Annotated in this window: 43 protein-coding genes and 2 pseudogenes (2 of these 45 only partly in view); 32 read left to right on the top strand and 13 right to left on the bottom strand. The window is 58.5% G+C overall.

What is annotated here, in order from left to right; genetic code table 11:
* The 3 genes from ACTEK7_RS12525 to ACTEK7_RS12515 form a co-directional block, all read right to left on the bottom strand.
* A protein-coding gene (locus ACTEK7_RS12525) for an ATP-binding cassette domain-containing protein (protein WP_368736806.1) crosses the window boundary here: on the bottom strand, positions 1-16 show its start. 239 nt of this gene lie to the left of the window's left edge; only the first 16 of its 255 coding nucleotides appear in the window; it begins with the start codon at positions 14-16; the stop codon falls past the left edge of the window.
* A 101-nt stretch (positions 17-117) separates the two neighbouring features.
* Positions 118-534: an ATP-binding cassette domain-containing protein gene (locus tag ACTEK7_RS12520; protein ID WP_275945330.1), complete on the bottom strand. Its 417-nt coding sequence runs from the start codon at positions 532-534 to the stop codon at positions 118-120.
* 11 nt (positions 535-545) lie between these two features.
* Positions 546-863: a hypothetical protein gene (locus ACTEK7_RS12515; protein WP_225129814.1), complete on the bottom strand. Its 318-nt coding sequence runs from the start codon at positions 861-863 to the stop codon at positions 546-548.
* Between the two features lie 787 nt (positions 864-1,650).
* Here ACTEK7_RS12515 and ACTEK7_RS12510 point away from each other — a divergent pair.
* Positions 1,651-1,881, top strand: coding sequence for a GntR family transcriptional regulator (locus ACTEK7_RS12510; protein WP_463671675.1), 231 nt, complete (start codon positions 1,651-1,653; stop codon positions 1,879-1,881).
* Positions 1,829-2,422 (top strand): GntR family transcriptional regulator, encoded by a 594-nt coding sequence (locus ACTEK7_RS12505; protein WP_225129811.1) that lies wholly within the window; start codon positions 1,829-1,831, stop codon positions 2,420-2,422. The genes ACTEK7_RS12510 and ACTEK7_RS12505 overlap by 53 nt, the downstream gene beginning before the upstream one ends.
* A 268-nt stretch (positions 2,423-2,690) precedes the next feature.
* Here the strand turns inward: ACTEK7_RS12505 and ACTEK7_RS12500 are convergent, their stop codons facing one another.
* Together ACTEK7_RS12500 and aepX are read right to left on the bottom strand one after the other, a co-directional pair.
* Positions 2,691-3,461, bottom strand: coding sequence for a phosphocholine cytidylyltransferase family protein (locus ACTEK7_RS12500; protein ID WP_225129833.1), 771 nt, complete (start codon positions 3,459-3,461; stop codon positions 2,691-2,693).
* Between the two features lie 299 nt (positions 3,462-3,760).
* Positions 3,761-4,618: a phosphoenolpyruvate mutase gene (gene aepX, locus ACTEK7_RS12495; protein WP_225129831.1), complete on the bottom strand. Its 858-nt coding sequence runs from the start codon at positions 4,616-4,618 to the stop codon at positions 3,761-3,763.
* Positions 4,619-5,184: 566 nt separating this feature from the next.
* On the opposite strand from aepX, the gene ACTEK7_RS12490 reads away from it, so the two are divergent.
* The 5 genes from ACTEK7_RS12490 (at position 5,185) to ACTEK7_RS12470 (ending at position 13,935) form a co-directional block, all read left to right on the top strand.
* Entirely contained in the window at positions 5,185-5,397 is a 213-nt protein-coding gene (locus ACTEK7_RS12490; RefSeq protein ID WP_225129809.1) for a helix-turn-helix transcriptional regulator, read from the top strand.
* 1,214 nt (positions 5,398-6,611) lie between these two features.
* Positions 6,612-8,141 carry a hypothetical protein gene (locus tag ACTEK7_RS12485; protein WP_225129805.1) on the top strand — a complete coding sequence of 510 codons (1,530 nt, stop codon included), beginning with the start codon at positions 6,612-6,614 and terminating at the stop codon, positions 8,139-8,141.
* Positions 8,142-10,419: 2,278 nt separating this feature from the next.
* The gene (locus ACTEK7_RS12480; protein ID WP_225129803.1) at positions 10,420-10,779 is read left to right on the top strand and encodes a winged helix-turn-helix domain-containing protein; all 360 of its coding nucleotides are present in this window, start codon (positions 10,420-10,422) and stop codon (positions 10,777-10,779) included.
* Positions 10,780-11,968: 1,189 nt separating this feature from the next.
* Positions 11,969-12,658 (top strand): class I SAM-dependent methyltransferase, encoded by a 690-nt coding sequence (locus tag ACTEK7_RS12475; protein WP_225129801.1) that lies wholly within the window; start codon positions 11,969-11,971, stop codon positions 12,656-12,658.
* A 95-nt stretch (positions 12,659-12,753) separates the two neighbouring features.
* Complete coding sequence (locus tag ACTEK7_RS12470) at positions 12,754-13,935, top strand: MFS transporter (protein ID WP_346277023.1); 1,182 nt, start codon at positions 12,754-12,756, stop codon at positions 13,933-13,935.
* Between the two features lie 759 nt (positions 13,936-14,694).
* On the opposite strand, the gene ACTEK7_RS12465 is transcribed toward ACTEK7_RS12470, so the two are convergent.
* Entirely contained in the window at positions 14,695-15,453 is a 759-nt protein-coding gene (locus tag ACTEK7_RS12465; protein WP_225129797.1) for a GntR family transcriptional regulator, read from the bottom strand.
* A gap of 151 nt (positions 15,454-15,604) precedes the next feature.
* Between ACTEK7_RS12465 and ACTEK7_RS12460 the strand changes: the two genes are divergently transcribed.
* The 19 genes from ACTEK7_RS12460 (at position 15,605) to ACTEK7_RS12370 (ending at position 39,571) form a co-directional block, all read left to right on the top strand.
* On the top strand, positions 15,605-17,146 hold the full coding sequence (locus ACTEK7_RS12460; RefSeq protein ID WP_225129795.1) for an ABC transporter substrate-binding protein: 1,542 nt from the start codon (positions 15,605-15,607) through the stop codon (positions 17,144-17,146).
* Between the two features lie 4 nt (positions 17,147-17,150).
* The gene (locus ACTEK7_RS12455) at positions 17,151-18,143 is read left to right on the top strand and encodes an ABC transporter permease (protein ID WP_225129793.1); all 993 of its coding nucleotides are present in this window, start codon (positions 17,151-17,153) and stop codon (positions 18,141-18,143) included.
* Entirely contained in the window at positions 18,140-19,714 is a 1,575-nt protein-coding gene (locus tag ACTEK7_RS12450; protein ID WP_225147993.1) for an ABC transporter ATP-binding protein, read from the top strand. Before ACTEK7_RS12455 ends, ACTEK7_RS12450 begins: the two co-directional genes overlap by 4 nt.
* Positions 19,711-20,493 (top strand): ABC transporter permease, encoded by a 783-nt coding sequence (locus ACTEK7_RS12445; protein WP_225129789.1) that lies wholly within the window; start codon positions 19,711-19,713, stop codon positions 20,491-20,493. The genes ACTEK7_RS12450 and ACTEK7_RS12445 overlap by 4 nt, the downstream gene beginning before the upstream one ends.
* Positions 20,494-20,509: 16 nt before the next feature.
* A complete protein-coding gene (locus tag ACTEK7_RS12440) occupies positions 20,510-21,469 on the top strand; it encodes a sugar phosphate isomerase/epimerase family protein (RefSeq protein WP_225129788.1) in 960 nt (319 codons plus the stop codon).
* A 354-nt stretch (positions 21,470-21,823) separates the two neighbouring features.
* Positions 21,824-22,543 carry a Crp/Fnr family transcriptional regulator gene (locus ACTEK7_RS12435; RefSeq protein ID WP_225129786.1) on the top strand — a complete coding sequence of 240 codons (720 nt, stop codon included), beginning with the start codon at positions 21,824-21,826 and terminating at the stop codon, positions 22,541-22,543.
* A 462-nt stretch (positions 22,544-23,005) separates the two neighbouring features.
* Entirely contained in the window at positions 23,006-24,526 is a 1,521-nt protein-coding gene (locus ACTEK7_RS12430; protein ID WP_225129784.1) for a porin, read from the top strand.
* 310 nt (positions 24,527-24,836) lie between these two features.
* Positions 24,837-25,823 (top strand): DMT family transporter, encoded by a 987-nt coding sequence (locus ACTEK7_RS12425; protein WP_225129782.1) that lies wholly within the window; start codon positions 24,837-24,839, stop codon positions 25,821-25,823.
* Positions 25,824-27,212: 1,389 nt separating this feature from the next.
* On the top strand, positions 27,213-27,572 hold the full coding sequence (locus ACTEK7_RS12420) for a hypothetical protein (RefSeq protein ID WP_225129780.1): 360 nt from the start codon (positions 27,213-27,215) through the stop codon (positions 27,570-27,572).
* Between the two features lie 37 nt (positions 27,573-27,609).
* Entirely contained in the window at positions 27,610-29,073 is a 1,464-nt protein-coding gene (locus ACTEK7_RS12415) for an alpha,alpha-trehalose-phosphate synthase (UDP-forming) (protein ID WP_225129779.1), read from the top strand.
* A gap of 1,150 nt (positions 29,074-30,223) precedes the next feature.
* On the top strand, positions 30,224-30,709 hold the full coding sequence (locus ACTEK7_RS12410) for a hypothetical protein (RefSeq protein ID WP_225129777.1): 486 nt from the start codon (positions 30,224-30,226) through the stop codon (positions 30,707-30,709).
* A gap of 122 nt (positions 30,710-30,831) precedes the next feature.
* Complete coding sequence (locus ACTEK7_RS12405; RefSeq protein WP_225129775.1) at positions 30,832-31,500, top strand: beta-propeller domain-containing protein; 669 nt, start codon at positions 30,832-30,834, stop codon at positions 31,498-31,500.
* A complete protein-coding gene (locus ACTEK7_RS12400; protein ID WP_225129773.1) occupies positions 31,497-32,321 on the top strand; it encodes a prolyl oligopeptidase family serine peptidase in 825 nt (274 codons plus the stop codon). Before ACTEK7_RS12405 ends, ACTEK7_RS12400 begins: the two co-directional genes overlap by 4 nt.
* Before the next feature lie 726 nt (positions 32,322-33,047).
* On the top strand, positions 33,048-33,254 hold the full coding sequence (locus ACTEK7_RS12395; RefSeq protein ID WP_122406874.1) for a cold-shock protein: 207 nt from the start codon (positions 33,048-33,050) through the stop codon (positions 33,252-33,254).
* A gap of 1,108 nt (positions 33,255-34,362) precedes the next feature.
* Positions 34,363-36,495, top strand: a complete 2,133-nt coding sequence (locus tag ACTEK7_RS12390; protein WP_225129771.1) for a prolyl oligopeptidase family serine peptidase — start codon at positions 34,363-34,365, stop codon at positions 36,493-36,495.
* A gap of 37 nt (positions 36,496-36,532) precedes the next feature.
* Positions 36,533-37,267, top strand: a complete 735-nt coding sequence (locus tag ACTEK7_RS12385) for an aspartate/glutamate racemase family protein (protein ID WP_225129769.1) — start codon at positions 36,533-36,535, stop codon at positions 37,265-37,267.
* A gap of 493 nt (positions 37,268-37,760) precedes the next feature.
* Positions 37,761-38,135 carry a helix-turn-helix domain-containing protein gene (locus tag ACTEK7_RS12380; RefSeq protein ID WP_463671674.1) on the top strand — a complete coding sequence of 125 codons (375 nt, stop codon included), beginning with the start codon at positions 37,761-37,763 and terminating at the stop codon, positions 38,133-38,135.
* Positions 38,041-39,399, top strand: a complete 1,359-nt coding sequence (locus ACTEK7_RS12375; protein ID WP_225147992.1) for a type II toxin-antitoxin system HipA family toxin — start codon at positions 38,041-38,043, stop codon at positions 39,397-39,399. The genes ACTEK7_RS12380 and ACTEK7_RS12375 overlap by 95 nt, the downstream gene beginning before the upstream one ends.
* Positions 39,400-39,409: 10 nt before the next feature.
* On the top strand, positions 39,410-39,571 hold the full coding sequence (locus ACTEK7_RS12370) for a hypothetical protein (RefSeq protein WP_225129765.1): 162 nt from the start codon (positions 39,410-39,412) through the stop codon (positions 39,569-39,571).
* A gap of 599 nt (positions 39,572-40,170) precedes the next feature.
* Here the strand turns inward: ACTEK7_RS12370 and ACTEK7_RS12365 are convergent.
* Both ACTEK7_RS12365 and ACTEK7_RS12360 read right to left on the bottom strand, forming a co-directional pair.
* A pseudogene (locus ACTEK7_RS12365) lies at positions 40,171-40,773 on the bottom strand (DDE-type integrase/transposase/recombinase); the annotation flags it as partial.
* Between the two features lie 521 nt (positions 40,774-41,294).
* Positions 41,295-41,573: a hypothetical protein gene (locus ACTEK7_RS12360; protein ID WP_225129763.1), complete on the bottom strand. Its 279-nt coding sequence runs from the start codon at positions 41,571-41,573 to the stop codon at positions 41,295-41,297.
* Positions 41,574-42,549: 976 nt separating this feature from the next.
* Here ACTEK7_RS12360 and ACTEK7_RS12355 point away from each other — a divergent pair.
* From ACTEK7_RS12355 to ACTEK7_RS12340, 4 genes are all read left to right on the top strand, one after another.
* Positions 42,550-43,821: a metallophosphoesterase family protein gene (locus ACTEK7_RS12355; RefSeq protein ID WP_225129761.1), complete on the top strand. Its 1,272-nt coding sequence runs from the start codon at positions 42,550-42,552 to the stop codon at positions 43,819-43,821.
* A 3-nt stretch (positions 43,822-43,824) separates the two neighbouring features.
* Positions 43,825-47,367, top strand: coding sequence for an AAA family ATPase (locus tag ACTEK7_RS12350; RefSeq protein WP_225129759.1), 3,543 nt, complete (start codon positions 43,825-43,827; stop codon positions 47,365-47,367).
* 296 nt (positions 47,368-47,663) lie between these two features.
* Positions 47,664-48,713 (top strand): SIR2 family protein, encoded by a 1,050-nt coding sequence (locus tag ACTEK7_RS12345; protein ID WP_225129757.1) that lies wholly within the window; start codon positions 47,664-47,666, stop codon positions 48,711-48,713.
* A complete protein-coding gene (locus ACTEK7_RS12340) occupies positions 48,710-50,449 on the top strand; it encodes an ATP-binding protein (protein ID WP_225129755.1) in 1,740 nt (579 codons plus the stop codon). The genes ACTEK7_RS12345 and ACTEK7_RS12340 overlap by 4 nt, the downstream gene beginning before the upstream one ends.
* A 288-nt stretch (positions 50,450-50,737) precedes the next feature.
* Here ACTEK7_RS12340 and ACTEK7_RS12335 read toward each other — a convergent pair whose 3' ends face one another.
* The 5 genes and pseudogenes from ACTEK7_RS12335 to ACTEK7_RS12315 all read right to left on the bottom strand — a co-directional run bounded on the left by ACTEK7_RS12335 (position 50,738) and on the right by ACTEK7_RS12315 (position 54,797).
* Entirely contained in the window at positions 50,738-51,214 is a 477-nt protein-coding gene (locus ACTEK7_RS12335; protein WP_225129753.1) for a hypothetical protein, read from the bottom strand.
* Between the two features lie 127 nt (positions 51,215-51,341).
* A pseudogene (locus ACTEK7_RS12330) lies at positions 51,342-52,709 on the bottom strand (type II toxin-antitoxin system HipA family toxin).
* Positions 52,709-52,960, bottom strand: a complete 252-nt coding sequence (locus ACTEK7_RS12325) for a helix-turn-helix domain-containing protein (RefSeq protein WP_225129751.1) — start codon at positions 52,958-52,960, stop codon at positions 52,709-52,711. The pseudogene ACTEK7_RS12330 and the gene ACTEK7_RS12325 overlap by 1 nt, the downstream one beginning before the upstream one ends.
* Before the next feature lie 272 nt (positions 52,961-53,232).
* The gene (locus ACTEK7_RS12320; protein ID WP_225129749.1) at positions 53,233-53,577 is read right to left on the bottom strand and encodes a hypothetical protein; all 345 of its coding nucleotides are present in this window, start codon (positions 53,575-53,577) and stop codon (positions 53,233-53,235) included.
* Positions 53,578-53,630: 53 nt separating this feature from the next.
* Positions 53,631-54,797, bottom strand: a complete 1,167-nt coding sequence (locus ACTEK7_RS12315; protein ID WP_225129747.1) for a nucleotidyltransferase family protein — start codon at positions 54,795-54,797, stop codon at positions 53,631-53,633.
* Positions 54,798-55,127: 330 nt separating this feature from the next.
* Between ACTEK7_RS12315 and ACTEK7_RS12310 the strand changes: the two genes are divergently transcribed.
* The gene (locus ACTEK7_RS12310; protein ID WP_225147991.1) at positions 55,128-57,284 is read left to right on the top strand and encodes a Wadjet anti-phage system protein JetA family protein; all 2,157 of its coding nucleotides are present in this window, start codon (positions 55,128-55,130) and stop codon (positions 57,282-57,284) included.
* Positions 57,281-57,671, top strand: partial view of an SbcC/MukB-like Walker B domain-containing protein gene (locus ACTEK7_RS12305; protein ID WP_225147990.1) — the beginning only. It continues 3,044 nt past the right edge of the window; 391 of the gene's 3,435 nt are visible here — the first part of the coding sequence; it begins with the start codon at positions 57,281-57,283; its stop codon lies beyond the right edge, outside the window. Before ACTEK7_RS12310 ends, ACTEK7_RS12305 begins: the two co-directional genes overlap by 4 nt.

The raw sequence follows: 57,671 nt of genomic DNA, 5'->3' as shown, positions 1-57,671 counted from the left end.
GATCATCGATCCCCACATCGCAGAGTAGATCTGCAGCTCTTTCGCTCGCCTCTTTCTTGCTAGCCGCCGATCATCTGGACAGTCTCGCGAAGCTGGAATCCAATGTTCCGAACGGGGTTAAGATATAGGCTCGGCTGTTGGTAGATCATTGCACGCAGGCGGCCGATCGACATCGGCAAGAGGCCTGCCTTCGATGTGAATATCGCCGAGACATTTCAGCTCGGTACTTGCTACTCCCATGATGGTCGAACACAAGACGCTTTTTCCGCTGCCGCTTTCGCCGACAAGCGCGAAAAACTCACCTTTCCGCAACTCGAACTGAACGGCATCCAAGAGGCGCGTCTCGGGTCGGTCTGCAAGAACAACCGTCAATCCAGTAATGCTCAGAAGCGGCGGGCTGCCAGCCGCCATGGCTGGGCGCCCGGCATTCCCTTGCTCAAAAGTGTGAACAAAAGGTGCTTCAAGTGCGTGCAAACTGGTTTGGTCCATGATTCCACCTTTCGAGCAGACAATAGTCTTCTGCGTCTGGCCCAAGGCGTTCTCGGCTAGGCGTTGATTGCGCCTGGCCGAAAATCTATTAAACCGGTTGGCGTCGGTGCCCACTTGATGTTGGCGCGCTTTCCAAAGAACTCGCCAAGCGAATGGAGCACCGTTCCTGGTGGATCAATCTCGTCGAATATGTCCAGCATCTCTTGATAGGCAGCTCGCCTTTGCGCCGGGTCCTTCACCGTCAGCAAAGTTGTCTCCAGCACATTGAATCTGTCGTTCCGCCAATACCCACCCCTCTGAAAGTTGCTCTGAGACCCCCAGCGCGAGACGAACGATGCTGTGGGATCGGGGTAGATTGCGCCAACCTTTCCCATGCTCCCTCCCGAACCGTATTAAAACATCTGCAGCGATCGGGATTCAAGGTCGGATATGAACTCACGCCCGACGTAGACGCCGCAATAACAGCTGAACGGGTCGTCAACATTTGGGCTCGGGACAGAGAGAGCCATCTTCTGACAGAGATGTATCACAGCCTTTCCGAGGAGCCATGGTTTGGCGTCGCCTTCTCACGTCAGACTTCCGATGGCTCTCCACTTATCGCGAGTACCCTCCCGCTTTCCGCTGTCATGGCCGAACACCCACGAAGTGCGGACCTCGTCGTTTGGTCTCGCCGATTGCGGAGCGGCTAATCGGAGCGCTTCGCAAGATGCCGTGTACTACGATGGGACCTATCCGATCGGCGTTGGTATGCACGGAGGGCTTTCGGGGCACGAGCTGACTTCATTATGCATCCTTTGGCGATGCCTTTAGAAGCGGAGTTGTTGCTACCCCAACCAGTATCGTTGATCTGGTGCCGACGATCCTTTCCAGCTTGGGACTGCCGCTACCGTCGACGGTGCACGGCCGTATCATCGATGAAGCTTTGCAAGATCGCGAGGTCGGAGGTCAGTATGATGTCGAAGATGCGAGCGTCTCAATTGCCTGTTCAGCGCGCCGGTCAACTGTCTGCCGGGAGCTTTACCGGCAACGTCTTTATCTGAGGGAAGCGGCCGTGACCCGGCTCGTGCAACCGAAGAATGATAGACCTGGCGCTGATCCGACGCAATTGAAAGCCTGAACCACGGAGCATTTGACCTATGTATCAAGGAAAGCGCTAGGAGTTTGTTCGGTCGAACATCGAAGAAGCCATTGCCTCGAGCCGATTTCGGCCAGGCGAAAATTGCCAATGACGTAGAGCTTGCTCTCGAATATGGTGTCAACCGGCACACCGTAAGATACGCCATTCGGGCACTTGAGCAGGAACGACTGCTCCGTGTCGAGCAGGGGAGGGGCACCTTCGTTGTCGAACATCCAACACCCTATCTGCTCTCCCCTCAAACCCCTGACCGATAATCTCTTCTCCCAACGTCGCCTGGCGCGTCGTAAGATCCTGTCTGCTGCAACGATAAAGGCAGACGAGCGGCTCGCCGGCTACCTCGACTTGCAAGCTCGTGACGATGTGCTGCGCATCGACACGCTGAGCTATCAGGACGAGATCCCAATCGTCATTGCGCATAGCTACTTTCCGGCGAAACGCACTCCCGGACTGCTGGACAAATTCTCTGGCGCCAACTCGATCTCCACAGCTCTCAGGCGCATCGGAATTGACGACTACTCGCAACAGTGGGTGACGATAAGCGCACGTCTGCCCTCTGCGCAGGAGGCGCGCCTGCTTGGAATGTCCACTTCGGCGCCGGTCTTCGTCAAGGAGAGCCTTGACTGCTCCGGCCGTATTCCGATCAAATTTGGCGAGAATGTACTGTGCGCACCAAGAATCAGCTTCAGATTCGATTTTAAAGAGATTAGTTCCGCGGAGCAGCCGCTTGCAGGAAAGCCTCGATCCGGAAAAGCGCAAGCGAGGAAATCGAGATCATCTGCCCCCTTCAAGGTCTAGGTCCCTCCGGTTCCTGCGGTCGAAGCGGCTGGGAGCGCAATAACTATTTTCTACCACCTCGCTTGTGGGGGTGTGTTTCACGCTTCATGCCAGGACGAGCCGCTCGCGTTTTGCTGAGGCAATAGGCGGCCGCGTTGGTTGCGGCCCCCGATCAAGCTTGCGGGGCTTGGCATCGTTACGCGGCCTGGGAGGCAGCCGCGCAGGTCGTGAAGAGGCGCAGCGTCAAACCTTCCGTGATCGTCGTGAACCTCGCCCCTGCGCGGTTGGATCAAACGTCGGCTTTTGCGAAGATGCGTTCGGCGGTACGAAGATCTTCCGCATCATCAATTTCGTACCACCTGAGGTCATCGCATCTCACCGCAGCAAGCTGCAGGCCTTGTGTTTCCACGAGATAGGAAAGAAGCTCCTCAGTGTAGGCCTGGGTAGCTCCGGCCTTGATCATATCGTCTAGGGCCGGAACGAGCTCTGTCCGCAGAGTAGACGCGGACAGCCGCAACAGATTCATCGTCTTGTAAAGAGGCGGGTCATCCGCCATGAGATTTCTCGCTGTTTGTTTCAAACGAAATTCTGAAATGAAGCCAAGATCGGACAACAGGACCGCTGATCCCTGCATCAGCTGATCGAAGGGAGCGACAGCCGCTGCGTCGGGCGCTTCACTGATGAGCAGCTGCCGCAATACATTTTCCTCGAAGAAGACGTCGCCCTCAAGAAGAAAGCAGTCTCCGGAAAGCAGCGCGTCTCGCGCCAGCCATAGCGAATAGGCGCTGCCAGTACGATCGTAAACGGAGGATTCGACATATTTGACGTCAACCCCGCCAAAGCGGCCACCGCAGCTATCTTTGATCGCCTCTTTGCGATACCCGACAACAATCGTTACCTGTTCGACGCCGACACGGTCAAGGTTATGTAGCGCGTTGTGCAGGATGGGAGTGCCGTTAACTTGGACAAGGGATTTCGCGGTTAGATCCGTTAGCGGCCGCAGACGAGAGCCAACGCCAGCGGCAAGAATGAGAGCATTCTTGGGAGCATTCACTGGCATTTCATTCGCTTTCTTTAATCCCGCGCCTAACTCCGTGAGCATCGCGAGCGTTCTGTTCTTCCCTTCGGCCGCAGACCTGTTTAGATCGTCCCGGAGATCGAAAGGGCTAGGTCGTCACCCACGTGCATCTGGATTGCCTACCGCCTGGCGAGGGGAAGCTGTTTAGTGCTGTGCAAAGCTTCTCTGGCATTATAGGTCCGACTGCCTGTTGGTTGACACTTAGAGGGAGACCGCCGAGAGGGCACATCGGAGGACTTTCGAAGAAGGGGACGTTATGTGATAAACCCTCTCAGCATGGACTAGCGAGGCTGCAGATATCGCTTTTCGGCCGCGGCGAGCTCGTCATACCTCAGAAGCTCGAATATCTCGCTGAGCGGGGCGATATGGGGCTCAATGCCCGCAACGCCCTCTTGAGCTGCGATACTATCGCAGACGCGCCGCATTGCAGCTGCCGCAGCTCGCAAGGAGTGATTGGCCCAGATGACCGTGGAGATCCCCGCATCACGAAAGGTTGACACTGGTGTTCGATAGTACGTCGTCGGAACGATCACAACGGGTAGCCGGTTCCGCCACTCGGTGACGAACGAAAGCATTTCGTAAGCGGTACTTTTTCGCGAGTGAATCAGGATTGCATCGGCGCCTGCCTCGGCATAGGCATGAGCACGCAAGATGGCTTCATTCAATCCATGTCCAGCGATTAGCGCTTCGATCCTGGCCACGAGAACAACGTGTTCAGCGACCGTGTCCTTCACCGCCCGTAGACGACCGGAAAATTCATCGATATCGGCGAGCGGATGCCGCTCACCAATGAGCGAGTTCAGCTTCGGGAAGCAGCTGTCCTCAAGCGAGACGCCCGCCGCGCCAGCCTGATGAAGTTTGCGTGCGAGGAGGCGAGCATTGTTGAAATTGCCGAAGCCCCCGTCACCGTCAACGAGCACAGGTAGCTCGGTTGAGTCCACTATGCGTTCCACGCTCTGGACGAGCTGGGTCCATGAAGCTTCATTGGCATCGCGATAGCCGAGCGAACTGGCAATCGACAAACCAGAGGCCCAGAGCCCCTTGAATCCCGAGCGCTGCGCGATCGTGGCAGACAGGCCATCATGCGCTTCCATCAGAAACGACAGATCATCATTCGAGCACACCTGGGCGCGAAGCATTTCGACTGGCGACGACTGTGTGCATTGACGACCTGCGGTAGGCCGAACGGCTTGTGGTTGATACTGCATGCCTAAATCCTGGAAGCCGATCCTCGATTGGCGCAAATTTCACTGTTCATATCGTTTTGTCGTGAAGTCGATCAATGACCAGCGTTGGTAGTTTATTGGGGCGTAAAAGCTTGCATGATCGCCATAGGGTTATCGGATGAGCGTCGAGCCGACACGCCGGTTAAAGCTTTGGTGCAAATGAAAGATCTGGGCTCGCGAGCCGCGTCCTACGGCCCTTCACAGAGCATTCAGCCCTGGCGGGAGGAGCGCCTAGTCAAAGGGTGATATCCAGCTCACACAGATGTTAAAATATCGACTGCTACGATTGTCGTAAGTGCTGCTATTGCGTTGCGACGTATGTCGCAATCCGGTCGAGAGGGCTGCAGTTCGATGGCAGGCTCCCGAGAATGGACGGGCATCTCCCAGGAACGTGTCCTGCCGCGCGAGTTTGCGTGTGCCACTGAGTGGCATGGCACTTGCTGATCTCGTTCTTGCCCTCTCGGCTCCGGGAAAAATTCATGGCGGATGTGCAAGAAGTTGTGCTGTCGGAACGGGAAAAACAGTGTTTGCGATGGGTGGAGAAGGGGAAGTCATCCTGGGCCATCGGAGTCATCCTGGGCGTGAGCGTTAACACGGTCAACTTTCATATCAAGAATGCGATGCGAAAGCTGGAAACGACCAGCCGCACCCAGTGCGTCGTCAAGGCGGGGCGTCTGGGTCTTCTTGACTAACGGCCGCAGTTTCGTTGCCGCTGAAGATGGCGTGCAGCTATTTCGTCGCCGGCGCTCGCGTTGGATAATCGGACCCTGCATTCCAAAATGATCCCGGCCATAGGGTTTGGAAATGAGATTTTTCGGCTGCGAGCGGCCTGTTCGGATTGTTGTTGAAATCGATGTCCAAGGCCCAGCTTTCGGTCAGCCGCCCCAGACCAGCCGATATCGAACAGCTGCAGCTTGGCGAAAAGAATAATAATCAAGAGTTGTCGGGGCTAAGATTCGTTCAAGGCGACTCGATTGATGATTGAGGTCTATGCGTGTCTCGATCAATTCTGATGAATAACCCACGTTCGAGCCTTTGGGGCCTGAAAAACTGATAGAGCTCGTGGTGTCGGGAGGGATGCGCTTTGTGAATTTCCGCGACCAACGAGTGAACGCCGTTGATTGTTAGGGCTTCGCCGCTCCTGGTACCTAAGTGCGCGCAAACTAGCGCAGCCCCGTCAACTACTAAGGCTAATAATTGATCTGGATCACAGAAGCTGTCACTGTTTAGTTGAAGAACATCGCGCCGATCAAACTCACCTCCAGGTGTGGCATGCAACGTCAACCACTGTTTGCTCTCGCTAGGAGCCCTGAAAGGCGCGCCGCCTTGGCGCCTGCAGAATTGCTGGGCGGTCAGATCTGCTCCGAGAGCAAGCTGTTCTTCACAGAAGCTCATGATGCGGTCTGCGGCTCGAACACCAAGCGCGGAGGTCACTCGGCGTCGGCCCTGTCAATTGCCTCCTTCGTCGAGGTCGAAGGCGACGAGCATCATGGAATCAAGTCGTTGACGTGGCCAACGCCCATCGTGGGCTTGACCGAACTGGCTCGCGGTGACAGCGGCTTCGGGAAAGTCAACAATGCACATCTACGTGCGGAAACTCCGTCATCGGCGCTGCGGCGTCGCGCTGACGACAGCTGCTATACGAAGATGACCCCGTCTGGCCAACGACATCCGCTAGCCAAATGTGGAAGCCTCTCAGGCCGTCTACGGGCATTAAAGGGAACAGTCGCGGAGGTGCTAATCCGTGGGGCCGGAATAGCAGGGCTGATCACCGTCCATGGAATGGATGAAGCATTTTCAAGTGCTAGCGCCTCCGCCCTCTTGAAAACATCTAGCGTCATTCGCCTCGTCGTGACAGCATTTTGCGTTAGGCCACCCATCGTACTTGCGACGAGCGGATATGACTATGCGGCCTGACATCCCACAGGCATTCGCTCCGCCCGAACGCGACCACGCGCGCGGGTGGATCTACCGAGAATTCGGCGTCGAGCCGTTGATCCAATGCGCTGGCGTCCGCACGAATTATGGAGGAAGCAATCCGAGCGACGAGGTCATCGCGGCAATGAACGCGGCCGCCCGGGCTTTCGTCGACCTGGACGAGCTCGCGGAAGCCGCAGGCGAAAGGATGGCTCAACTCACCGGCGCCGAATGGGGTGTCATCACCGCCGGCGCTACAGCGGGGCTAGCATTAGCCACTGCGGCGTGCATTGCAGGAAACAACCCGGAACTGATGTTGCGGTTGCCGGATACGTCCGGGCTACGCAATACCGTGTTGATTCCATCCGACCAGCGTTTTGCTTATGAACAGGCGCTCCGCGTCGCGGGCGCTGAAGTCGTCAGCATTGGCACCACAGAGGAGTTTGCGCACGCACTGGATGGAAGTGTAGCGATGATCTGCTTGCTCGGTCGCATGGACGATGAGTCGGTATTGCCATTGAGCTCGCTCCTCCCTTTGGCACGCGCGCGCGGTGTTCCGATTCTCGTCGATGCCGCCGGGCTTTCTCCAGACAAGCCGGATAGCTGGATTAAGAAAGGAGCCGATCTGGTCGTTTACGCCGGTGGCAAGTATATCCGGGGGCCACAATCCACTGCTATCGTTCTTGGTAAGGAGCGGCTTTGCAGGTCGATCTGGTGGAACGGAACACCCCACCAGGCATTTGGCAGGTCGATGAAGGTCGGCAAGGAAGAGGTGGTTGGGGCCGTAGTCGCGCTCGACCGCTGGATCAATTCTCAATCGGCGAAAGATGAGCGTGATCAGTGGCTTGCGCGATCGAACCGGATCGAGGCTTACCTTGTCTCGCTGCCAGGCGTCACTACGGAAGTGCTGCCTTGGGCGAGTTTTGCAGCAGCTATTCGGCTGAAAATCATCTGGGATGCCGACATCATTCCGTTTGATGCGGAAGACCTAAGGCTTGCGCTCTTGCAACAACGACCGCGGATCCTGATCCACGATTTTTGGTCCACGCCGACATCAATCATGCTGGATCCGGTGAATCTCTCGGATGAGGAGGCTGATATTGTCGGCCGCGCTTTGGCATCCGCATTTCGTATGCCCCAGTCCATCGTTCGAGTGACTCCCTACTTCCCAGCGGAAGTGAATTTCTCCGGCAGCTGGCGTGTCGAAATGCAATTCCTTCATGGGTCTGCGACACACCACATCAAGATTCAGCAGGATGGTGAACTCATATCAGGTGTCCATCACACTGCATCGTCCTCCGGAGACATATCTGGTGAAGTTCATGGTCGCCATATTCACTTCGAGGCTGCGCACGAGCAGGTGCCGATTTCCTTGTTCTACGGGTTCGAGGGCGAATTCGCACAGGACGGCTCCGTCAGTGGAAAAGTGCGGCTAGGCGGTGCCACCAAAGAACATCTCGGGCCAGTGTTCAAAGGTCAGTACGGTTTTGCCGAATGGCATGCAACACACTGCGCATAACCGGTGTCATAACTCGGCCGAGCACGCAGCTTGTCAAGCGCGGCACAAGCCCGATCCACCATGGCTTCCGCAGACAGGAATAACTCTTGGCGGCGAACACCAAGGATGGCGGACCGCTCAGGTTCGACGGGCGAAGGCGGCTCTGGTGTGTCGAGGGCCGCTCGGCTCTTGTGCGAGCTTGGCGGCACAGCAGGCGTTTGCCATGAAACCAAAATGACGGGGGCGGCGGAAATCCCTTCGGCAACCCGCGGGGTAGAAAGCGCTGGTGAGCTCCTCAATGTCCAGCGTGATCACTTCGGACTTGTTGCCGGCGCGATCAATTCTTTCGCCGCAAGCGGATGATCCTGCTCACAGGTGAGGAGCCGATCCCTGGGGACCGCAACGTGATGGGGTGTAGCTGGCTGAGATAGACAAGACGTGCTTTGGATACGCCGAACGGAGCTTGGCGCAGACGTCCATTCGACTTTGCGGAGGGCGTCGACATGGTGGCCAAATGCCGCCCAGCTCGCTCAGGCGCGCCAGGTGGCCGAATAACCGGAGTTTCGCGTCCCCGGACGCTTCCTGCAGGCACTACACGAACAGCCGCCGGCAATCGTAATCGAAGCCGAACGAAAAGGAGGAAGCCCGGGCTAGCCAGCCCGGTTTCCACCAGGGGCAATCCCGCCCGCTGCCAGGCAACGAGAGGCGATGTGCACCCGGATGATGCGTCAGGAGCCGGCCACGGCATGGAAAAGTGCAATCATTCGGTTTCGGCTCCGATATGCATCGGGTTGGCGCCGATAAGACGGAGCGTCTCGGCTGCCTGCTTGAGCAGGATGTCATTGACCACCGCCTTGTTCTGAAGCGCGGTGGTGGCCACTGCCGGCACGTTGAAAATAAATATGGAAACAGGGGACAGGCAGCGGATCGGCTAGGCTCATCTCGATCACGACATCCAGCTGGTATGCTGGTCATAGGCGGTGAGGTACCTACTTGATCAACGGGTGGCTACATTTCCGCGCCGCATCGGCGGAAGTTCAACGGGAGAGGGGGCCAGCCATGGCCGCTCACCCATTAGCCTCGGCGTTATCGAAGCCGCGCTTCGCAAGCTCCTTGTTCCGATACGCAACAAGCTAGAGACCAAGAAGAAGCCCGTGGTCCGCTTCTGTCAGATCATCAACTGAAGCAATGTAATTGAGCAGTTGCGTATCTCGCTTGGCACCTACCAGAGTTGGTAGTGTCAAAAGCAGATGAGGCTTGGTTTGACTAGGTGCCCACGCGCCTTGCGACACGCTCCACTTACCCAGCGCGGCGAGTGCAAGCTCAACGTGCCTCGAAGCGCCGCACAGAAGCAATGCGAAGGCGAGCAGCCGTAGGACCTGCGATCACCAAGAGGATAACATAGTGGCTCGAAACCTCCGATTCTCGACCACGGCCAGTGGCAGCTGCCGCGCATATAGGCGCCTAGCTCTTGCGGAAGACGCTATTGCGCGTGACGCCGCTCTCTGGGCAGAGAGCGAGCAAGCAGCCCAGATCATAGTCGGTCCGTTGTTGAGGCGAGCGTCGCTCGGTCGAGTGGCAGCACAGGACCAAAAAAAAGCGTGCCGCCGTTCTGCTGCAGAGACCGATCGTATGCTGGCCTTTCCAAGCCTCGCCACAAATCTACCCGTCCGGTGCGTCAGCCGGGACAGCCGTCTGTTCGACTGGAGCGCTTGCGTTCCGCCTGCTCCGTCATCTCCGTGAGCATTCCCCCCACGACGAGTTCGTGGCTGCGGCACGACGCGGAGAGCACCCACCGGCTAGCGAAACGCCGTCATTCAGCTTGCGCAAGGCGATCCGCTGCGGCGGCTCGCGTAACTATACCTGGCCGTGCAAATTCTCCTACAGCTAGCTGTTTACCGCAGCTCGTGTGAATGACTGCTCAGCAGATAGGAAATTAGGTGACTTGATTTATGCGTCGGTCGGCGGGGCCTTACAGCCTTAATGAGCGTCTTGCGATGGATACAAGGTACAATGCCGCACAAATTGGCAAAGCTAATGCGCGTTCGGATCATCTGTTAGCGAGGTCAGCGCTCGATCACAGCAAAGAGGAGTACCGTTCGATTGTGCAAGGGGGAAAGCGTACCCGGCGAAATGTATCGGTGCCGGACCATTCTAATCCGCCAAAAGGAATGAGAGCCCATGAACCGCCGAGCGGCTTTGCAGGAGTTTCATGCCTCCAGAAACTCGTCCGACCGGCGTGCTGCACCGCTGAGAAGCCAAGGAACGCGCGTTATCGTAGGATAATTACGAGACTGATATGCGGCCCATCGATCGCAAGAAAAAGTCGGAAAGCACACGCATAGCGCCCTCTCACGACAAGTTGGTGTTTCTAGACCTGGTCCTGGATGTTCGCGCCCAACGCGTCAGCCGCAACGGTCGGCCGATCAAGGTAAGGCCGTTGGAATTCCGCTTGCTGCAGCATTTCCTTGAACACCCCGAGCAGGTGTTTTCTAGGACCGAGCTCCTATCAATCATTTGGGGACAGAACCTCCATGTCGGGTCGCGAAGCGTCGACCTTCAGATCAGCCGCCTACGCAAGGCACTCAATAAAGGCGGCCAGCGCAACTATATCCGCACCGTACACTCGCGAGGTTACTCCCTCGATGCGCAGGAGTAGCGCGCCCGACCCGGCGGCTCCGGCCATTAATCGCTTGGCCAAGATTAAGCCGCGACATTCAATCACTCTCGCACGCTTCGATAGTGTTTGGGGATCCGGGCGACATCATCCCGGAACAATAGGCGACATCATGGGCATCCGCGGTATCATCGAACGCCGCCCGGGGAGAAGCCGAATGTCGGCTGAACTTTGCAATCGCATAGATATAGGATTTGAGTTGATGGCGACAAATTGCGGATTGTGACGTTCTCGATATCCCGCACAGAAGGTTCCTCGTAGTCATCTGAATCTCCTGTCTGGATGGAGTGCGCAATGACCGAGATCCTCTCCGACAGAGCATCACCGTTCAGCATGCTTGCCCTCACTTCGCGTAGCGGCTTCGTATGATCATTAGTCGGCTCGCAACCTGACCACGCGCTTTGGTCAGCGGACAAACGTCTCAGGTGAACCATCTAACACTTTGTGTTTGGGTTGTCAGATCGTCGACACAGGCTTGTTTATTCAATCACTTATTGGGGCCTCTCTAACAAAATTGCTGAACGCAACCAATAAAACGTTCTTCGCATCGAGCAGCCAAATTGGCACGCGTTTTGAAGCCCTTCCTTCGGGAGCGGGCGGAGCTGCCGATTGGCGTTCATCTCTGGTACCGACTTAGGTCGGACGAGAAGGAAAGCAACGTGCCAGATTTACGTCAGAGTGCATTCGACAGTAAGGGGGCATCGGCAAGGCTCACTACCCTGCAAAATACGATCGCAGCCTTTGTCGACCTCGAGCAGTATATCCTTATCGTCGGCTGCGACCTCAAATCGGCTTCACCGCGTCGTGTAGGTTTGTTCGTTCCAAGATTGCCAGACGGTTACAGCAAAGCACTTCGGCGCCTTGGCTTTCGAGCGTCTACAAAGACGCGATAGTTAGATCGAGGCTGAAGCGAGTCTCAGGATTGCCCGGCGATCCCACGGCGATGGACTACGATTTCGAGGGGATCATCGACGGCGATAGCTGACCGGGATCGTTCACTCAGACAATCGCATCGGCGTGACGATCAAGCGGCAATTCAGACAAGCTAGCTGGCACGACCAGCCTGATGGAGGACGAGATGCGAGTTGCTAAGAAGCGGTCCTTTGGAAACTTTTCCGAAGTAGCAGAGACTTATCCGCGGCGTCCGCCTTATTCACGTCGAGTCCTTCAGATGCTTGTCGACCAGGTAAAGAACTTAGCCGACAGTCCGACTTTCGCGGATATCGGCGCTGGTACGGGCGCGATCGCCTATGCCTTGGCTGACATGGGGCTTACCGGCTATGCGGTCGAACCTGATACTGAGATGGTCGCGGTCGGGCAGAGGCTCGGCCGAGCTTATCCAACCGTCTCTTGGATTAATGCGCCGGGCGAGTGCACGGGCCTGGCCGACGGTACGCTCAATTGGGTTTGCTACAGCTCGTCGTTCCATTGGACGAACAAGAGCGAAGCGCTTCGCGAAGTTATGCGGATCTTGCGACCCCGCGGGTTCTTCACAATTACAACCTTCCTTAACGATCTTGAGACCGACCCCTTTCAACTCGAAATTGAAGCGAAGCTACGCGATATGGTGCCGGCGTTGCGGCGGGCGCGTCTCCCATTCGTTGCCGAGATGGAAACTTACGAGGCGCTGCTCAACCAATATCCGGAGCTGGGCAACTGCATTTCTCTTGCTACCACCGAGACGATCTCCATGAGCGAGGAGCAGTATCTCAACTACTGGGCTGGTTTCCACGATATTCCGAGTCAGGTGTCCCCCGAGGTATGGACTTCCATTCTGCAAATGGCAGCCGAGACGTTCCGACATAGGCAGCCGACGGGTATAAGATTTCGCTCTATGGCATGGCATTCTCAACGAGACTGAGCCGAGTGCCAGTCTCATAAGCTCAGATTAAAGACAACGAATCAACAATCGGTCGACGCGACGGTTAGGTATGAGAACCGAGGAGAGGGCTAGCGATCATCTGGAAGGATGACAAAATCGTTGTCGCGGCACTGGGCTGCGCAGAAATCATCAGTTACGGCACACTCTACTATTGCATCGCCGGTGTGGCTAACGAGGTTGCCCGTGACCTCGCAGTCACAGGTGCATGGATACTCGCTTGTTTTTCCTTCGCTCAATTAGCGAGTGCGCCAATGTCGTTGATCGCCGGTCGCCTTATGGACCGATACGGTGCCGCCAGAGCGATGGAAATCGCCTCAGTTCTGGGCGCTACCAGTTTAGGAATAGCCGCAGTCTCCTGGAATGCGACCGTATTCGCGTTCGCGCTGTTCAGCATACAAATAGCGTCTGCCTTTGTTTTTTACGAAGCTGCAGTTTTGTTCTTGATCCAACGAGATGGGGTGCAGGCAAAACAGCAGATCGCTCTGCTGACCTTGATCAGTGGGTTATCGTCAACGCTGTTCTGGCCGCTCACCTCTTTGTTGCTCATTTGGATATCCTGGAGAGAGGTGTTTGGGATCTATGCGGGCTGTAATGTTCTCATTGCTCTCCCGTTAATGGTATGGGCTCGTCGGAGAGCCCCCGTTGGCCCTGCAGCTCTAGATAAATCGCACAAATCGCAAGTCCACTCACAGTCCTCCCCCAAGGCGATTGATTGTGCGTTGATAACGTTTGGTTTTTCGCTCACCGCATTTATCGTCTCAGCATTCCTTAGTCAGATGACTCCAATCCTCTCAACGTTTGGCTTAGGTCCGGAGGGCCCTTTGATTTCAGCGCTTTTTGGACCGTCTCAGGTCTTAATACTGCTTTTTGCGGCTTCGCTCACCGAGAGAATGGCCGAAATTCATCTCACTCTTCTCTCATGCCTCCTGCTCTTCGCGGCTACGCTTATCGTTGCACTAGCTTCTCACTCCGTCCTTGGAGTTACGGTTTTCGTTGTTTTGCTCGGATTCAGCTCCGGTCTAAACTGCATCTGTCGTGGAACGCTACCCCTGGCGACGTACGGGCAGGACAGATACGGAGGTCGAGTTGGGTTGATCAACGGCTTTCGACTGTTATCGGCGTCTCTTGCGCCATTATTCTTCAGTTCGGTGCAAGATCATTATGGCGTCACCGCCGCATTAGTATCCCTTGCGATCTGCGGAGCGGGGAGCGTGCTCGCATTTGGCCTCGTGAGCATCCGATCAAAGCGATCTTAGCGTCGAGTGATAGTGTGGTAGAGGGAAAGAGATGAGGTGGGGCGTCGATCCTCAAGCACGAGTTACAAGCGATCCGGCCGCCATGCGAGTGCCAACAAAACGATCAAAAACGGAGGTCGCCACAGACGTTGGAATCTGATCGGCAAGCATCGCGAATTCACCTTGTCGTTCCATGGAAGCCGCAACGCGATCCTCTCACCGCTTTGGCGTCGTGGATCCGGGGGCCCGGCGGTAAGCCGGCATCGTGATCGCTGGCTTCGGCCGAAACATCGCCATCATTCGGCAAGCCTAGTTATGCTAGAAGGCGCTGCTTGTCGGGGAAAAGATAACAGCGGACATTCTGGCTTTCGATCGTTGGCGGAAAGGCGATCGATTAAGAAGCAAGGCGCCCAGGCGGATTGAGGCCGGCGAACTGCTCAAGGGCCTCTTTTAGACCGGCAGGGGGGCCGCCGTCACGGGGCTTGTGAATTGCATTATCCGGCGCGCAGGCCGCTGCAGAACTGCAGCAGCGATTTGCACCGACGAATTCGGCGACTCCGAGGGCCTGTGTCGATCCGGGTTATACTCCAATAGTTCGATCGGTTTCGACCTTGGGTTTCGATCGCGGCGCATTCGCGCTGTACTCGGGCCATGCATGTGGACCTCTCAACCAGTGACATCCTTGTCTACGCGTCAATACCCAGATAGCAAGCGGCGGAACCATGGTCCAAATCGTTCTGCCGGGCGATTTGTTCACGAGGTTGCGAGTGTCATCAATATCTACAATCTGTCGAACCGAAATTGGACCCTATCGGCAGCATAGATCACCTGGTAGCACCAGACTGGTTCATCATGCTGATCGATGCTTGATGCGCGCTTTTCCATGACCGGCCTAGCCAGGGATTGATCCAGCAGGGTTGCTTCTTCCTCGCTCGGCATCCGCGCGAGCAGGTTGACATCGATCTGGGCTTTTTCCACCAAAGCGAATTGCTGTAGCGCGTTTTCGACGTTTGCCTCGGGACCAAGCGCCGAGACGAAACCGTCGAAACGCGGTAGTTCCAGATAGCACGTGCTCAATGCGAGAGGGCGGTTGTCGGCCTCGCTGACGAGTCGGATGCGTAAGGCCGAAGAATCTAGGGGTAAGCGAAGGGATTGCCGCACCCAGTCGTCGGGTTGGACGATATCCGCCGCGAGCAACCTACGGCTCGGCCTCATGCCATTATCGATGACGTTCTTCGAGAAAGTGTGGCGTCCGCTGAGGCGGTACTTGAGGGCATCGATCTCCACGAACGAGCCACGCCCGTGTTCAATGCGGATGATCCCCTTGCTTTGAAGGCTCGCTAAGGCCTTGCGAGCCGTCATGCGGCTCACGGCAAAGCGTTCGGCGACTTTGGTGTCGGATGGCAGTGGCCTGTTGATCTCGAAATGCCCGCTCAGGATCTCCTGCTTCAGCGTTTTCGCGATAAAGCGCCACCGGGGTCCTTCCAAAGCATCGGAATCGGTGTCAGCCCCATCGAGAGGGTCATCGACTTTATCCATATTGTATCCATTCTGTGTCATGAGGCTGTCATCTCAACTCGTATATACGAGTGCGGCCGTCAAGAGCGGGCTGCTTGGCAAACACAATGCGGCGGCCGTTCCGAGCGGACCAATACTCGATGGGGGTGAGGCCGTTGCCATGGCATCTCATATGATCACGCGTCGCAACTTCACTGGTTTGATCGGTGCCGCTGCCCTGTCCACGGCGTCGCGGCCGTCCAGGGCCCAGCAAACCGCGCCTCGCCGCGGCGGTCGCGTGCGGGTCATCCTGCAGGAGACGGCTTCCTCGTCATTACTTGATCCGACCAAGGTTGCATCGTGGGCGGTCTATTTCGCCTATGAGCTGATAGGAGCTCGCCTCGTTAATGTCGATTCGCATCTTCAGCCCATTCCGGCCCTGGCGGAGAGCTGGGAAGCCGCAAACGGCAAGGTGAACGACTGGATCTTTCGCCTGCGCCGCGGCGCCGAGTTCCACGATGGCAGATCGGTCACGGCGCGGGACGTGATCTACACCATCAACCGATTGCGCGATCCGGCAGCGCAGTCGCCTCTGCGCGTGCTTGTTGACCACGTGAGCGATATCGTTGCTGAAGACCCGCAGACGATCCGCTTCAAGCTGACACGTCCCGATGCCGATTTCCCGCTGCTGCTCGCCCAGGATCGCTTCCATATCTTGCCTGAGGGATATTCGCGCTTCGACAAGCCACTTGGGGCGGGCGCCTTCATCGCCAATGGTCTCGATCCGGCTGGCGTAAACACATATCGCCGTAATCCGAACTTCTGGGACGGCGGCAAGCCCTATCTCGATGAGGTCTCATTTCAAGGCAACCAGGATCCGATCGCGCGCGTTTCGGCTTTGCTCGCTGGGGACGTCGACGCTGTGCAGACAATCAGCTTTGCGCTGGCTAAACGCGTGGCCGCAGTGACCGGCCTTGAGGTCGTCTCATCGCCCAGCGGTGTGCACAACGTGGTCGCGATGCATGTCGACAAGGCACCATTCGACCGTGTCGAGGTGCGCGAGGCACTAAAATGTCTGTTCGACCGCTCCCTTCTCCGCGACAAACTGTGCGCGGGGCAGGCGAGCATTGCCAATGACCATCCAATTCCTCCGTTTAGCCCGTTCTACCATTCCGAGTTGCCCGTCAGACCCTACGATCCGGACCGGGCGCGGACGCTGCTTCGCCAGGCTGGCGTCGACCTCGGCCAACTCGTTTTGCACGCCTCTGAGGCCGTTACGCCCAATGTGGCTGTCGACCTGGCGCAGATGTTTGCCGATACGGCGCGCCAGGCGGGCGTCAATGTGCAGGCGCGACGGGATCCCGTTGCTGGCTATTGGGACAATATCTGGCTCAAAGAGCCGCTGATGGTGGGTGGTTGGGGCATGCGCTACACGCCCGACGCTATGCTGCGCGTTGCCTATCGATCTGACGCCAAATGGAATGAGACACGGTGGAGACGACCCGAGATCGACCGTATGATGGACGATGCCCTGGCTACGACTGATCTAGAACGTCGACGCCTGTTGTACTGGGGGATCCAAGAGGCGATCCACAAGGAGGGTGGTGCCGCCATCCCACTGTTCTTCAATCAGCTCGATGCCAAGGCGAGCTATGTCAAAGGCGTTGCACCGTCACCGCTCGGAGCGCTCAAAGGCTCGGCGTTCTCCGAGATCTGGCTCGATCGCAAGGTTTGATCCCGTGCAAGTGCTGACACCATTTCACGCCGCGCCTGAGCGCGTGCATTCAAAGCGTGCCAAAGCGTGGCTGCTGTTGCGTGGCATCCTCACACGTGTTGCCATTCTTATCGGCGCATCCGCCCTGATCTTTCTCGGAACGGCAGTCATTCCGGGGGATTTTGTCACAGAGTTGCTGGGCCAGGACTACACTCCCGAGCTCGCTCAACGCATGCGCGCTGACCTCGGCCTCGATCGTGGCCTTGTGGAACGCTTCGTCCTCTGGCTCTGCGCCTTCTTGACCGGCGATCTTGGCCGCTCGTTTACGACCCGCACCGGCGTCTGGGAAGTTGTCGAGCCTCGCCTCGAAAACACCCTCGCCCTCGCTGCCGTGACGTTTCTGTGGTTTCCGGTCGCGATCGCGGCAGGGCTTGGAGTGTTCATGACTGGCCGACGCACGCAGCATTTCTTCAGGCTCGTAGCGCAAATTGTCATCTGCACGCCGGAATTCCTAATCGCCTATATCTTCATCTATGTGTTTGCCGTGGAGCTTAGGCTTTTACCTGCGGTTTCCCGCATTTCGCAGGGACAGCCTTTCCTGGACCAGCTCCGTCTCCTCGTTCTGCCGAGCGCTTGTCTCGGTGTCGGCATGGTCGCCTATGTCGGGCGGATGGTGCTCGCGCTGCTCGCCACGGAGGAACGCAAGGATTACTTCGAGTTTGCCCGGCTCAAAGGCTTTGGCCGGGGCGAAACTGCGCTGCGTTATGCATTGCCTGCGATTACACCATCGATCCTCAATCTCGCACTGACTTATTGCGCCTATCTGCTGACGGGCGTGCTCGTGATCGAAGTCGTGTTCGGCTTTGCGGGGCTTGGTGACCTTACTGTGTCCTCTGTTGTGTGGCGCGATATCCCCGTACTGCAGTTCTGCGCGATGCTGATTACCGGCATCTATATGCTGCTCTATTCATTGTCCGATCTCGTGAGCGGTCGCTTCGTCGCGAGGACTGCGCTGTGACAGAGGTGCTGCGGATACGTGATCTCACAGTAGAAATCGCAAGCTCGGACAGCGCCGTGAACCGGATCGGCGCGCTTAGTGCCACTTTCACGGGCGGTCGCCTCTATTCCGTCATAGGTCCCTCGGGCATCGGTAAGACGAGCCTGTGCCTGGCCCTTATCGGCTGGCAGCGTCCCAATCTCCGTATCACGGGTGGCGATACCTCGTTTCTGGGGCGATCACTCACCGGAATGGCTCCCCCTGATCGGCAGGCGCTTTGGGGGCGGGACATCCTCTACATTCCCCAGTCGTCTGCCACGACTCTCGTTTCAAGCCGTGGCGTGGTCGATCAACTCGCGGCCTTCCCCGGGGACACGAGCTCGCAACGCATTGAGCGCAGGCATCTGCTTCGCAGCGCCTTCGATCGCCTCGATATTCCGGGGTTCAACGAGAACCGCTATCCGCACCAATATAGCGGCGGCCAGCTCCAGCGCATTCTCGTCTCTAGCTTGTTCTGCGCTGCACCGCGCCTCGTCATGCTGGATGAACCGACGAGTTCGCTCCAGCCGGCACTGAAGAGCACGGTTATGACTGCCATCAAAGCGCGTATCCAAGAGATCGGCGCTGCAGCCATAGTGGTGACCCACGAGCTCGCTTTTTTCGAAGCCTTGTCGGATGGAACTATCGACCTTGCTAGGCATCTGAAGCGACCGCTTCCCACCCAAGCGGCCACTTCCCGCCAAAAAGACCGCAACAGCATAAGGGCGCTCGCCCCAGAAGACCGTCCTACTCCTCTCGACTCGAACACGGGCGAATCACCGCCGCGGCATGCTGTGCCGCTCCGTGTCGACCGACTGAGTGTGCATGCGCCAAGCGGGCGTTCGCTTGTCGCCGATGTCTCGTTTTCGCTGGGCGCTGGCAGCTGCATCGGTCTCGTCGGCCCGTCCGGCGCAGGCAAGACGACAGTTCTTCGTGCACTTCTTGGTCAGCACCGTGACTCCTCGGGGGAGATCTTGGTCGGAGGGCGCCGTCTACCTCTGCACTATTCGGCCCGCACAACCGCCGAGAAGCGTGTTTTCGAGTACGTCCCTCAGTCGGTTCGGTTGCACCTCAACCCGGCGCTGACGATTGCCTATCTGATCGGCCGCAGATTGCGTCAGGCGGGGGAGGCCGGCAACTCAAACGGGGCTGCAGAGGTTCTCGACTCGATTTTTCTTCCGACCAGTTATCTGCCCAAGCTCCTGTCAGAGCTTTCGGGCGGGGAATGCCAACGGCTTGGGATCGCCTTGGCTCTTGCGTCGCGGCCACGCATTCTTCTCCTCGACGAGGTGACGGCCTCGCTCGACTCTGCCAATGGCGCTCTTGTCGTGGAGCTTCTGCGCAAAGTACGTGATCATCGTTCGGTCAGCATGCTCTTCGTTTCACATCAACCGGACATGGTGGCGCGGCTCGCTGATGAAGTGGTCGAAATGCGTGCCGGACGCGTGCTCTCCTCTGTGATCAGCGTCGACGCGGCATCGCCTCCCACGACGTTCCCGAACTCGGCGAGCGCTTTCGAGCCGGCGCATTCTGTTGGACGGGGCCGCACATGAGGATTGCCGTTTTCGCGATCTTTTCGCTTGTTCTCTTCATGGCACCATCTTTGATTGACGCGCGATGGACGGAGCGTTACGGCGCCGAGCGGTTCGAGCCACCATCCGCGGCACACATTCTTGGAACCGATCACCTCGGGCGAGATCTATTCGCCGAGACACTCGCGGCTGGCCGTGAGACTATGCTCATTTCCGTGACTGCGGCATTCGTCGCCTTTGGTCTCGGCCTCGGCCTCGCGGTGCTCACGGGCCTGTCGAGAGGTTTCGGCGGCTCGGTGCTCGCCCGATCGATGGATGCGCTGATCGCGATCCCGGGTCTGATCGTCGCCTTCGTGCTGATCGCGGCCCTCGGATCGAGTACGTCCAGCCTGATCGCCGTCATCATCGTCGTCGAATTCTGCCGTGTGTTCCGATCCCTGCGCACGCCCGTCGCTCAGGTGATTGCGCAGCCGTTCGTGGAGCTCTCGCGCATTCGCGGAGAGGGCATCGGCTACCTCGTCTTTCGTGACGTCTGGCCAAATATACGGGCCTATGCAGCCGTAGAACTCATCAACCGCTTCGTGTCGTGCCTGATGTTCCTGAGCGCGCTCAGCGTGTTGGGCCTCGGTGTGCAGCCTCCGGCAAGCGATTGGGGCACACTCATCAAACTCAATGCGGCGGGTCTTCTTCTCGGATCGCCTGCGCCAATTCTTCCTGGCCTATTCATCCTTACTACCTCGCTGCTTGCCCTTTGGGCTGTCGGCGAGGAGCGTCTCACCGCGTCCCGCAACCGACCCTGACACTTCGAAACCGGACATGACCAAGCTGTTCTTGCACTCTTACGGCCTGCGCTATCACTATCGTCACAAACCTGGCTTCGACGTTTTCTCATTGATCGATATCGCGGCCGAACTCGGGTTCGACGGGATCAACGTATCAGCTCACCTACCGGGCTATATTGAAATCTCCGGACGCGGACGCGATCACCTTCGGAAGGTACGACGCCATCTCGATCACCGCGGGCTACTCATCGACATCGAGACCCGCGGGACGGAGGTCGCCCATCTAAGCGATTGCCTCGCCATGGCCGCTGACGTCGGAGCTGGATACCTCAGGACCTTCACGACAGGTGCGCCGGATCGCCGCCATCGCGTGAGTGAGGCCAAGAGGAATTTATCTCAGCTCACTCCGATAGCCGAGCGGGTCGGCATTCCAATTCTCCTGGAGAACCACGAAGATTTGTGCGGCGCCGAGGTCGCGGAGATCCTCACATCGGTCAATAGCGCTTGGATCCGCGCGTTGTTCGATTACGTCAATTCGATGCTCTTCTTTGAGCATCCCTGTGATGCCCTCGAGGCGATGGAGCCCTGGGTATGCTCCGCACATCTAAAGGATTGCGTGCTATTACCCCCTGTGCGTCAGGGGGAGGAGGGGACCCTGCTCGGTGTGCCGATCGGTTCCGGCGTTGCACCTGTCGCAGAGCTGACGCAAAAGCTCGCAAGGCTCGGGCTCGACCGCATCTGCTTCGAGAACACGTGGTCTTATCGCGCCCCGCTGCGCGACCGACGCGGCACGGGCGAGCCTGGAGAATCCATTTTTGGTTGGGCAAATCTCCGGGAACTGCCCGCTGAGTGGATGATTAATGCCGCCGAAATGGCGCAGTCGGCCCCTGGAAAGGTGGTTGAGCTGGAGATGCAAGCTCTCGATCAATCCCTCTGCTGGCTTAGAAAACTGTCGATCGGCGCCGGCCTGACGAGGTCGGGTGCGAAGGCATAGCGCACCGGATGCCCGCGGGCGCGCAGGAGACGTCGCCGATCAGTGATGGTTCTGTGCGGGCCGTCGATGGGTTCACGATCATTCAGAACGTGCTCGAAGGCGTGGACGGATGGCGACAGAAGTGTGGAGTTCGACATGTCTCTGGACGACGGCGCCGGCCCAAGTGTGGGGCCCATCTGTTTCGTGGCCGGGCTTGCTCTGCACGCCTGTAGGCGGAAACCAGCGGATCGTCCTTATCTCGTAGTTTAAGAACTCCCGTCGGTTCATACCTAACTCGCGTTGGACGATGTGACCCAAGAGCAGAGCAGTCTATCGATGCTTCCGCGCCCTGGCAGCTGCGTCGTGCGGGCAAGTATGCGGTCCTTTGTCAAAAATGCGATCCTGGCGAGGCTGCCTCTCCAGGATCTCGCAGCAATAGGGCAGTGTCTTGAGCCTATCGTTCTGGGAGAACGCATCGTTCTGCAAGAGCCGAAAAGGAATGTTGATTACGTCTATTTCATAGAGTCGGGGCTCGTATCGCTAAGGATTGTCACCTCCGGCATTATCCTTGAAACGGCGGTAATAGGATTTCGGGGAGCGGTCGGCGCTTCGGTTCTATTGGGAGGTCATCTTTCGACGCATCAATCTGTCGTGCTTTTTCCTGGAACCGCTCTCAGGATCCGCGTCAAAGATTTGCGTCAGCTGATGAACGAGCGTCCGCAAATCCGGGAACAGCTATCTCGCTACGTCGACGCGCTATCATTGCATTGCGCTCAGACAGGATTTTGTGGCGTTTGGCACCATCGCGAAAAGCGGCTCGCGAGCTGGCTCTGTCTATCGAGTGACTCAGCTGACACTCATGTTCTTCCAGTTACCCATGACTACCTTTCGTCCGTCTTGGGATTGCCTCGTCCGGGGATAACCGAGACCCTGAACAAGTTTGCTGAACAGCGTCTTATTCGCAAGGTGCGCGGCGTGTTGCGGATCGATGAACGCAAGTGCCTCGAGCAAAGGGCATGCACTTGTTACAAGCTTGTTTCCGAAGCGTATGCCTCCTTGGGATCCGCAATTGCAGCGAAAGAGTCGACCAACTAAAACAAGTGCAGCCAATTTCGGCTTCGCCTCTTCTGTTCAATTTGTAAACGACTTGTACGGCAGGTGTCGCCTGGAGGTGCGCATGCATATGCCTCGGCTAATGCTTTCACGGCGTTCAGCTCTAATCTCATTGAGGCGCAAGATGCGTTGCTATGAAGCATACGTTCTTAGCCGATTGCAGTCCGAAGCATACCGTTGTGAGACGATTAGAGCACACCTGCCAGAGCGAGCGTGAAGGTTCGTCTGTTTCCTACACAGTTTCCGCGCCGATAACGAGGGTGATCTGACATCATAGCGATGCGAGCTGCGGAATGGTCCGCGCCGCGACGTTCACTGGTTCAATCAGTCAGGTGGCGTTCGAATAGAGCCCTTTCTGTCGAAAGTGATTGGGGGGCGAAGGTGATGGTCTCTTCGGTGCGCCTTGCTGGCCGCCTTTGAGATGGTACAGTTTAGAGGCCAGTTATGAAGTTCGTGGAGAAGTTTTTGTTCGGTTCGGCGGTCGGTCTGATCGCCGTGGTCGAGGCGCATGCAACCGATCTTCCCTGGAAGGCCAGGCCAATCGAGTACGTGAAGATTTGCTCGTTGTATGGGGCCGGCTTCTATTACATTCCCGGCACCGATACGTGCATCAAATTGGGCGGGTATCTGCGCGTTGAAACCACACTGAACACGAGCGGCCACTATGACATGCCCAGCAGCGGCGTCCCTGGGGCTCGTAATCGCCTGACGGACTATTACAGTACACGTTCTCGCGAATATCTTTCTATCGATACACGCACTGCGACCGAGTATGGTGTAGTGCGCACCTTCTTCGATGGCGCCTTTACCTGGACCACAGGTACCTATGCCGGCGTGGGTACAACTGGCGTGAATGGTTCGACAGCGTATACGTCGTCACTCGGTTCTGCGGTTGGCGCTGGTTCCCTTGGTGTCTACGACGCCTTTATCCAGTTCGCTGGGTTCACTTTCGGCAAGGCGGCTTCGCAGTTCAGCTCGCCTTGGACGGGATATCCCGGAAACAACATCGAACTGCCTGGCGGCGGCGGCTGGGAGCCCGTGAACCAGTTCACTTACACCGCTGACCTCGGTCAAGGAGTCACGGCTTCGTTCTCAGTCCAGGATCAAGTCGCCAATTACACGAGCAATGTCTGGAACGTGAGTGGTGCGACAGCCAGCGGTCTAGCCGTCGGCGCATACGGTGCCAACGACATCGGCGGTTCGCGCACACCAGACCTTGTCGGTATGGTGCGCGTTGACCAGGCTTGGGGCCTCTTTCAGGCGTCGGTTGCTGCACATGACAACCATGCTGCATATTATGGCGCATCCGAAGTCACCGGCAATCCGAGTGACAAGTGGGGCTGGGCCGGTCAGTTGGCATTGTCCATCAAGAACGTCCCGACGGGGCCGGGTGACACCGTCAACATCCAAGGCGTGTATACGAGCGGCGCGAGCCGCTACAACTTCGATAGCTATAAGTCGACCACCTACGCGATGTATGGTGGCACCGGACTTTCGGGAGCCTACCAAAGCATCGGGCTTGCTGGCATCTCTGACTCTGTGTTCATAACTGGCGCCGGCCAGGAGTTGACCACGAGCTACGGCTTTAACGGCGCGTACACCCACAATTGGGATCCTCATTGGAGTAGTGCCATCTACGGTGCGTGGACGGCTGTGCGGTACAACAACACGGCCAAGGGCTACGTCTGTGGCACGTTCGTCACGTCCCTCGCGTTGTCAAGCGGCGGTTCCGGCTGTAATCCCGATTTCAACTATGCCGTTCTTGGTACAGTTACGCGTTGGACTCCCGTCAGGAATCTGACTTTCTCGGCTGAACTCTCCTACATGGTGCTCGACCAGAAGTACGCGAGCGGAAGCACTGTGACGCTGCCGCAGCAAGCCAATATCGCTAAGCCGGGTACTGTGTACGAACTCAAGGATCAGAATAGACTGACGTTGCTGCTGCGCGCTCAGCGCAACTGGTAGATCTTGCGAACTAGGGAAAGGAGAAAAGTAACGGCTCCATAGATCAGCGTTAAACACCCAAGAAGGCTTTCGGCATGTCCGCCGGAAGCCTTCCAACTAGACGCGATGATCCGACACGAGATCGTGAGTCCACATTAGTTCCAGCGAGGTAGGCGAGCCTAGCCGCGAAACATGCTTTCAGCCGAGGACACTACAAATGTTGATGCGTTGGAATGCTCGCGGAGCGGCACTGAAGCTCGTATGTTCTTGACGTGGTTCCCACGCCGATGACGAACGCGACCTGCGAACGCAACCATGCTTACGCGGACTTATGGGCGCCGAGATGTTCGCTGGCTTTTCCAATCGTTTCGCCAACATAGCCGATCCTGAGCGATCATTTAACAACAAAACTATCGCTGGGAGGATTCCAGGCGTGAAAAGTGTCAAGAAGGTTCTTGTACAGGCCGGGCTTGTTTTGGCCTGGAGCTCAGGTTTCATCGGTGCACGGATGATCAATGGCGGAGAATCGGTTTACCTGGTCCTCTTCTGGAGGTTCGCAATAGCTGCAGTCATATTCTCTCCATGGCTGGGCTTGACATTGATCCGAGGGGTGGCGCTCCGCGACGTTGCGAACCAAAGCTGTCTTGGCTTCTTAGCAATGTTCTGCTCCACCACCTTTGCAGTAAAGGCCGTCGCAACAGGCCTGCCTCCTGGAACGGCAGCATTGATAAGTGCATTGCAGCCTCTTGCAACGACAATTTGCGCTGGGCCTGTATTAGGCGAGAAGATTTCTGCCAGAAAGTGGCTGGGGTCCTTGATTGCTCTTGCAGGCGTAGCACTTGCAACGGGAGGGCCAACAGGGCATGCCCCGCTTTCGGCGTATGGATTGGCGGTAGCAGCTAGTCTATGTCTGGTGTTGGCGACGCTTATTTCAAAGCTGAGTTCCAACTCTATGTCCATTTTTCCTGCATTAGCAGTACAAAGCGCGGTCTCAGCGCTTTGTATGCTCCCCTTCGCCGTTCTGGATGGAAGACTCGCTCCTCACATGACGGCGCAATTTGCCACTGTCGTCCTGTGGTTCGTAATTATCTCAACCGCCGTGGGTTATGGACTTTACTGGTTCTGCCTACGGGAAAATGCGGCGAGTGAAGTTGCAACGCTGATCTATCTTACTCCCGTGATTACGGCGGCCTGGGCGTACGTTGTGTTTGGCGAGCCGACGACAATGAAGGCAACTCTCGGATATTTTGTGTGCGTGATAGGTATAGCTATAGGAACCAGCGCGTTCACAACCAAACTAAACTTAAGCAAAAAGTGAGATTGCCGGTTTTCCAAATAATCGATTTCTCAATTCACGCTTCCGCCGCCGCGTGGGAAGAACTTCGGGCCATCCGCCAGTGCCCCTGGAACGAATAGCGCGGTTCCCAAGTTGCTGGACGGCGAGGCTAAGCTGGATCAAAATTACTCACGCCGGGCTCTCCTTTGTGAAGGTGCACTCCGCGATCAGCAGATCTTCGCTGGTGTTGATTTCGGAGCATAGCATCTGAGGTCGTCGCGACGTGCCGCTGTCACCTGTAGGACACGCTTTCCACTGGCTAAACAAGAAGCTAGTCGGTGTAGTCCTGCCCAGCACGGGACCTCATTATATAGTCCGGCGCTGGAACGATCATCGTGCTGAGGGTTGTCGCTGAAAATTGTAGCAGGTTCATGGTCTTGAAAAGTCCTCGGCGTTCGCGCTCCGGTCAAAGGTGGTGTATCCCTTCTTCGGACGAAGCCGAAGCAATCGATCAATTTGCCCAGTCTTTTCGCCGGCAGACGCCGGCCGAGCTATTCGCGCGGCAATGGCTAGTGCCATACTTCGTGCGTTTTCCTGGCAAGTGCCCGGAATTCGAGTGATCTGAACCCGACCATTTATCTCAACCTTGTCGTGCGATGTGCTCCCACTGGAGGAGCACGTGCTCAAAGACACACGCTTAGGCCGTTAAGCCCGACAACTGACCTCTCGAACGTAGTTCGGCTGTTTCCGGAATTCGAAGCTGCCGCCCAGCCGGCTTCGCAATCCGAATCCGCCTGGGCAACAACCCGCAACGTCGACCAGGAAGCCGTCGCCGGTGTCGAGAACTGGCAACAACTGCCATAGCGGCGCAGGCTGTCCGGCAGCAGGCGGCGAGGCCGCCGGTTAATGATCGCCATCTGTCCGTCGCACGGCAACCAATTGTTGCACCGACGACGATCGTGCGGTTCACCTCTGCGTTAGCTGTAGATCACGACCAGGCGCGATGCCGCACTTGCGACCTTTCTTTGCGATGCCCCAACATGATGATCGGATTCTCAGCAGCACCAAGCTGGCACCGTAGGCGATGTGGAGATGACTCCTATGCGAAAGAGTGCCACGGGACGAGGGCATCTGGTGCGCTCCACAGCTGCACATGAATGGCCATGCGCACCACCATTCCTGCGATGAGCGGAAGAACGTCCAAGGACACTTCGAAGGATCGACCACTTGACCACGCAAATCTTGTCATCAGCACCGTGGCTGGCCGCACAAAGTGCGTCTGATTAGCGGGGGGCGGCTGGAGAGTGATGCGCGGTGCTGGTCATCCAGAACCTTCGATCCTGCTATCTAGCTCGGCGACCGGTCAGCTTTCGGAAAGCTAGACCCGGCATCCTAGCGTAGTGGAAAGTTGCGGCCAAAGGGAGTTACGAGATGGTTCGAATCCATGACGCGCTCGATACCGCAACGGTGGATTCCGGCGGTACATCAGGCGCAACCCAGGAAGATGAAACCTCAGCCCAAGCGGCCTTCGCCCTGCACCTCGACGAGATACCGTTGGAGCAGGAGCAAGAAGGAGGTGCAGGTCCTTCTCATGCTGTTGCCTCGGGCGACGCGGAGCATCGCTCGGTAAACCAGCAACCCGACATGAAGCTGGTCGTGATTTCGAACCGCGGCGCGCCGTTCGACCCCAATAAACCCCAGACCGGCGGACTTGCCGCAGCCCTCGAGTCGGTCGTCGAACGTTCCGGCGCGGTCTGGATGTTCTCCTCGGAGAATCGGCGACGGGACTGAGCGGCCCCTGCCACTCGTGAAGGCTGGCGAAGGCCATGTGGCCGAACTCGATCTTCCGGCCGCGCACCATCGCGGCTACTATCGAGATTATTCGAATTCAACCTTGTGGCCGGTATTACACTCCCTGTCCGACCGGATGTCGCGCGCGGAAGAGGGATACGACAGCTATCGACAGATGAACAACTTCATCGCGCGTGCGGCGTTCGACTTGCGGGATCGGGACGCATTCTGGGTGCATGATTATCACTTGCTCCCGCTCGGGGGCGATCTGCAAAAGCTCGGCATCGAGCGGCCGACCGGCTTCTTTCTGCACACGCCGTGGCCGACGCCCGACATGATAGAGCGAGTACCCAATCATCGCGAACTGATGAAGTCGATGCTGGAATACGATCTGCTCGGCTTTCAGACGAACCGGGATCTGAACAATTTCTCGGCCTGCCTGCGAACCTATTTCGGGCTGGAGAGCAAGGATGGCGTCGTGACCACGGAACGTGGGCAGTCGCGACTTCAAAAATTCCCAATCGGTATCGATCCCAGGCAGTTCGCAGAGTATCTTTCGGCAGAGCTCTCGCCCGCAGAGCAAGAAAAAATCTCGTCATTATTGCAAAACTTTGAGGGCGCGAGGTTTGCGATCGGCGTGGACCGCCTAGACTACACGAAAGGTATCGACAAACGCGTCGAAGCATTTAACCAACTATTGGCGGTCGAGCCGGGCAGCATATCGCTGTTGCAGATCGCGCCGTCCTCGCGCGCCGACGTCGACGAGTATCGAAAGTACAAGGAGGACGTGGAGAATGCGATCAACCATGTCAATGCCGAGCATGGCACAGAGGAGTGGAGGCCGATCCACTACACGAATGACCCGTTCAGCCAGGCTGCACTCGCGCGTCTTTACCGCGCGGCACATGTAGGTGTCATCACGCCGCTGCGGGACGGCATGAATCTGGTAGCGAAAGAATATGTTGCTGCCCAAGATCCGAAGGATCCCGGCGTTCTGGTACTATCGAAGTTTGCTGGGGCGGCTGAAGACTTCAACGAGGACGAGGCGCTGCTGGTGGATCCAAACCATCCCGAAGAAATCGCAGCCGCCATTTCGAAAGCGGCCAATATGCCGCTTGAGGAGCGTGTCAGGCGCTGGCGGTCGATGATGGATAAGATCGAATCCTATACCATCCACGACTGGTCGGCGGACTACCTCCGGGAGCTGGACAAGAGCCGCATCACCGTTCCGGCTGATCAGTTCCACCATCTCGGTCTCGGATGGACCAACGAGGCTCAAATGCCCCTGTACCAAAACTATGCCGCGGCGCTGACCGCCTATAACGACATCGATCCCGCTGATGCCGCTTTGAAGGAGGCTGCCTATGCAGACGTGAAGTTGGCCTTTGTGGCTTTAGCGGCTCCACTGAAGCATACACAGGACAGACTCTGGGATCTGCCGGCGCCGGCAGCTTCACGCGATGGTCATCACGGACAAGAGTTCGGTGCCAGCGAGGACTGACCGCGAAAAGCATAGCACGGCGGATGAGGCTTCTATAGCAGGACGGAGGAGCAATCCAGGGCGATGACGCGGTTCTTGCGCGCGGCGCAGGGCCGCAGGAAATCAAGACATCATGCGAGTGGTCCATGATCAGAAGGGGGCGATGCAGTCAACTCAGGTTGTATCTCTAAACGACGCTGATGCGGGTGGTGGCGGCGGCAGCCGGCGCGCTGCTGCCCGTTGATCGTTCCGCCCGGAAAGCGGCGCTTGTTCTGGGCCGCAACAGCACCGTTACGGAACAGTTCGCACTGAGGGTTGCACTAGCCTTGAACCAGCCCGGGTGATCTGGTCGGAGCGGGCGTTCTCGACCGAAAATCTCGCCCTTGATCTCGTTTGTGCAATAGGGCTTCGATGAGGATCACGGCTCGTGCGTCGGTCCCCGCCGGGTGGATCAGGATCGTTTAAGCTGGACCGTAGCTCCCTCAATTGCTGCTCATGCCCAGCTTCATTTCGCCGTTGCGCCGAAGAACCTGATCTGGTGCTTGTACTTGTTGTTGATTGTTGGCTCAATCTCAAGACGTAGCGTAACTAGCCCGTTTCTAGGGCGTTTTTACTCTCTTCGCTCGAGCGCAATCCTCTCGACAATCAGTCAACGAACCGAGCTATCGGCTTGACTTGTGGGTTTCGCGAGGACAAAGCTCGTCCAAATCGGCAACGCTTGCAGTCAACGACCAGGAGGTCGCCATGCATACCACCCTTGCCGATGTCGATCTGGCTTCTGATCAATGCGCTGCTCTTCGTGGGGATGATGCCCGTCGACAAGTCTGCCCGGTGACGCCAGCGAGAAGGCGCAAGCTCATATGCGGAGGAAAGCAGCATCGCTGCGTCCCGGTTTTTGACGCTGGCGCTGTCTGGCAGGCGCTTCGCCGACCCGCTGTGATGTCCGCTTGGCAAGCAATGTCGGCAACCGAACAGGGTCGTGCAGCTCCGAACGGCTGAAACTCACGACTCTTTAGCCGGCACGCAGCTTGCAATAAGGGGGCGCGACACAGCGTAAGCCGCGCTACGTCATGCGCTTGCGTGCTTTCCGCCGCTTCTGCTTGACGCGCCAGGGCCCGCGACTGTGGCCACTCGACCTCGGCCGGAGCAAGTCCCTGACGAAATCACTCCTATGCGCCACGTTGCTTTCGATTGCCTGCGCACGGCGCTTTCACACAAGCGAACGGATGCGGCGGTGACTGATGACCCATTCCTTTGGCTCGAGGAGATTGAAGGGCCAAGCGCGTTGGCTTGGGTTCGCGCCGAGAACGAGAAGACGCTCGGGGTACTCCAGTCGGATCCTCACTATCGGCGCTTCTACGAACAGGCGCTCTCCATCCTGCAGTCCAACGATCAAATCGCAGATGTTCGATCGGAAGAGCGCGGTTTGGAGAGTTTCTGGCGAGACGAGGACCACATACGCGGCGTCTGGCGGCGCACCACGCCTGAGAGCGATCGTAGTCAAGATCCAACGTGGGAGACCATCCTCGACGTGGACGCCTTGGCAGTCGCCGAGAAAAGAAACTGGGTCTTTCAAGGTGCGAACTGCCTTCCGCCTGAACAGCGCCTCTGCCTGATTAGTCTTTCCGATGGCGGCAAGGATGCCGCGTCCATATGAGAGTTCGACTGCGACGCCAAAACCTTCGTTGCGGATGGCTTTTATCTCCCAGAGGGCAAGCAGACGTCAGCTGGGTCGATGGTGACACACTCCTTGTTGCACGGGAGTGCGGTGAGGGGACTTTGACGCAAGCCGGCTACCCCTTTGTGGTGAAGGAGCTCAAACGCGCTCAGCCGCTCAGTGAGGCTCGCGAGATGTTTCGTGGCGAGCCCACCGACGTTCTGACGTCCCCCTTCGTGCTTCGTGACAGCGAGGGCAATATTCATGCGACCGGCGCGGGCCGCGCGATCAGCTCTTTTGAGTTCGAGTATGTGGTCTTTCGCCCCGACGGACCCGTCAAGCTCAATCTGCCGACGAAGGCCGCGATGAATGGCCTAGCGGGTGGTCGCCTGCTTGTAACGCTTGATGAAGATTGGACGCCGCCGGGCGATATCAGCTTCACCGCCGGATCGCTGATCTCGTATGACCTCAACGAATGGAAACAGGATCCGCTGCGCGCCAGACCATCGCTTGTTTTCCAACCTGGGCCCCGCCAGGCCCTGAGCGGGTGGGGCGCCACAAAGAATTTGTTGATACTGACGATCCTTGAGAACGTTCAGAGCAAAGCGTTCGTTTATAAGTACGATCGGGGAGCTTGGTCGGCGGCGTCGATCCCGCTACCGGAACATGCATATGTCAGCCTGTCAGGCATCTCCGATGAAGCGGACCAGGCCATGTTCACCGTCTCGAGCTATCTCAGCCAACCTCAGTCTGGTATTTTGATGCCGAAAGCAAAAACCTTAAGGAATTGAAGACGACACCGGCTGCCCTCGATGCGTCCAATCATGTCGTGGAGCAGCTCGAAGCCACTTCGCGCGATGGCACGTCAATTCCCTATTCTCTGGTACGGCCGAAAAACGCAAGGTTTGACGGCACAATTCCGACACTTCTCTATGGCTATGGCGGTGTCCTGGAGTCGCTTCTGCCCTCTTATCTGGGACCGGTCGGGCGGCTCTGGCTCGAACAGGGCAATGCCTATGTCGTGGCGAACCTGCGCGGGGGCGGCGAGTTTGGTCCAGAATGGCACCAAGCGGCGCAGGGAGCAACGAAGCAGACGACATGGGATGATTTCATTGCCGTTGCAGAGGACCTGATCCGCCGCAAGATCACGAGTCCACGCCGGCTAGGAGTCATTGGCGGCAGCCATGGCGGCCTGCTCGTTGGCGCTGCAATCACCGAACGTCCCGAGCTCTTCAACGCGGCGATCATCCAGGTGCCGCTGCTTGATATGCTTCGATACACCAAACTGGGCGCCGGCACCGCCTGGATCGGCGAGTACGGTGATCCCGCCATTGCCGAGCAGCGTGCGTGGATCGAACGCTACTCGCCCTACCAGAAGCTGGTCGCGGGCAACACCTATCCTGCTCCCTTAATTCTTACCTCCACCAAGGACGACCGCGCGCATCCAACGCATGGCCGCAAAGCTGCCGCGAAGCTCGCCGGGCTGGGCCAGCCTTACTTCTATTACGAGAACATCGACGGGGGACACAGCGCCGCGGCCATTCTCATGGAAGATGCGCGTCAACTGGCTCTTGAATACACCTATGCATCGAGGCGGCTTTGTTCTGAGTAAAGTCGGTGGACGGGCTGATCGAAGCAGACAAATAGAGACCATCGGTTATCTCAACCTCTTCACGGTGCTCAGCTGAATTCATCGAACCCAAGGCGAGAGGCTGATGAACCGCCGGCGGCGCGAGGAAGTTCGTCAGTAGTTACCGTTTTGAACAAGCTCCACAGTTGCCGAGCGGGTTTGCTGGCTTCCCAAATACAACATGACGAGCGGATAACTTGCCAAATGCGCTTTATTCAGGATTGTCTCGGCAGACCCTGCTCGTTCGATGGGACTCGACGTGCGGTTGACATCCGAAGGCGAACAGCCAAAGCGCAGCCCTGCGGGCCGTCTTCAAAGCACGTCAGGTAGCTTCAATACAGGCATGCGCGGATTGACAATCCTGCTCTAGGCTGCGCAAAGGAGTTCACGACCGCCCTGTTGTTCAACGTCGATGAAAACGATCCGCCGGCTCAGGATGAGCGCGGCATGTTCGAGGCTCCGCAAGCCTTCTGTAAGCCGGTCGCGCACGACGAGTGAGGCGAAGGTCAAACGTCATCTGGGCAGAAGCCTTGAGGCGAACTGTCGTCGACGTCAGGACGCTTTAGTCGCTTGCACAATGCGGCCTCAGCTAGACCACGCGGTGAAAAACGAGCACGTGACTAGCGCAGCGACTCGTCTCTTGCCGACCCTCTTGATGGCCGGGAGACTCTTCGCTAGATCACAACGGTTCACTATGGAGATGCTGCCGTGGCAATGGGTATTGTGAAGTGGTTCAACTCGACCAAAGGTTATGGCTTCATCAGGCCTGAGGACGGAAGTCCCGATGTCTTCGTGCACATCAGTGCCGTCGAAAAAGCCGGTTACACCACTCTCGAAGAGGGGGCCCGGGTAAGTTATCAGCTCAAGGCCGGGCGTTCGGGTAAGATGTCAGCTGAGGATCTCCGGGTTGGCTGATCCGACTCGCCTCCGGAAACTGCTCTCTGCAAAGCGGGTTCTCGCACCCCGTCGGGCGATGCCTTTGACGGCGCGCTGGGCGTTTGGCCTTTCTACGGTCGGGGGCGGCGGTCTTGCGGACCGGATCGCGCCGGCCCGGCGCGGTCTTACAATCAGGATCATCGGGGTATCCGAAAGGGCTTCTTCCGCCCAACGTTCGACGAACCGCTCCAACACGCAAACTCTAAAATCCCGGTCGATCAGAACTATCAGGATCGGCTGATGGAAGTCATGAGAACGGCGATCTAGCTGGAAGCCTGGAAAACCTTATCCCCACTCCGGCACTTAACTTCTAAGCCTTCAATCGGAATTCGCAGATGTAGAGCGAGATCGCCCGCGCCAGTACTCGTCAGCATCATACAAAGGCGCGCGGCTGGCCCGACACGGCACGCGTTGGGGTGGTGCCGTTACATGGAATTGATCGGCAATTATCTCCGGTGGATCGCGTACGCGTGTCCTTTATCTCAGGCGCAAAAGCACAGCGCATCCCGAAATCCCTGCGCTTGGAGGAGATAGATAAATTGGCCCTCACTTCACGTTGCCTTTCAGCGTCCCAATGAAATTAAGCTGGTAGTGTCGTGTTGCGACATCCTCAAATCGGCGTTCGCAGGTGTGCCATGAACACGGCCTTTTCCTGGCGGCGATTTGGCTACTGCTAAACGAGCTCTTCTTTGTCGCACGATGCCCGCTCGCAAATCAGGCCGCCAACACTCAGGCCGCTAAGAGCTCACACGCCCTCTGTCCGAACGCAAGCGAGAAGCAGCCCCGCCGCAATTTCGCACTGCTGATGCGGTTCCGCGGTCGAACCGGCGGCCTCAAAGGGTGATGCCGAAACGTTACTCGGCGGACACCTGATTGTCACTTCAGAGCCAATGTCGGGAAACTGGCATGGCGATGCGGCACGATGCGGCGGAAACCTGCTGTTTGTCGGCGGCATGCTGCTTGCACAGATCGAGCTGCGAGTGGCGCGACACAGCGCGTGCACGGTCGCAACACGAATTTCGCTACCTTCGCCCACACGCAAGAACTTGTGGGCTCGGCCTGCGTGCCTGGTCCGAGGATAAGCCAAATGAAGAAGTCCCTTCTGCGCGCCGCGTTGCTCTCGATGATGTGTTTCACGGTCGCGCTGCTCCATGGGCAGTCTGGTGCGACTCCAGTGGACGATCCGTTCCTCTGGCTCGAGGAGGTCGAGGGACCGCGCGCATTGGCCTGGGCACAGGCCGAGAACGAAAAGACGCTCGGCTTGCTGCAATCGGATCCTCGCTACGATCGCTTTTACCGGGACGCGCTGACGATCCTCCAGGCAAAAGACCGGATTCCGTTCGTTTCGCTGCAACGGCAAGGTCTCGAAAATTTCTGGCAAGACGAGAGCCATGTGCGCGGCATCTGGCGGCGCACTACGCTTGAGAGCTACCGCGGCCAGGATCCCCGATGGGAGACCATCCTGGACATTGACGCGCTCGCTCTCGCCGAGAACAAGAACTGGGTCTACAAGGGTCGCAGCTGCCTTGGGCGGCGCTGCCTCGTCAAACTCTCCGACGGTGGCAAGGACGCCGTGTCGATACGCGAGTTCGACAGCGAAGCCAAAAGCTTTGTTGCAGGTGGATTCCAACTGCCCGAGGGCAAGCAGAGCGTCAGCTGGATTGATCGTGACACCGTCCTTGTTGCACGTGATTGGGGCGAGGGGACCGCGACCGAGGCCGGCTTCCCTTTCGTGTTGAAGGAACTCAAGCGCGCTCAGCCGCTCGATCAGGCGCGCGAAGTCTTTCGCGGCCAGCACACCGACTTCAGGACCTTGCCGTTTGTGCTTGGTGAAGGGTGGATGGATGTAACCGGCGTGGTCCGTCAAATCAACGGCTTCGAGCGGCAGTATGTGCTGTTCGGGCCCGCCGGGCCGATCGAGCTCGATCTGCCGAAGAAGGCCTTGATCGTCGGCATCGCGAGTGGCCGGCTGCTTGTGAGACTGGACGAAGACTGGATCCGCTCCGGCGATACCAGCTTCAAGGCTGGCTCAATGATCTCGTATGATTTGGCCGAATGGAAGCAGCATCCGCTGCGTGCGAAACCCTCTGTCGTTTTCCAGCCGAACTGCCGGCAGGCACTCAGCGGATTTGGCAGCACCAGGAATTTCCTGGTCCTGACCATTCTTGATAACCTTCAAAGCAAGGCGTTCGTCTACAGGTACGATCAAGGTGCCTGGCTTGCCACACCAGTCCCGCTGCCGAAGAATGCGACCGTAAGCCTATCAGCCACTTCCGCGCAAAACGATGAAACGACATTTACCGTCTCTAACTATCTCACGCCAACATCGCTTTGGTACTTTGATGTCGAAAGCAAACGGCTCGAGCTTTTGAAGACGGCACCTGCGACGTTCGACGCATCGAAGCATGTCGTGGAGCAGCTCGAGGCGACTTCGCGCGATGGCACGCGGATCCCGTACTTTCTGGTGCGGCCCAGGAGCGCCAGATTTGACGGCTCGACCCCGACGCTTCTCTATGGTTATGGCGGGTTTCAGATTCCGCTTCTCCCCTCCTATGGAGGAGCTTTGGGTCGGCTATGGCTCGAACAGGGCAATGCGTACGTCGTTGCCAACCTGCGGGGAGGCGGCGAGTTCGGTCCACTATGGCACCGGGCTGGCCAGGGAGCAACGAAGCAAAAGACATGGGATGATTTTATCGCGGTCGCCGACGATCTGATCCGTCGGAAAGTCACAAGTCCGCACCGGCTCGGCGTGATCGGCGGCAGCCAAGGGGGCCTGCTGGTTGGCGCCGCAATAACCCAGCGCCCCGAGCTTTTCAACGCGGCGATCATAGGGGCGCCGCTGTTCGACATGCTTCGATTCACCTACTTGGGCGCGGGCGCGTCCTGGACCGCCGAGTATGGCGACCCGGCCATTCCCGAACAACGAGAGTGGATCGAAGCCTACTCGCCGTACCAAATGCTGGTACCGGGCAAGACCTACCCGGAGCCTTTCATTTTTACCTCCACCAAGGACGACCGCGTGCATCCTGCGCACGGCCGTAAGGCCGCCGCGAAGCTCGCTGCGCTCGGCCAATCTTATTTTTACTTTGAGAACATCGATGGGGGGCACAGCACTGCCGCAAATCTCATCGAACGTGCACGCCGGCTGGCTCTGGAATACACTTATGCATCCAGGCGGCTTTGCAACAACGCCGAGATTTTGCCGCCGAAAGCGCGGTAAACCTGTGCCACCTTCGCAATGAAGTGGAGATCTCAAAGTGCAGCGGACGATTGGGCTGATCGGAGGGATGAGCTGGGAAAGCACGGCCATCTATTACAAGGAAATCAATGAAATCGTCCGTCAGCGCCGCGGCGGTCTCGCCTCGGCAGACATCTTGCTGCGCTCGGTTGACTTCGGCTATATCGTCACCCTTCAGAACGCAGGAGATTGGAAGCAAGCCGCGGCTTATTTAACGAGGATAGCCCGGCAGTTGGTTGACGCGGGCGCCAGCTGCATCCTGATCTGCACCAATACGATGCATGTGATTGCCGACATTGTTGCTGCCGAGCTGAGTGTGCCGCTCATCCACATCGTCGATGTGACCGCTGCGGCTCTTCTCGCTGCTTCCTTCAAGCGACCACTGTTGCTTGCGACGCGCTATACGATGGAGCAGCCGTTCTATTGTGATCGCCTGCGGCAGCGCTTCGGCCTTTCACCTGTCATACCGGGGGAGGGCGAGCGGAGCCGGATCCACAATGTCATCTTCGATGACCTGTGCTGCGGCACTGTTTCTGATCTGTCGCGCCAGGAAGTTATCGACATGATCGCGCGCGGTCGTACACGGGGCGCCGACGCCGTTATCCTCGGCTGCACGGAGATTGGGCTTCTCATCGGCCCGGAACATTCAGAATTACCGGTGTTCGATTCGGCGAGGCTGCACGCCACAGCGGCAGCTGATTTTGCTGAGGGTAAGCTGTCAGTTGGTGCCGTCTCCATAAACGCGCAGCGATGATCGTCTTGCCGATCGACACTTGATCTTGTCCTCGGTGATGCCGACCTCGGCCTTAGCCGGGGTCCCAACGCCATGGCGGGCAGCGCGGTCGCGCAATGCAATTGTCAGCTTGTGGCAAGATCAAACCGGCGTCCCGATCACGATGAGCTGCCGCCGCCTACAACATCGCCGAGATCGTTGTGGGGCCGGCAGCGCCGCTCGACACCGAGCGGACGCTAAGGAACATGCTTCGCTCGACGGAGATTAGCGCGGATTTTCCCGCCGGTCGTCTCGATTCTCCTTTTCAAGGAACCCAGTGCTCGGGGAGCAGAATTCCCGACCGGTAACTTTTTGGGCCGCTCACCGTTGGCTTGAGGTAAATGTTCCCGCCCGGTAACTTTATCCTTTCTTTCCATTGGAATGGTAACAAAAGTTCCTGATCGGTAACTTTTTCCTGGACATTTGCTGTTTCAACCCATAAAGTTCCCGTTCGGTAACTTATAACGAGAGAGCTATGAACAAGCCTCCAAACGGCACTCCCCCCTCGGGCGGAAACGAGGCTCCTGGCGAGACCGGTGTCGCCCGCCAAGCCGCCGAGTTCGCTGCAGCATTCGGTCGCCTCATCCAGAAAGAACGCAAACGCCAGGGCCTCCGGCAGGACGAGCTGGCCATGGTGAGCGGGACAGGAAAGCGCTTCATCGTCGACCTCGAGGCCGGAAAAAGCACCTGTCAGCTCGGGCGCAGCCTGCACGTGGCAAACGTGCTCGGGCTGCGCATCGAGGATGTTCTCAGGGATGCCCAAGCCCGCCGCGCGAACACTTCCGAGACACCGGACATTCCCGACAGCGACGAGGAGGAGCCTCATGGACCGTCTTCCGGTCTACTTTGAGACGCGAGAGGTCGGCTGGATCACGGCCGCCGACGAAGCGTCAGGCTTCACCTATGCCGAATCCTGGCGCGGGCTGACCGGCGCCTTCCCTGTGTCGCTCACCATGCCGCTCTCGCGGGCGTCGTACGATGCCTCGGTAATTCTGCCATGGGCGGCAAATCTGCTGCCGGAGAACGCAACTCTCGGGACCGTAGGTCATATGCTCGGCAAGTCGCCGGCCGATGTCATCGGTCTTCTTGCCGAGATGGGCCGCGACACCGCCGGCGCGCTCTCCGTCGGACAGCCTGGCACCGGGCTGATCGCCGGCAAATGGCGAGAGATCCCCGACAAGGCCTCCCTCGAGCGCATCCTCAATGAGCTACCCCACAAGCCCTTCCTCGTCGGCGAAGATGGCGTGTCGATGTCGCTTGCCGGTGTGCAGACGAAGCTCGCCGTCGCTCTGGATGGCGACACCCTGTACATACCGATCGACGGCGCGCCATCGACCCACATCATCAAGCCCGATGGCGAGCGCTTGCCTGGCGCCGTCCAGAACGAGGCATTCTGCCTGACGCTCGCGCGCATGATCGGAATCCCGACGCCGAAGGTGACGACCGGGACGGCAGGCGAACGTACCTACCTGCTGGTTGAGCGCTATGACCGGCGTCATGAGGGCAAGAGATGGCGGCGGCTGCATCAGGAGGACTTCTGCCAAGCCCTGGGCCGACCGCCAGCTGCCAAATACCAGAACAACGATAGAGGCCTAAAAGGACCATCATTGGCCGACATGGTCGGCGTGACCCAGCGCCACATGACAGCACAGGAGACCGCCCGCTTCGTCGATCTTGCAATCTTCAATCCGATGGTTTGGAACACGGATTCTCACGCCAAAAATTACTCGTTGATGCTATCGGCGCGCGGCGCCGCCATGGCGCCAGGCTACGATATCGTCTGTGCGGCGCCATATCCGAAGATCACCCGCAACATGGCGCAGAAGATCGGCGGGCAGAAGCAGGCTGACCAGCTCGGACGCAACCACTGGGAGCGCTTCGCCACCGACTGCAAGCTCTCTCCAGCGCAGACGATCCGGCGCGTCTCCGAGATTGCTCAGGCCGTGACGCAACATGCAATGGCGGCCAAGGCCGCGGTCGAAGCCATGCCTGCCGGCGGCGATCCCGTCCTGGACACAGTGGTCGAGGCGGTGATTTCGCGCGCACGCGGCTACCTAGAGCGCCTGAAGCAAGCGGAGCCAGCGCCGGAAGGCGCAGCAGCCCCATCGCCCTAGGAATAGACGCATGTGGCGAGAAAGCCGAGCCCGCCTGCCTCACCGCCGGAAAACGTGGCTGCACTGCGCTCAAGGCTTCCGGGGGGAGGTGCCCGACGATTTTCCGCACAAGGATACGATTATCGCACTCGAGGCGCTGCTCGAAATCGACAACAAAGATTTCACCCAGTAGGCCCCGATCTTCCGCATCGCTTATGTAGCTTGGCGCGGCGCGCAGGATAGCAAGATGTCTGCTCCCGGCACGATATTCGCGACGTGGCGCGCGAAACCGCAAACGGCGGTTAATCGCAAGGCTATGATGCGTGCCGATCGAGTGGCAGACGCCAGGCTACGGCGAGCTTCGTGCTGATGGTCGTAGCCTTCTTCGCCATCAAAGAGACGAACTCGGCAAGCCGCCGCGCCTCATGCTGGTAGTTGTCTCCAAATCCTTGTCTCCAAACGCTTGGCCCGCTCGCGTTGCGAATCGCGCAGTGGTCATTGGATGCGTACCAGCGGCGGCAGGGTCAGTGTGCGAGTCTTTGGATTTCTACCTCGTCAAAGATGCCGCTTACGACATGGCTCTCGCTTCGGAGTTGGCCGATCTCTGACAAAGTCGCGCCGGACCGGAGAAGCTCGCCAGCAAGGCGGTGTCGGAAGATATGGACCATGCAGCGGCGGACATATGACCTTACGTTCAATGGACCACAGGGGTACCGACATTGCGATTTTTCCCAGCATGAATTTTCCAGCGCCCACAAGCCCGGACGTTCTTGACGGGCATCATTGAGATCGAAAAAGAGGTTCGTTGAGCAGCTCATCGCGCATCCCACCATTGAAGCTGTCCATGAAACCATTCTGCATTGGCTTTCCTGGCGCGATGAAGTGCCAGTCGATAACCGGTCCTTGCTCCAGGCCAGCATGGCGTTGCCGGTGAACTCGGCGCCATGGTCAGACACGATCAGTCCTGGCTTGCCGCGTCGTGCGACGATCGCCGTCAGTTCGCGGGCGACGCGCCGTCCCGAGATCGATGTATCCGGAATGGCGCCAGACATTCCTTAGTCACGTCATCGACGATGTCGAGGATGCGGAAGCGCTGCGTGTTGGCGAACTGGTCGTGGACGAAGTCCAGCGACCAGCGAGCACTGGGCTGACCTTCATCAGCATATCGGGGGCTCGTCGCTTGCGGACAGTGAGCCATCCTCCCGGCAAACCCGGTAGATCCGGTTGAGCCTCCCGCCGCAGCAAGTCGAACGGCCGGCGGTATCCGAAATGCAGCCCATCGTTGGCGCGATCGCGCAATCGACCGGGCCGAGGCGTGTCTGGAGGGCGGCTGAAGCTGTAGCGGATCATCGTCCGATCAGCGCTGACGCGCGAACAGGCCCGCCGCTCCCCGAGAGAACGCCGCCCAATGTGCTGAGGTCTTCGCGCGCTACCAGCTGATCTCTGATCCGGCCGCTGACGCGCGATCGCTTCTGTACCCGCGGCCGGATCACCGGCCTCTGATCGCGTTAGGCGAGCCGTTTACGGATATCGAGCTGCACGCCTTCGCGCGATATGGATCGCAGTCGCGCTTAAAGGCTTAAACAATCCAGGACGCCCAGCCCTGGTGAGGTGGGGCACTTGCTATAGGTGTCCCGTCCATTTGGCGTCAGTGGAAAGGTTGAGCGCGCTACCGAGGAGTGACGCACGCGGATTCCTTCGTGCGCGGAGGAATTCTTACAGCGCGACCGCACCGTAATTGTACGGAGTTCACTTGGCATTTAGATACCGATAATTTGACCCTCGCCGGGGCTGGAATTTCATCCCGAAGTCGATTGCAACCGGCAAAGGGGTCGCTAAAGGGCGACCCCTTTTCGATTGTATCGCGCTGTTCGACTTCTTCGAGTCGCACATCACCGCCTGAAAACAAGGGGCGCTCACTCGCGATCGGCCTGCACGCGCATCCATTCCAATCTGATATCGATAAATCCCAAATTGGTATTAGCGTGATCATTGGCGGCGATGGCGTACCTGCAGTACCGCATGGGTACATCGATGCAGTTGATTTCTTCGATGAACTCCAGCGCGAAATGATGAAATTCGCTTGATATCTGCGGTGCCTGGCAGAAATTGACGAATTTTCCTCTTCGTGACGAGGTAAGTTTCCGTTCTGGACGGTGTCCGGCCGACGGGCCCGGGTCCAGATCAAGACTCAAGCCGAATGAGCTCACGCAGCAGCAGCTTTCGATCGATGCCGAGCAGCGAGGCTGCTTCGGATGCTCCGTACCAGAGTTTCTGACTCCGGAGTTGCAGAAGATGAAGTTGGGGGATCGTCGCGAAGGCTTTAAGTCTCTCCGAGGAGCGACAACTGGAAGTGATCGGGTACCTCGGCAATTCGGCTCGCTGCGATCGGGTTCCGTGAGAGTGACCAAAGTTGGTCGTCTCCAAAGCGATAGCTCCGATTCTTTGAACGAGCCGCGTGAATTGTGGGTTCGTTTTCGCGCTTGCACTTCCACTGCACAAGCTCGGAGCCCCGTTTGGCTACGACAACGAATCGGCTGTAATCGGGTCGATTTCTAAGGGGCCGAAAAGCAGTGCGATCCTATTGCATTGGTTACCACAAGGCCCGCGACTACTCTCCGGCCACGGCGGCGCTCCATGTTTTTAGCGATAATTCCATCGCGCGGCAGGATTGCTGCCTTCCGCAGTGAAGAGCCTCTTTACCATTATGGCGGCGTCTTACGTTGCGACGAGGCGGCAGTATCGACTACGAAGTCGATGTCGCAGCGGCCTGTCTTGGGCCGGTCTGACAACCAAAGTCGTCATCTGACGAAGGTCCTGGGCGGATAAACCGCGGTTGCGGCACGGTGTGTGTTCCCAGCCGATCGCCGCATTTGCGAGAATTTCGACGCGAGGTCGCTAGGAAAGCGGCTCGCAGGACTGGGGAGCTAGCTCAGATAAGACCTTGTCCGAACCGTTACCGAAGACACGCTGTCCGCAACATGGATAACGCGATACTCATGTTAAACGTGCCACCGAATCTTCGCGTCGCCCTCAAATTCGGCGGCCCCTTCGAGTCCTCATCGACAATCCCTTTCCGCGTTTGCGGATACTTGGTGACAACGCTCCGCTCAAGATTGCGATAAAAGGATTTTACTAGTTTGTTCTGATTGGAATTAAGCGAGTCCTGTTGTGAGCACTTTCCAATTTATCCATACCGGCGACATACATCTGGACAGCCCCCTGAGAGGCCTGAGCGGACAGGAGGGGCCAGCGGCCGAGCGCATTCGAACGGCGACCCGAACTGCCTTTGAGGACCTCATTACTCAGGCGATCGATAGACAGGCGGCTTTCGTGGTCATCGCCGGAGACCTCTACGACGGCGATTGGCGCGATTTTCACACCGGCCTGTTTTTCGTTCGGCAGATGGGTCGTTTGCGGGGGGCGAAAATCCCCGCCTTCGTGTTGCACGGCAATCATGACGCCGAAAGCCAAATCACGAAGCGGCTGACGCTTCCTGACAATGTTGAGGTGTTTAGCTATCGAAAGCCCCAAACTTTCAAGCTCGATGATTGCCGCGTCGCCCTTCACGGTCAAAGCTTCCGCCTGCAGGCGACGACGGAAAATCTGGCAGCAGCCTATCCCGCGCCGATCAAAGGCTATTTCAACATCGGCGTGCTGCATACTGCACTCGGCGGAATGGGTGGTTCTCACGAGAACTACGCCCCTTGCACGCTCGAAGAGTTGGTTAACAAGGGGTACGACTATTGGGCGCTCGCGCACGTGCATCAGGGCGGCGTACTGCATCAAAATCCGCACGTGGTGTTTTGCGGCAATCTACAGGGGCGCCACATCCGCGAAGCCGGCCCGAAATCGGCGCAGCTCGTTACGGTCCAAGACGGAGCGATCGAAGGCGTTGAGCTGCTCCAAACGGATGTCGTGCGGTGGATGCATGTCGATGTACCGGTCAGTGGTAGCGCGCGGTTCGGGGATGTTGTAGATCAAATCAAACGTTCGATCGACGAGGCGGCCAAGAACGCAGAAGGCCGACTGCTGGCTTGTCGCATCAAACTAAGTGGCCCGACGGCTCTTCACGCCGAACTGATGGCGTCTGCGCCGCAATTGTTGGCTGAAGCGAGAGCCGCAGCACTGGCTCTTGGCGAAGAGGTTGCATGGATCGAACGTGTGATCAATGCGACCGTGCCTGCGACGGCAGTTTCTATCCAGTCAGCGGGCAGCGCGATCAACGATCTCAAAGTCCTGCTAGCTCAGGCTGCGGGGGATTCCGATCTCCAGGCAGAAATCGCGAACGATCTGGGCGACCTTGTCCGCAGGCTTCCTCACGACGCGGCACTTGATATTGACGATTGTCTTCTCGAAGCGGTGATCGCGAAACAATACTCGGTTGTGATTGAGCAGGCTGGCGAATATCTGAGCGCACGTCTGACCGCGGAAAGGCGTTGATCCGTGCGTATTCGTTCTCTTGACCTGATCCGTTACGGACATTTCACCGGCACGACGCTTCATTTTCCGTCAGGCGAACCTGACTTTCATATCGTGTATGGCGAGAATGAGGCTGGAAAGTCGACGACGATGTCGGCGATTGAAGATCTGCTCTTCGGTATTCCCGGGCAATCATCCCGTAATTTCCTGCATGAGAATGCGGCGCTGCGCATCGGCGCCGCCCTAGAACGCGACGGCGCGCTGCTTTCGGTCCGGCGTCGCAAGGGCAACAAGGACACGCTTCTCGGCCCGGACGATCTGCCGATTGCGGCTGGCGATGGCCTGCTTGCTCCTTTGCTCGGCGGGATGGACCGCGCGTTTTTCTGCCGGATGTTCTGTCTTGACCATGAGCGCCTGCGGGCTGGCGGACGGGATATCACCCAGGCCAAGGATGATATCGGCGCGGCATTGTTCGCCGCAGGGGCCGGTGTGTCAGGTCTCCGCGATCGGTTGGGTGCGATGCAGGCAGAGGCGGATGGGCTCTGGGCCAGCCGCAAGGCGGGACACCGAAAATACTACCAAGCGGAAGACCGCCTTAAAGAGGCTGATGCGGCGTTGCGTCAACACATGGTGAGCGCAAGCAAATGGCAGGAATTGAAATCCGCCCTTGAAGAGGCGCGCGGCCTTTGCAATCAGATCGAGAAGGAAATCGAAGAGCAAGTTTCCGAACTTGCAAAGATTTCTCGAGTCCGGCGCGTATATCGCGGTGTGCGTCGGCTTCAAGAGATTGAAACCGAGATAGTGGACCTCGGCGCGGTGGTCGAATTACCTCCCGACGCGGCTAGGCAATTTGAGGAGGCCTCGGGCGATAACGCTGCTGCAGAAGTGCGCATAAGCGCATTCCGCGAACAGATTGCAACAATCGGCGCGGAAATTTCCGGACTTGTGGTTGACGATAGCGTTCTGCTCCACCAAACGGAGATTGAACGCCTCTCGAACCGCAGCATACAGCTCTCTTCGGGCCGGACGGACTTACCGAAGCGGCGGGCCGAACTCGCCGCAGCGGAAGAAGGCCTGAAGCGCGCGGCGATTGAATTGGGTTGGACAGGTCCCGTCGCCGACCTGGTCGAGAGAATTCCGCCGCGGGCCAAGGTTGCAGCAGTCCGCGGACTGTTGACATCGCGTGGCAGCCGATTTGCCGCCGTTGATAGCGCTGAAGCAGCGCTAGAGGGCGCCAGCGAGAAACTCGCTGATATCCAGGCACGGATTGAAACGCTCGGAGCGCAGAAAGACCTTTCGGCGCTGGCTGGGGTCGTCGAGTCCATTCGTGCTTTTGGCGATCTCGATGCGCGTCTTCTGAGTATCCATCAAGAGCATCAGGATGCCGATAGATCATGTCAGCGGCAAATGGCTGATATGAATCCGCCTATCGTGAGTGAAACGAGTTTGCAGGCGTTGAAAAGTCCGGCGGAAGAGGCGGTAAGGGTGCATCGCGATGCTGCCCGCGAGCTTCAGGCGCGTATTCAGCGCCAGCAAGCTGTGACGCGTGAGCTGACCCGTACAGTCGAAAACAATCTAAAGTCTTATGCTCGTCTTGTGTCAGATGAAAGAATTGTCGGCGTTGAGGAGTTGAAGAAACTGCGCGAACGGCGGGATGCCGGATGGTCTATCATCAGGCGCAGACATGTCGACAAGATCATGGTGCCAGAATCGGAGGAGCTCGCTTTTACAAGCGGCGAGCCGCTGCTCAATGCGTATGTGAAGGCCATCGAAGACGCCGACGCCGCGGCGGACCGTCGTTTTCAGAATGCGCAGTCGACGGCTGCGGCCATGGTGCTGGCGCGGCAAATCGCTGAAGAGCAAGACGTCCTTGAATCCGCCAAGCAGGAGCTGTTTTCGTTAGCCGAAGAGCAGAAGGCATTGGCCGAGGCCTGGGCGATCCTGTGGAAACAGGTTACCGATAACCCGCGTTCTCCGGACGAAATGCTGGATTGGCTCGATGCAAGGGCTGGCGTGCTCGATCAAATCGCCAAGCGTGACGCCGCGCTTCATGCAGAGTCCTCGCTCCAGCAGCAAATTGCAAAAGCCAAGCAACAGCTCGCCAGCTTGATGGCGGACACGGCAATCGCAGCCTCGGCAGATAGTCTGCCGCTGAACGGAATTCTTGCGGCTGCCGAAGCGCGCCTCCGTATGGAGGAGGGCAACACACAAAAGAGGAATGAACTCGCGCTAGAGCAACGGAAGGTCGCAACAGAAGTCGAACGCAGGCGCGTGGCTGTTGAAAACGCTGCGAAAGAGCGTGATGTCTGGAATGCGCAATGGAGGGAGGCCCTGAGGGGTATCAATCTGTTACCCGAAGCCCCGCTTGAGACCATTCAAGCGCAAATCGAAGCAATCGATCAGATGCGGGAGACGTCTGCCAAGATCGCGGATTTGAAGCACGAGCGCATTGGAAAGATCGAGCGGGACATCACGGCGTTTACCGATGATGTCGAAAAGCTCGTAAATGCGATCGCGCCGCGGTTTTCCGGGCAGAATGCAGATGAAGCAATCCTCCAACTCCATGCGCAATTGAATGCGGCGAGGCAGACTGTCGTGTCCCGCGACGAAAAAGCTGAGGCGATGCAGGGCCTGCAGAAGAAATTGGAAGAATGCGACAAGTCCAGGACGGACGCCGAGGCGGTAATAGATCGCCTCAAGAGGGCCGCAGCCGTCGATTCGATCGACAGATTGCGAGCGGCTATTCTTCAGTCCGATCTACAACGCGCGCTTAGGGATGAGCGATCGCGCTTGCGGACCACGCTTGAGGCTGATGGCGATGGGCTTGGTGTCGAACAACTCGCCGAGGAATGCCGCAGCGCCGATCTCGATCAAACAACGGCTCGGGAGCAAACGCTGAAGGCAATACTCAAAGATGCCAGGGAACGCCAGCTGATCGCAATTCAGAGTCGCAATGATGCTGAGCGTTTGTTCGAAGCCGTCGGCGGCGACGCCGCTGCGGCCAAAGCTGCTGGTGATCGTCAGCTGGCTTTGGCCGAGATGAAGGAGGTGGCGGCGCAGTATGCGCGCGTTCGCTCCGCAACCATCATCCTGAGGTGGGCGATCGAGCGGTTTAGGCGCGAAAAGCAGGCACCATTGCTCAAACGGGCAGGGGAGCTGTTCTCTATTCTGACCGGCGGCTCGTTCCAACGCCTTACGCTCGAATACGACGAAAAAGATGTGCCACATCTGGCGGGCGTGCGTGGGGACGGTGGAGCGGTGCCCGTATCAGGTCTCAGCGAAGGAGCCGCCGATCAGCTCTTTTTCGCGCTGCGCATTGCTGCCGTTGAAGAGTATCTGATGCATGCTGCGCCGGTGCCATTTATTGCCGATGATCTGTTCATCAATTATGACGATGCGCGCGCCTCGGCCGGTTTCAGGCTGTTGCAACTGCTTGCGGAGAAAACGCAGGTGCTTTTCTTCACCCATCACCAGCACCTGCTTGATGTGGCGTCTACCGCGTTTGGCAGGAGTGTTTCGACGGCAATGCTGGAGCCTCGTCCACATCAAATGAAAAACGTTGCTTAGATGGATTGCAGAATGCAAGTCTCGAGATCATTATCTCTAACTACAAAAGCCGTCCGCGACGCGGAGTTTGCGTCGACATGCTTCTCGGACTTCCTTTTGGGGAAAATCAATCCGAGAAAGTTCACGGTCCTGCAGGCCCTTCGTCGTCTCGACACCAAGCGTAACCTGATCGGCTAAGGGCTAATTTCAGATTTAGCGAGGATGCAATCCTCGCCGAAATTGATCCATTCACTAAATCTCATAGGGATGACGACGGCTGTAGTGGATACAGTCGGCGTTGGCCGGGAAGGGACTGTATGGCGGCCAAGAGCGCGCCGGAGATCGCGCAGGAATTCGCGCAGGCGGCGCTCAGCGCCGCACCGGTGATCATTCTGGGCAGCGGCGCCTCGGCTGCGCACGGTGTGCCCGGCATGGGCGCCTTGGCGTTGCAGCTTTCCGCTGTCAAGCCGCCCACAAGCTGGACAGCAGACGAGAGGAGCGAATGGGATAAGTTCATCGCGCAGCTTGCGGCCGGCGATGATCTCGAAAGCGCCCTCCAGGCCGTGCGCCCGACGGAACGCCAGACCCAGTTCATCGCCAGCGAGACCCGCGCCTTCTTGCTGCCGCACGATCTTCGCGTCCTCCAGACGCTTGTGGCGGACCGGCGCGCGCTGCCGCTCTCGCGGCTGTACCTCCATCTCTTCGACAGCACGCACAAGACCGTTAATGTCGTCACGCCAAACTATGACCGGCTTGCCGAATATGCCGCGGACGCCGCCGATGTAAGCACGTTCACCGGCTTCAACTACGGTTATCTGCAATCGCGCGCCCGCGATTCGAACACGCGCATTTTCGTCAATCGGCAGGTGACCCGTACCGTTGCCGTCTGGAAAGTGCATGGCTCTCTCGACTGGTTCCAGGATTCCGCTGGCCAGATCATCGGCGTCCGCGGAATGCCCGACGTGCCGGCCGGATACTCGCCGCTGATGATCACGCCGGGAATCGACAAATACCGGCTGACACATGGCGAGCCGTTCCGAACGATCCTAGGCCGCAGCGATGCCGCGCTGGAGAACGCCCGCGCCTATTTCTGCGTTGGTTATGGCTTCAACGACGAGCATCTTCAGACCAAGCTGATCGAGCGTTGCGACCGCGATTCCGTCCCGCTTGTCGTGATTACCAAAGAGCTGACTACGTCCGCCCGGACCTTCCTCGGCGGCGGACGCTGCCGGCGCTATCTCGCGATCGAGGAGGGGACGATAGGCGCGCGCGCCTACATGCACGACGTGCCCAACGGGTTTGACGTAGATCAACCGATCTGGCGACTCGACCGCTTCCTCAATGAGATGACAGGAGTTTCCGCGTGAGCATTCTGAATTTTGCGGACGAAGAAGCGCTTGGCCGCGTCCAATCGGTCGACACGACCACGGTAATCGTCCACGTCGATGATGTCGAGGCGCTGCGGGCGCTGCAGGTGAACCGGCTGGTTGCGCTCCAGAGCAGCCTTGCCGGCCACAAGTTGATTGGCGTGATCCAAAAGATCATCCGTACCGCGCTCGGTGAAGCGAAGATCGCCGATGTCGAGCTAGGCGAGGCCGCGCATCCCGAAGTCAATCTGGTGCGGATTATGTTGATCGGCACGCTGCTCGATCGGGACGGACCGCGCGCCAATGTCTTCCGCCGGACGCTTGAGACCGTCCCGGAGATCGATGCCTGCTGCTTCGCTCTCGAAGGCGAGTGCCTTACGCGATTCATGGGCGTGATTTCGGAGGTGACCGGCGGCGCGCAGCGCCTGTCGCTTGGCGCCTATACGCTCGATCCCAACGCTCAGGCGTTCGTCAATGGCAATCGGTTGTTCCAGCGTCATGCGCTCATCGTGGGCAGCACCGGCTCGGGCAAGTCGTGGACGACCGCCCGCCTGCTCGAGCAAATCGCCGAGCTCGACAGCGCCAATGCCATCGTGTTCGACATGCACGGAGAATATGCGTCCATGGCTGGCGACGGTTTCGTCCATCTTCGTGTCGCGGGCCCAAGCGACATCGAAGCGGGGAAGGGGCTGAACGATGGTGTGCTGCATTTGCCCTATTGGCTTATGAGCTACGAGGCGCTTGTCTCGATGTTTGTTGACCGCTCCGATCAGAACGCCCCAAACCAGGCCATGATCATGTCGCGTACCGTCGTGGACGCCAAGACGGGCTTCCTGGAAGCCGGCGGTCATGTCGAGGTGCTCGCCAACTTCACGATCGACAGCCCGGTGCCTTTCAGGATGGAAACCGTGCTCGGCGAGCTCAACCGGCTCAACACAGAGATGGTACCGGGAGCCAGGACGGGGGAGAAGCAGGGCGATTTCCACAGCAAGCTCAGCCGGCTAATCCAGCGCCTCGAGGGCAAACGCACCGATCGGCGCCTCGGCTTCCTATTCCCTGCGTCCGGCGTGGCGGACAGCTATGATTGGCTCGATCGCGCAGTTGAGCTGCTGCTCGGTGGCAGGACGGCCAAAGGCGGCCACGGTGGCGTCAAGATCATCGACTTCTCCGAAGTTCCCTCCGACATTTTGCCGCTGATCGTCGGCATGGTCGCGCGCATGGCCTTCCACGTGCAGCAGTGGAGCGCGCAGGGGCTTCGCCATCCGGTGGCACTGTTCTGTGACGAGGCACATCTTTATATTCCACAGGATCCGACTTCGGGCGCCGCGGAGAATGCGATCGCTACCTTCGAGCGCATCGCCAAGGAGGGGCGGAAATATGGCGTCGGACTGGTGGTGATCAGCCAACGCCCCGCCGAAGTGAACCGCACGGTCGCCAGCCAGTGCAACAATCTCATCGCGATGCGGCTAACCAACGGTGACGACCAGGCCGTCGTGCGGCGGCTGCTGCCCGACAGCCTCGGCGGCTTCGGCGACCTGCTTCCGGTCCTCGACACGGGCGAAGCACTCGTCGTTGGCGATGCGATTCTACTGCCCACGCGTATCCGCATTGCCAAACCGATAAACGAACCGCTTAGCGGCACGATCCAGTTCTGGGATCGTTGGGCCGACCCAGCGGCTGCGGCGACGCTCGATAAGGCTGTCGAGAGCTGGCGCCGTCAGACGCTTGTCAAATAGTTGCCTTCCGGCAAGCCTCTGGCGCATCTCGATGCTGGGCCAAAAGTGACTCGCTCATCGACATTTGTGAAGTCTGAAGTGAGTTGTCGCTCGCGGAACCAAGCTTAAGGTTGCTTCTTCACCACAGTAACGATGCCGTAGATATACTGCGGCGCGGGCCTCTAAAGTTCACATCCGCTCCTAGGGAAGGCAATCGCAGATTTCCGCAGATTGCGCGGCACCCGCGCTTTGCCTCTGCGTTCTCGAAAGATAGAATATGTCCCCTTGTCATCTCGCTCGACCTGTCGATCACCAGCTTGAAGCGGCTGGCGAAATGGCGGTGTCGGTCACGTGACGCGGATTGCGGTCGGAAACCTCCTGATGTGCGAGTCGACGGAATGGCGGAAGCGCATCGAACTGAAGTTTGTGTTTTGGCTGGCGATAGGTTTTAAGCCCTTCACTCCATGACCTCGGCGTGAGCGGAAGAGGCTCAAGGGGGCAGTTGACGGGCGGCCTCAGCGCGTCGAGCGTGAAGTGAAGGACGTCGCTCATGGTTAGTTTGGAAACGCAGTCGCTTTTGGAGCTTGCATACGGACGGCGCGGGCCGCTCGCCGTCGAAGGAGAGCGGCAATCGCCGTTCGAGAACCGGGCCCGTTTCTTGAGCCGCTGGTTGGCTGCTTTCGGGCAACGCTCCCTATTGCTGATCGCGCTGCTGCTCTTCTGGTAGGCAGCATCCAGGTTTGGATTGGTCGATCCGGTCTTCCTGCCACCGTTCACGGAGGTCATCGTAGCCGGCTGGCAGCTTGCGCAAACCGGCCGAACTCTATGACGTCTCCGCGAGCTTGCTGCACGCCTTGAGCGGATTTCTGATCTCTGTTGCCTTGATCGTTCCGCTTGGTTTGGCTGTGGGCAGTCAGCCCGGCTGGGCAGCCAGCGAATTCACACGACGCTTCGCGCCATCAGCAATCGATATGGCCATCTTCTCCGGAAATCCTTTTGGAAGCGCGTTCAGCACCTGATCTATGGCTTTTGCGGCTGTATCGCCGAGCTGCTGGATGACAAGCTTGACTGTTTTGTCGGGGAGACCGCAGCTTTTCGCAGTCTGCACGACATGTCGGCCGAGAACCGTGTGGACGACGTAATGCCGGTTGCTGCCGATCGCCATGGCCAGCCTCATTTGGTTTTGACTGATCTGTCCAGCGTCCAAGCTCGGTTGGGTCGAAATGATGTCGTAAAGCGGGGCAAGATGAAAACGTCCGCCCGGCGCCAAATGAACGCTAAAATTCTTCGCATGGCCATCGGTGGCGGCGAGCAGCCAGAACACGATCTGCGCCTTGAAAGAAAATGGCCTGGTCGTCCTCAGGCGTATCGCTGCCCTTGAGGAAATCCGAGATTTTGCGGATGCCGGGTCCGCCATCGGATTCATACTTTCGCGCGGGTGGAACAGACAGCGCCTGGCAGCAGTCTTCCTGCGGCGGCCGCAACAGGCGGCCGTCGCGCGTCCAGATGCGATCGAACCGCTCAACTGCGAGCACTCGGCGTCCGGCGAAATCGATGATGCTTGATTTGGCGACGGCCGGTCGCAAAGCCGCGAATGCCGCGGCTGCCGACGGTGAATTGGCCGCCGGGGCAAGCCGAGTGCCGCAACCAGCTCAAGGCACAGATGCTCGTTTTCAACGCTGCCGGTCAGGTCGATTCCGTTCGGCAACTTCCCGATCTGCGGCTTGATAATGTGCGTAGTTGCGGTCGTGCCATGAGGCACGTGCCACCTGTCTTTCCAGTAAAGCAGCGCTGTCTTTTCCTGCGCGCCCGCGAGAGAAATGCGGAAGTCCTGGTCGGCGCCGATGCCGAGCGGATTGCTGGCAAGATTGCCGAGAATGGCGGCGACATCCTGATCGCTAGCGGCGCGGCCATCAATGGCGCCGGCGCCCCCGGGTGCGGCACCGTCGGGAAGGAATTGCAGCGCGCCGATGCAATCGCGGCCGATTGCGGAGAGCAGGCTGTAAGCGTCGGCGCCATCAGCATGCGCGCGTTCGGCGACGCGTCGGCGGATGTCGTCATTATCGGGCAGAAGATTGTCAAAAACGGCGACGACGGGATCGCCGATATAACGATCCTCCCGCAATGGCAGCGACACCGAAACGGGGGTGGCATTTTCCCACGCGAGCCACTGCTTGTCATACTGGAAATCGATTGCGCCGCTGCTCTCGCGCCGCAGCTGCCCGACCAGCGGTGCATTGAGATAGACGTTGAGCGGCGCGCGGGCAGGACGACGCGCCATCAGAACAGATCCTCAATCGCTTCAGCCGTCAATTTGGTCCGCGGCCGGATGACCAACTCGAGGTCGAGCGCGGCCAGCGCATCCATCAAGGTGCGCAGCCGCGTTGCAGGTACACCGGCTTCCAGCTTCGAGACCGTCGCTTGACGCGCATGCATCTTCTCACCGAGGCCAGCCTGGGTGAGCTTCTTCTGCCGCCGGTAGCGCCTGATCCCGGCGCCAACTTGTTGGGGGGTGCGGGCAATCGTATCCATAGGTTACCATACGCGAATGCGTATACATCGTCAATATACGCGATCGCGAATATCAGCACGATTATACGCGTCCGCGTATATCTGCGCATAATACGCAATTGCGTATGAAGCCCCGCGATTTCCCACGACCTTATTGAAATTATTAAAAAACCATCACGGGCCCCTGCTCGTATCTGCCAGTCGGGCGTACGTCGCCTTGATCAGGTCGTCCAACGCCGCAGCGGCGTCCTCGTTGAGATTGGGATCTTCGCGCAGGATGGACGAGACTTGGGTCAAGGGGCTGGCCGCGCCGAAAGCGACTTTGAAAAAGACACCCGGGCGGCAATCCGGGCCAGGGCGGAGGTCATGGCGGTGGCCCCGACAAGCCCGTCAGTCCGTTCGTCATCGAAAAACCGGTCACGGTCGAGGACAACAAGCAGACCGGCCATCAAACAGGCCAGCACGTTCCGATCCAGCTCTACTTCGTGCTGAGCCTCGAGCGCGTCGGCGGCAAGACCGAGCTGATCGAACGGCATGATGCACATCACCGACATGGTCAGCTGCATCGGCAGCGAGATGATCAGCGAGCCAATCACGTGATTCGGCATGCCGACGCCGCCGATGATCAGCAGCAGCACCGGCGCGCCCGTCGCCGATGATGGGCGAGACAGCCTCGTCGACCGAATTGGCATCACGGCGTTGGCGACGCCGTCGGCTTCGCAATTGAAACGCGCGCCAGAAGACCTTCCTTGCCTCCCGTAAGCCCGTACTCCTCTGCCGGCTTGCCGTCGAGTTTGGCCGCTTCGGCTACGCCCTTCGCGAGCATGTCGAAAGTGTCGTCCGAAAGACGCAGGGCGCCAACACCAAGCCGTCGTCGCCATCTGGCTCCGCGTTCCCAAGCTTCGATCCACCCAAAGCCTAGGTCGCTGCTACGTTTGACGGCATTGAATGCTTGAATGAGCGCGCCAGCCTGGTTGATGTCCTTTTTGGCCTTATCCGCAAAGAACACATTCCGTTTGGTCGCGATGATCAGTTTGTGGACGGCGTAGCGCTCCGGGGCCGGTACAAGGACCGGCACTCCGGCGTCGTGCAAGACCACAGAGCGGATGGGCTCATGGATCAGGTAGTCTAGGAACCGCAACACCTGCGCACCTACAGACGGTCCCAATGAAGGCATCTGCGTCAGTCTGGAGGAGTAGTCCTCGTCGCCACGGTTTGGTGTAAGGAATTCGACCTTGAAGCCGGTGGCATTGGCAAAACCGCTGAACAGCTTGGTTTCATCGGGGGAGAATGAGGGCGCAAATGTCGGATCCACCTTTTTCAGGATCTCTTCGATGTCGGGCATGCTTTCATCGATCGAGATCGAGATGCCGTAGAATTTCGCGATGTCCAGATCCTCGGTCGTCACGAGCTCGTCGGGCAGCTTGACGCCGAGTACGCCGCTGTATGTCTGATAGGCCATCGAACCGACGAGCGTGGCGCGAAGCCGGAAGAGTCCCGCGCGCGCGAGTTCGTTGACGACGAGACCTTCCATGTGGGGAGGGGCAGGGTAGCCGGCCCGCCTCAACTTCGCTGCCAGCTCGCGTCGCGCGCGATAGCCAATCTTGGTGCGCTGGAAAGCTTCCGCGCGTTTGGCAATCTCGGGATCATCGGCCGGACCGACATATTTGAGAGTCGTCTTCGTCGGTCCCTCGCCACCGGAGGGCTCGTAGGCCTTGTAGTAATAGTATTCGCGGTTGGCTCGCTTCTGTTTGAGAAAGGTCCCGTTTTCCGGGAAGTTCTCGTCGAAATCCGCGTCGGTCGCCTTCTGAACCAGGTCGGAGAACATGACTTGGTCGATGTTGGAAAACTGCTTCATAGGTATTTGTTACCATTTTGGCGGAGTGGTAACAATGGTTTTGTATCCATCCTGCCAAAATGGTAGCAAATTTGTATCCATTTTGCCATAACGGTAACAACAATGAATTCAATGACTTGAGGCCGGATTGTTCCGATCCACGACCGGCACTAGCTTCGATCGGACTTTTGGAGTCTCGACAGCGATTGAGCTGGAAAGCTATATTAGAACATACTAAGAACTGATCTTCCGGTTGTATTTTCCAAACCCACTCTCAACAACATTTTGCCCGGCAGGCCGTGCGTTTAACGCCGCCGACCCAAGATGAAGTCGGGCCCAGGAGCTGCGTCATTGACCTTGTTCCGCCATTTGCATGACGATGCGTTTCTAGCTTTTTCGCGCGATCACAAGCACCTGTACGCAGCGTGTCTGCTCGATCTACATGAACGCTTCTTTTCAGGCGCCCCGTCGTTCCCGACGCCGCAGCAGGTGGTCCACGCCATCTACGACGTCATGCGCGTCAACCCCGCCCTCTGGAACGAGGGCGATGATTTCGGCAGCCTGCCGGAAATGATTTCCGCGGGACGCCGCCGGATCCGGAAGGCCGACGTCGCGCTCGCTTCCGAGAAGGGCGACAAGGCGCTCGGTCTTGCCCGACAATTGTACGCCCGGCTGCTCGCCTGGGGATGGCTTGAAGAGGAGGAATACGGGCTTCGCGTCACCGTGGACATGGCTATGGGACCGCTGCTCGTGATCCAGCGGCTCGCGAGCCTCAACAAGGATCTCTCGCAGCGATTCGGCGGCTTGATCGTGCAAATCCGCCTCAACCTGGAGGCCGTCGAAAAACTGAGGCCCGAGATCACCGACCGCAAGCAGCGCGAAGCCGCGCTCGCCGTCCGCGAGGCGCGCAATCAGGCCGACCAGTTCACTAAGAGCCTGCGTGCGATTCTGGCCGACCTGAAGCGCGTCCGACGGACCGTCATGGAGTCGAAAACCGTCGCTACCCGGCTGGAAGCCTTTTTCGAGGAGTTCGTCGACCAGCTCCTGTTGAAGGATTTCGAGTCCATCCTCACCGTCAACCATCCGTACCGCTTCCGCGACGCCATTGTCGACCTCGCGCGGAGGATCTCCTACACCCCGGAAACCATGCAGGTCCTCGCCGAGGAGTACACAGCTTCCAGCATGGCAGCCGACTTCGAGGACGGTCGAATGGCCGCGGCCGACGACCTGCTGGCCATCGAAAGCATCTTCGATCAGATCGGGGAGATGTTCGATAGGATCGAGGCCTTCCGCAGGCAGCTCGAAGCCCGGGTCCGCAACACCATTAAATACGCCGAGCGGGGCGGGCAGGGACTCGTCGGCCGGGCCGGCGACCTGGTGCGGCGCCTGGATGCCCTACTGCGCGACGGCAGACACCAGAAGGCTGCAATCGAATGGAGCATCGAGCCGTTGCGGTCCCCCTGGTCGGAGCACCATCAGGCGCCGGCCAGGCAGCCGCGCCGTCCCGTCGAAGCAAGGGAGCTCTCCGAGCCGCCGTCGGATCCGCTGTACGAACTGCGCAAGAAGCTCCGCCTCGAGTACATCGCTCGCATCGCGCCCCGCCCCGAGGATGTCAGACGATTCCTCGAGGGCCAGGTGCCGCCATTCGCGACCAGGGAAGCCCGCTTCATGGAAATCGGCACCGTGGACGACTTCCTCGCCTTCGATTGCGCCCGCCGATATGCGTTGAGGGCGAGGTTCCGGCGCAGGTCGCGGCCGGGTTCGAACTCGAACCGTGCCCCGACACGCCACCACACGACAGCGAATGGCTCCGTTGCGCAAACTTCCTGGTCAAGCGATCGGGCGCAGTCCGGAAGGCGAGGGCGGCTCATGCTTAGTGAATTCGAAAATGTCGAGCGCTCCTTCGGCGCGGAAAAGGCAGCCGACCTCCGCAAGGCGCTGCACTTCCTGCTACGGCGGCAGTTCGTGTTCGCGGGAGACCCCCGGACCGGGACAGTCTACAACACGATCATGGATGGCCGCTTCCGCGACGTGGTCGACGGCTTCTTCGATAGTTGCGGATACCGCGTCCATCGCGATCCGGAGGCGCAGTGGGCCGGCATCGTCGCCATGGACGAGGACGTGCCGCTGCCCCGGATGAAGCTCGACGAAACCATCGTGATGCTGGTGCTGGCGGCCTACTGGCAGCAGGAGGTGAACGTCGGAGCAGTCGAGGACCGAGCCGTCGTAGTGGCCACTTTGAACGACCTGTTCGATCGCTACCGCGAGATGGCCCAACACGGCGGCGGTGGCGCGATCTCGCCCGCCCGCTTCCGGGACATCCTGCGCGAGGCCGCCCAGCGCAGTTTGGTCGAGATCGGTGATTTTGACGACGAGCAGCAGGACTGCGAGATCAGGATCCGCCCGATGATCAAGCTGATTAGTGGCGGCGATGCCCTCCAACGGCTTGAGCGCTACGTCCGTAGCGAGGAGGCGCGGTTTCCGCAGCCCGCAGGAGACGAGGCATGATGGAGCTGCGACACCTCACGATGGTGAACTGGCACCTGTTCGACGTCGCCGACATCGACGTGACAGGACACGTCGGGGTGCTGGGCGAGAACCGGTCCGGCAAATCGACGATCCTCGACATGGCACAGGTCGTCCTCACCGGCGGGAGCCGGCGGTTCTTGCGCCTGAACGCGGTCGCCGGCGATAGCGGAAAATCGCGCAGCGGCTCGAAGCGCAGCGTCGTCGATTACTGCCTTGGGACGCTCGGCGAAGACCAGCGCCGGCGCGACGAGGCGCGCACTTACATCGCGCTCGGCTTCCAAGACACGGAAGGCGCCCGGCCACCGGTCACGATCGGCATGGCGCTCGAGGCGCGCAAATCCGACAGCAGGGAGACTGTGCTGGCAC

Source organism: Bradyrhizobium sp. JHI2711 (assembly GCF_056156565.1).
This window is presented reverse-complemented; position numbering and strand designations above follow the sequence as displayed.

Bases quoted from the DNA above. Each gene is read 5' to 3' on its own strand.
- ACTEK7_RS12515 (WP_225129814.1), bottom strand. From the start codon at position 863: ATGGGAAAGGTTGGCGCAATCTACCCCGATCCCACAGCATCGTTCGTC.
- ACTEK7_RS12500 (WP_225129833.1), bottom strand. From the start codon at position 3,461: ATGCCAGTGAATGCTCCCAAGAATGCTCTCATTCTTGCCGCTGGCGTT.
- aepX (WP_225129831.1), bottom strand. From the start codon at position 4,618: ATGCTTCGCGCCCAGGTGTGCTCGAATGATGATCTGTCGTTTCTGATG.
- ACTEK7_RS12490 (WP_225129809.1), top strand. From the start codon at position 5,185: ATGGCGGATGTGCAAGAAGTTGTGCTGTCGGAACGGGAAAAACAGTGT.
- ACTEK7_RS12485 (WP_225129805.1), top strand. From the start codon at position 6,612: ATGCGGCCTGACATCCCACAGGCATTCGCTCCGCCCGAACGCGACCAC.
- ACTEK7_RS12480 (WP_225129803.1), top strand. From the start codon at position 10,420: ATGCGGCCCATCGATCGCAAGAAAAAGTCGGAAAGCACACGCATAGCG.
- ACTEK7_RS12475 (WP_225129801.1), top strand. From the start codon at position 11,969: ATGCTTGTCGACCAGGTAAAGAACTTAGCCGACAGTCCGACTTTCGCG.
- ACTEK7_RS12465 (WP_225129797.1), bottom strand. From the start codon at position 15,453: ATGGATAAAGTCGATGACCCTCTCGATGGGGCTGACACCGATTCCGAT.
- ACTEK7_RS12460 (WP_225129795.1), top strand. From the start codon at position 15,605: ATGATCACGCGTCGCAACTTCACTGGTTTGATCGGTGCCGCTGCCCTG.
- ACTEK7_RS12445 (WP_225129789.1), top strand. From the start codon at position 19,711: ATGAGGATTGCCGTTTTCGCGATCTTTTCGCTTGTTCTCTTCATGGCA.
- ACTEK7_RS12440 (WP_225129788.1), top strand. From the start codon at position 20,510: ATGACCAAGCTGTTCTTGCACTCTTACGGCCTGCGCTATCACTATCGT.
- ACTEK7_RS12435 (WP_225129786.1), top strand. From the start codon at position 21,824: ATGCGGTCCTTTGTCAAAAATGCGATCCTGGCGAGGCTGCCTCTCCAG.
- ACTEK7_RS12430 (WP_225129784.1), top strand. From the start codon at position 23,006: ATGAAGTTCGTGGAGAAGTTTTTGTTCGGTTCGGCGGTCGGTCTGATC.
- ACTEK7_RS12425 (WP_225129782.1), top strand. From the start codon at position 24,837: ATGGGCGCCGAGATGTTCGCTGGCTTTTCCAATCGTTTCGCCAACATA.
- ACTEK7_RS12420 (WP_225129780.1), top strand. From the start codon at position 27,213: ATGGTTCGAATCCATGACGCGCTCGATACCGCAACGGTGGATTCCGGC.
- ACTEK7_RS12410 (WP_225129777.1), top strand. From the start codon at position 30,224: ATGCGCCACGTTGCTTTCGATTGCCTGCGCACGGCGCTTTCACACAAG.
- ACTEK7_RS12390 (WP_225129771.1), top strand. From the start codon at position 34,363: ATGAAGAAGTCCCTTCTGCGCGCCGCGTTGCTCTCGATGATGTGTTTC.
- ACTEK7_RS12380 (WP_463671674.1), top strand. From the start codon at position 37,761: ATGAACAAGCCTCCAAACGGCACTCCCCCCTCGGGCGGAAACGAGGCT.
- ACTEK7_RS12375 (WP_225147992.1), top strand. From the start codon at position 38,041: ATGCCCAAGCCCGCCGCGCGAACACTTCCGAGACACCGGACATTCCCG.
- ACTEK7_RS12370 (WP_225129765.1), top strand. From the start codon at position 39,410: ATGTGGCGAGAAAGCCGAGCCCGCCTGCCTCACCGCCGGAAAACGTGG.
- ACTEK7_RS12345 (WP_225129757.1), top strand. From the start codon at position 47,664: ATGGCGGCCAAGAGCGCGCCGGAGATCGCGCAGGAATTCGCGCAGGCG.
- ACTEK7_RS12335 (WP_225129753.1), bottom strand. From the start codon at position 51,214: ATGACCTCCGTGAACGGTGGCAGGAAGACCGGATCGACCAATCCAAAC.
- ACTEK7_RS12325 (WP_225129751.1), bottom strand. From the start codon at position 52,960: ATGGATACGATTGCCCGCACCCCCCAACAAGTTGGCGCCGGGATCAGG.
- ACTEK7_RS12315 (WP_225129747.1), bottom strand. From the start codon at position 54,797: ATGAAGCAGTTTTCCAACATCGACCAAGTCATGTTCTCCGACCTGGTT.